At 71.3% G+C, this 46,766-nt stretch carries 54 protein-coding genes and 1 pseudogene (1 of these 55 running past the window's edge); 29 read left to right on the top strand and 26 right to left on the bottom strand.

Translation table 11 applies throughout. From position 1 onward, the window contains the following. The first annotated feature begins 57 nt into the window (after positions 1-57). The 4 genes from ABEA77_RS03665 (at position 58) to ABEA77_RS03650 (ending at position 2,941) form a co-directional block, all read left to right on the top strand. Complete coding sequence (locus ABEA77_RS03665) at positions 58-819, top strand: RNA ligase family protein (RefSeq protein ID WP_234374057.1); 762 nt, start codon at positions 58-60, stop codon at positions 817-819. A 240-nt stretch (positions 820-1,059) separates the two neighbouring features. Then, positions 1,060-1,536 carry a hypothetical protein gene (locus tag ABEA77_RS03660; protein ID WP_060880810.1) on the top strand — a complete coding sequence of 159 codons (477 nt, stop codon included), beginning with the start codon at positions 1,060-1,062 and terminating at the stop codon, positions 1,534-1,536. 101 nt (positions 1,537-1,637) lie between these two features. Continuing rightward, the gene (locus tag ABEA77_RS03655) at positions 1,638-2,498 is read left to right on the top strand and encodes a DNA cytosine methyltransferase (RefSeq protein WP_063817490.1); all 861 of its coding nucleotides are present in this window, start codon (positions 1,638-1,640) and stop codon (positions 2,496-2,498) included. Then, positions 2,495-2,941 carry a hypothetical protein gene (locus tag ABEA77_RS03650; RefSeq protein WP_345641008.1) on the top strand — a complete coding sequence of 149 codons (447 nt, stop codon included), beginning with the start codon at positions 2,495-2,497 and terminating at the stop codon, positions 2,939-2,941. The genes ABEA77_RS03655 and ABEA77_RS03650 overlap by 4 nt, the downstream gene beginning before the upstream one ends. Positions 2,942-2,976: 35 nt before the next feature. Here ABEA77_RS03650 and ABEA77_RS03645 read toward each other — a convergent pair whose 3' ends face one another. After that, on the bottom strand, positions 2,977-3,150 hold the full coding sequence (locus ABEA77_RS03645) for a hypothetical protein (protein ID WP_164992630.1): 174 nt from the start codon (positions 3,148-3,150) through the stop codon (positions 2,977-2,979). Positions 3,151-3,403: 253 nt separating this feature from the next. Between ABEA77_RS03645 and ABEA77_RS03640 the strand changes: the two genes are divergently transcribed. The 8 genes from ABEA77_RS03640 to ABEA77_RS03605 all read left to right on the top strand — a co-directional run bounded on the left by ABEA77_RS03640 (position 3,404) and on the right by ABEA77_RS03605 (position 10,726). Then, positions 3,404-3,802 (top strand): hypothetical protein, encoded by a 399-nt coding sequence (locus tag ABEA77_RS03640; protein ID WP_060880812.1) that lies wholly within the window; start codon positions 3,404-3,406, stop codon positions 3,800-3,802. Positions 3,803-3,847: 45 nt separating this feature from the next. Next, on the top strand, positions 3,848-4,816 hold the full coding sequence (locus tag ABEA77_RS03635; protein WP_060880813.1) for an AAA family ATPase: 969 nt from the start codon (positions 3,848-3,850) through the stop codon (positions 4,814-4,816). Next, entirely contained in the window at positions 4,816-6,624 is a 1,809-nt protein-coding gene (locus ABEA77_RS03630) for a VWA domain-containing protein (protein ID WP_345640998.1), read from the top strand. The genes ABEA77_RS03635 and ABEA77_RS03630 overlap by 1 nt, the downstream gene beginning before the upstream one ends. Positions 6,625-6,705: 81 nt before the next feature. Continuing rightward, positions 6,706-7,335 carry a hypothetical protein gene (locus tag ABEA77_RS03625; RefSeq protein WP_345640995.1) on the top strand — a complete coding sequence of 210 codons (630 nt, stop codon included), beginning with the start codon at positions 6,706-6,708 and terminating at the stop codon, positions 7,333-7,335. Positions 7,336-7,466: 131 nt separating this feature from the next. Continuing rightward, on the top strand, positions 7,467-9,332 hold the full coding sequence (locus ABEA77_RS03620; protein WP_345640992.1) for an RNB domain-containing ribonuclease: 1,866 nt from the start codon (positions 7,467-7,469) through the stop codon (positions 9,330-9,332). Positions 9,333-9,420: 88 nt separating this feature from the next. Further along, complete coding sequence (locus tag ABEA77_RS03615) at positions 9,421-9,903, top strand: GIY-YIG nuclease family protein (RefSeq protein WP_345640990.1); 483 nt, start codon at positions 9,421-9,423, stop codon at positions 9,901-9,903. 125 nt (positions 9,904-10,028) lie between these two features. Then, entirely contained in the window at positions 10,029-10,343 is a 315-nt protein-coding gene (locus ABEA77_RS03610) for a hypothetical protein (RefSeq protein ID WP_345640988.1), read from the top strand. An 83-nt stretch (positions 10,344-10,426) separates the two neighbouring features. Beyond that, positions 10,427-10,726, top strand: coding sequence for a hypothetical protein (locus tag ABEA77_RS03605; RefSeq protein WP_345640985.1), 300 nt, complete (start codon positions 10,427-10,429; stop codon positions 10,724-10,726). A 92-nt stretch (positions 10,727-10,818) separates the two neighbouring features. Here ABEA77_RS03605 and ABEA77_RS03600 read toward each other — a convergent pair whose 3' ends face one another. After that, on the bottom strand, positions 10,819-13,428 hold the full coding sequence (locus ABEA77_RS03600) for an MXAN_6230/SCO0854 family RING domain-containing protein (RefSeq protein ID WP_345640982.1): 2,610 nt from the start codon (positions 13,426-13,428) through the stop codon (positions 10,819-10,821). Positions 13,429-14,023: 595 nt separating this feature from the next. Between ABEA77_RS03600 and ABEA77_RS03595 the strand changes: the two genes are divergently transcribed. The 3 genes from ABEA77_RS03595 (at position 14,024) to ABEA77_RS03585 (ending at position 15,843) form a co-directional block, all read left to right on the top strand. After that, positions 14,024-14,470 (top strand): hypothetical protein, encoded by a 447-nt coding sequence (locus ABEA77_RS03595; protein ID WP_086761581.1) that lies wholly within the window; start codon positions 14,024-14,026, stop codon positions 14,468-14,470. Positions 14,471-14,536: 66 nt separating this feature from the next. Continuing rightward, positions 14,537-14,857 carry a hypothetical protein gene (locus tag ABEA77_RS03590; RefSeq protein WP_345640979.1) on the top strand — a complete coding sequence of 107 codons (321 nt, stop codon included), beginning with the start codon at positions 14,537-14,539 and terminating at the stop codon, positions 14,855-14,857. A gap of 302 nt (positions 14,858-15,159) precedes the next feature. Beyond that, the gene (locus ABEA77_RS03585; RefSeq protein WP_086761579.1) at positions 15,160-15,843 is read left to right on the top strand and encodes a hypothetical protein; all 684 of its coding nucleotides are present in this window, start codon (positions 15,160-15,162) and stop codon (positions 15,841-15,843) included. Positions 15,844-15,892: 49 nt separating this feature from the next. Here the strand turns inward: ABEA77_RS03585 and ABEA77_RS03580 are convergent, their stop codons facing one another. From ABEA77_RS03580 to ABEA77_RS03560, 5 genes are all read right to left on the bottom strand, one after another. Beyond that, positions 15,893-16,312: a hypothetical protein gene (locus tag ABEA77_RS03580; RefSeq protein WP_345640976.1), complete on the bottom strand. Its 420-nt coding sequence runs from the start codon at positions 16,310-16,312 to the stop codon at positions 15,893-15,895. Between the two features lie 50 nt (positions 16,313-16,362). After that, the gene (locus ABEA77_RS03575) at positions 16,363-16,944 is read right to left on the bottom strand and encodes a helix-turn-helix domain-containing protein (RefSeq protein WP_060880545.1); all 582 of its coding nucleotides are present in this window, start codon (positions 16,942-16,944) and stop codon (positions 16,363-16,365) included. Then, on the bottom strand, positions 16,941-19,091 hold the full coding sequence (locus ABEA77_RS03570) for a hypothetical protein (protein ID WP_345640971.1): 2,151 nt from the start codon (positions 19,089-19,091) through the stop codon (positions 16,941-16,943). The genes ABEA77_RS03575 and ABEA77_RS03570 overlap by 4 nt, the downstream gene beginning before the upstream one ends. A 37-nt stretch (positions 19,092-19,128) precedes the next feature. Then, entirely contained in the window at positions 19,129-19,899 is a 771-nt protein-coding gene (locus ABEA77_RS03565; RefSeq protein ID WP_345640968.1) for a hypothetical protein, read from the bottom strand. A gap of 174 nt (positions 19,900-20,073) precedes the next feature. Next, entirely contained in the window at positions 20,074-20,355 is a 282-nt protein-coding gene (locus ABEA77_RS03560; protein WP_345640966.1) for an HU family DNA-binding protein, read from the bottom strand. Positions 20,356-20,629: 274 nt separating this feature from the next. On the opposite strand from ABEA77_RS03560, the gene ABEA77_RS03555 reads away from it, so the two are divergent. The 7 genes from ABEA77_RS03555 (at position 20,630) to ABEA77_RS03525 (ending at position 25,986) form a co-directional block, all read left to right on the top strand. Continuing rightward, positions 20,630-21,130 (top strand): hypothetical protein, encoded by a 501-nt coding sequence (locus ABEA77_RS03555; protein ID WP_345640963.1) that lies wholly within the window; start codon positions 20,630-20,632, stop codon positions 21,128-21,130. Positions 21,131-21,585: 455 nt separating this feature from the next. Then, complete coding sequence (locus ABEA77_RS03550) at positions 21,586-22,146, top strand: hypothetical protein (protein WP_345640960.1); 561 nt, start codon at positions 21,586-21,588, stop codon at positions 22,144-22,146. Positions 22,147-22,395: 249 nt separating this feature from the next. Further along, positions 22,396-22,995 (top strand): hypothetical protein, encoded by a 600-nt coding sequence (locus ABEA77_RS03545; RefSeq protein WP_345640958.1) that lies wholly within the window; start codon positions 22,396-22,398, stop codon positions 22,993-22,995. A gap of 42 nt (positions 22,996-23,037) precedes the next feature. After that, entirely contained in the window at positions 23,038-23,493 is a 456-nt protein-coding gene (locus ABEA77_RS03540) for a hypothetical protein (protein ID WP_345640955.1), read from the top strand. A 55-nt stretch (positions 23,494-23,548) separates the two neighbouring features. Then, positions 23,549-24,805: a hypothetical protein gene (locus ABEA77_RS03535; RefSeq protein ID WP_345640952.1), complete on the top strand. Its 1,257-nt coding sequence runs from the start codon at positions 23,549-23,551 to the stop codon at positions 24,803-24,805. A gap of 127 nt (positions 24,806-24,932) precedes the next feature. After that, entirely contained in the window at positions 24,933-25,415 is a 483-nt protein-coding gene (locus ABEA77_RS03530) for a hypothetical protein (RefSeq protein WP_345640949.1), read from the top strand. Between the two features lie 70 nt (positions 25,416-25,485). Continuing rightward, positions 25,486-25,986, top strand: a complete 501-nt coding sequence (locus ABEA77_RS03525) for a hypothetical protein (RefSeq protein WP_086761562.1) — start codon at positions 25,486-25,488, stop codon at positions 25,984-25,986. A 289-nt stretch (positions 25,987-26,275) separates the two neighbouring features. Here ABEA77_RS03525 and ABEA77_RS03520 read toward each other — a convergent pair whose 3' ends face one another. From ABEA77_RS03520 to ABEA77_RS03500, 5 genes and pseudogenes are all read right to left on the bottom strand, one after another. Further along, positions 26,276-27,025 carry a nuclease-related domain-containing protein gene (locus ABEA77_RS03520; RefSeq protein ID WP_060880406.1) on the bottom strand — a complete coding sequence of 250 codons (750 nt, stop codon included), beginning with the start codon at positions 27,023-27,025 and terminating at the stop codon, positions 26,276-26,278. 209 nt (positions 27,026-27,234) lie between these two features. After that, positions 27,235-28,734, bottom strand: a complete 1,500-nt coding sequence (locus tag ABEA77_RS03515; protein ID WP_345640942.1) for a TniQ family protein — start codon at positions 28,732-28,734, stop codon at positions 27,235-27,237. Between the two features lie 601 nt (positions 28,735-29,335). Beyond that, positions 29,336-30,576 (bottom strand): annotated as a pseudogene (locus tag ABEA77_RS03510) (MFS transporter). After that, the gene (locus ABEA77_RS03505) at positions 30,573-31,970 is read right to left on the bottom strand and encodes an NAD(P)-binding domain-containing protein (RefSeq protein WP_345640940.1); all 1,398 of its coding nucleotides are present in this window, start codon (positions 31,968-31,970) and stop codon (positions 30,573-30,575) included. The pseudogene ABEA77_RS03510 and the gene ABEA77_RS03505 overlap by 4 nt, the downstream one beginning before the upstream one ends. Positions 31,971-32,365: 395 nt before the next feature. After that, positions 32,366-32,995: a class I SAM-dependent methyltransferase gene (locus ABEA77_RS03500; RefSeq protein WP_345640937.1), complete on the bottom strand. Its 630-nt coding sequence runs from the start codon at positions 32,993-32,995 to the stop codon at positions 32,366-32,368. A 48-nt stretch (positions 32,996-33,043) separates the two neighbouring features. Between ABEA77_RS03500 and ABEA77_RS03495 the strand changes: the two genes are divergently transcribed. Genes ABEA77_RS03495 through ABEA77_RS03485 form a run of 3 tightly spaced genes read left to right on the top strand, consistent with a single transcriptional unit; the run spans position 33,044 to position 34,649 of the window. Further along, positions 33,044-33,430, top strand: a complete 387-nt coding sequence (locus ABEA77_RS03495) for an ArsR/SmtB family transcription factor (RefSeq protein WP_076968392.1) — start codon at positions 33,044-33,046, stop codon at positions 33,428-33,430. Continuing rightward, the gene (locus ABEA77_RS03490; protein ID WP_076968393.1) at positions 33,427-34,131 is read left to right on the top strand and encodes a cation diffusion facilitator family transporter; all 705 of its coding nucleotides are present in this window, start codon (positions 33,427-33,429) and stop codon (positions 34,129-34,131) included. Before ABEA77_RS03495 ends, ABEA77_RS03490 begins: the two co-directional genes overlap by 4 nt. Then, positions 34,128-34,649 carry a signal peptidase II gene (locus tag ABEA77_RS03485; protein ID WP_345640933.1) on the top strand — a complete coding sequence of 174 codons (522 nt, stop codon included), beginning with the start codon at positions 34,128-34,130 and terminating at the stop codon, positions 34,647-34,649. Before ABEA77_RS03490 ends, ABEA77_RS03485 begins: the two co-directional genes overlap by 4 nt. Before the next feature lie 52 nt (positions 34,650-34,701). Here ABEA77_RS03485 and ABEA77_RS03480 read toward each other — a convergent pair whose 3' ends face one another. Then, positions 34,702-35,274: a rhodanese-like domain-containing protein gene (locus ABEA77_RS03480; RefSeq protein WP_076968395.1), complete on the bottom strand. Its 573-nt coding sequence runs from the start codon at positions 35,272-35,274 to the stop codon at positions 34,702-34,704. Between the two features lie 68 nt (positions 35,275-35,342). Between ABEA77_RS03480 and ABEA77_RS03475 the strand changes: the two genes are divergently transcribed. Further along, positions 35,343-35,621 carry a metal-sensitive transcriptional regulator gene (locus tag ABEA77_RS03475; protein WP_076968396.1) on the top strand — a complete coding sequence of 93 codons (279 nt, stop codon included), beginning with the start codon at positions 35,343-35,345 and terminating at the stop codon, positions 35,619-35,621. Positions 35,622-35,693: 72 nt separating this feature from the next. Here the strand turns inward: ABEA77_RS03475 and ABEA77_RS03470 are convergent, their stop codons facing one another. The 3 genes from ABEA77_RS03470 to ABEA77_RS03460 all read right to left on the bottom strand — a co-directional run bounded on the left by ABEA77_RS03470 (position 35,694) and on the right by ABEA77_RS03460 (position 38,238). After that, positions 35,694-36,443 (bottom strand): sulfite exporter TauE/SafE family protein, encoded by a 750-nt coding sequence (locus ABEA77_RS03470; protein ID WP_076968397.1) that lies wholly within the window; start codon positions 36,441-36,443, stop codon positions 35,694-35,696. Further along, positions 36,440-36,799: a rhodanese-like domain-containing protein gene (locus ABEA77_RS03465; protein WP_345640926.1), complete on the bottom strand. Its 360-nt coding sequence runs from the start codon at positions 36,797-36,799 to the stop codon at positions 36,440-36,442. The genes ABEA77_RS03470 and ABEA77_RS03465 overlap by 4 nt, the downstream gene beginning before the upstream one ends. 65 nt (positions 36,800-36,864) lie before the next feature. After that, complete coding sequence (locus ABEA77_RS03460; protein ID WP_086762467.1) at positions 36,865-38,238, bottom strand: MBL fold metallo-hydrolase; 1,374 nt, start codon at positions 38,236-38,238, stop codon at positions 36,865-36,867. Between the two features lie 205 nt (positions 38,239-38,443). Between ABEA77_RS03460 and ABEA77_RS03455 the strand changes: the two genes are divergently transcribed. Then, a complete protein-coding gene (locus ABEA77_RS03455; RefSeq protein ID WP_076968400.1) occupies positions 38,444-38,818 on the top strand; it encodes an ArsR/SmtB family transcription factor in 375 nt (124 codons plus the stop codon). Positions 38,819-38,869: 51 nt separating this feature from the next. Here ABEA77_RS03455 and ABEA77_RS03450 read toward each other — a convergent pair whose 3' ends face one another. From ABEA77_RS03450 to ABEA77_RS03410, 9 genes are all read right to left on the bottom strand, one after another. Next, on the bottom strand, positions 38,870-39,040 hold the full coding sequence (locus tag ABEA77_RS03450) for a hypothetical protein (protein ID WP_179115584.1): 171 nt from the start codon (positions 39,038-39,040) through the stop codon (positions 38,870-38,872). A gap of 49 nt (positions 39,041-39,089) precedes the next feature. Next, positions 39,090-39,500 (bottom strand): four-helix bundle copper-binding protein, encoded by a 411-nt coding sequence (locus tag ABEA77_RS03445; RefSeq protein WP_076968401.1) that lies wholly within the window; start codon positions 39,498-39,500, stop codon positions 39,090-39,092. Between the two features lie 133 nt (positions 39,501-39,633). Further along, complete coding sequence (locus ABEA77_RS03440) at positions 39,634-40,149, bottom strand: DUF4396 domain-containing protein (RefSeq protein ID WP_076968429.1); 516 nt, start codon at positions 40,147-40,149, stop codon at positions 39,634-39,636. Positions 40,150-40,230: 81 nt separating this feature from the next. Beyond that, positions 40,231-41,133 carry a F510_1955 family glycosylhydrolase gene (locus ABEA77_RS03435; RefSeq protein ID WP_079251450.1) on the bottom strand — a complete coding sequence of 301 codons (903 nt, stop codon included), beginning with the start codon at positions 41,131-41,133 and terminating at the stop codon, positions 40,231-40,233. A gap of 91 nt (positions 41,134-41,224) precedes the next feature. Next, entirely contained in the window at positions 41,225-41,851 is a 627-nt protein-coding gene (locus tag ABEA77_RS03430) for a DUF305 domain-containing protein (protein ID WP_345640914.1), read from the bottom strand. Between the two features lie 124 nt (positions 41,852-41,975). Further along, positions 41,976-42,380: a DUF6153 family protein gene (locus tag ABEA77_RS03425; RefSeq protein WP_076968403.1), complete on the bottom strand. Its 405-nt coding sequence runs from the start codon at positions 42,378-42,380 to the stop codon at positions 41,976-41,978. Between the two features lie 4 nt (positions 42,381-42,384). Beyond that, positions 42,385-43,500, bottom strand: a complete 1,116-nt coding sequence (locus ABEA77_RS03420) for an ArsO family NAD(P)H-dependent flavin-containing monooxygenase (RefSeq protein ID WP_076968404.1) — start codon at positions 43,498-43,500, stop codon at positions 42,385-42,387. Further along, a complete protein-coding gene (gene arsB, locus ABEA77_RS03415; RefSeq protein ID WP_076968405.1) occupies positions 43,497-44,609 on the bottom strand; it encodes an ACR3 family arsenite efflux transporter in 1,113 nt (370 codons plus the stop codon). The genes ABEA77_RS03420 and arsB overlap by 4 nt, the downstream gene beginning before the upstream one ends. Next, positions 44,606-44,914 (bottom strand): ArsR/SmtB family transcription factor, encoded by a 309-nt coding sequence (locus tag ABEA77_RS03410; RefSeq protein ID WP_026328687.1) that lies wholly within the window; start codon positions 44,912-44,914, stop codon positions 44,606-44,608. Before ABEA77_RS03410 ends, arsB begins: the two co-directional genes overlap by 4 nt. 95 nt (positions 44,915-45,009) lie before the next feature. Between ABEA77_RS03410 and ABEA77_RS03405 the strand changes: the two genes are divergently transcribed. Both ABEA77_RS03405 and trxB read left to right on the top strand, forming a co-directional pair. Beyond that, entirely contained in the window at positions 45,010-45,432 is a 423-nt protein-coding gene (locus ABEA77_RS03405) for an arsenate reductase ArsC (RefSeq protein WP_345641040.1), read from the top strand. Then, a complete protein-coding gene (gene trxB / locus ABEA77_RS03400; RefSeq protein ID WP_076968407.1) occupies positions 45,429-46,403 on the top strand; it encodes a thioredoxin-disulfide reductase in 975 nt (324 codons plus the stop codon). Before ABEA77_RS03405 ends, trxB begins: the two co-directional genes overlap by 4 nt. Positions 46,404-46,473: 70 nt before the next feature. Here trxB and ABEA77_RS03395 read toward each other — a convergent pair whose 3' ends face one another. Then, positions 46,474-46,766: the 3' portion of a hypothetical protein gene (locus tag ABEA77_RS03395; RefSeq protein ID WP_237277130.1), read on the bottom strand. 1,861 nt of this gene lie beyond the right edge of the window; only the last 293 of its 2,154 coding nucleotides appear in the window; its start codon lies beyond the right edge, outside the window — the gene reads right to left on this strand; the stop codon is at positions 46,474-46,476.

Below are 46,766 nucleotides of genomic sequence, written 5' to 3'. Positions count from 1 at the left end.
GTTCACCTCCGCCCCACCGGTCACGCATGCGGCTTGACACGATCATTGAGATTCTCCTTGATCAATCTGGACGCGCTGGATCTGGACGCTCTGAACTCGGCGACGAAGTACCCGCCGATCGCCACGTACCACGAGATCGACCGCGGCATCCTGCTCGACAACGTGATGCCGTTCAGCAACGACGTGGTCCTCACCGAGAAGGTCGACGGCACGAACGCGCGGGTCATCGTCCTGCCTGACGGCGACTACGTGATCGGCAGCCGGGAGGATCTCCTTCACGCCCGCGGCGACCGTGTCCTCAACCCGGTCCAGAGCATCGTTCCGGCACTGCGCTCTCTGGCCGAGCACCTGACGGCGCCCACGGCAGGGATCCGCGTCTACTTCTTCGAGGTCTACGGCGACAAGATCACCAAGGCCAGCAAGCAGTACACCGGGAGCCGCGCGGTGGGGTTCCGCCTCTTCGACGTCGCGGTTGTCGACGCTGCGGTCCTGGAGCTCCCGCGGCCCGCGATCAGTTCATGGCGCGAGAACGGCGGCCAGCAGTTCCTCGCCGAGGACGACCTCGCTCTCATGGCCAAGGAGAACGGCATCGAGCTGACGCCGCGCCTCGGCCGCGTCCCCGCCGACCAGCTCCCGACCGACCTGGCCGGAATGCAGGACTTTCTCGCTTCCCGGCTTCCCGGGACTCTTGTCGCGCTGGACGACGGCGCCGGCGGCCGTCCGGAAGGCATCGTGCTTCGCACCATGGACCGTTCCGTGATCGCCAAGGCCCGCGTCGAGGACTACGCCCGCACGATGCAGCGCCTCGCGGCGCGCTGACCCCCGCCAGGTCCCGGTCGGCTCGGCTTCGGCCGCGACCGGGACCGGCTCCCGCGGCGACTGCGCACTCGGCGATCTCCGCGACCGCCCTGATCCGGTGCGCTTCACCACGGCACCCAGGCTTCCCGGGCGCGGCCCCGCCGGCTCCCGCTGTGCTCGCGCCCTGGCGCGCGTTCCGGGCAGTCCCCCGCTCTCGCTCCCCTTCCACTCAAGGAGATTGCTCTGTCCGGCAGTTCACAGTTGCAGGTCATCGTCTACGCCGTCGATGACACCGAAGTTTCCGCCGTGCTGACCGCCTTCCACGCCGGTGAGATCACGACCGACTACGGCCTTGGCTCCACGCCGACTCGGCTGGACCTCGGCTTCGTCTACAGCACCGCGGAGGTAACGGCCGGGTCCGCCCACAGCTTGGCCGAGGCGCTCATGACGAACGCCCCCACGGCGGCATTCGTCATCTGGCAGGACCCCTCCTACCCCGCCAACGGGTCCTACGTCGGACACGTGCCGGGGGTGGGGGTCCTTGAGGCGGAGTGCAATGTGCACGGCACGCCGCTGATCTCGCTGCGGAAGGTCATCCCGTTCTTCAGCACCTCCCGTCGTACGGCGTGGACGCAGACGGAGGACAACGAGGCCGGGCAGGTGCGGCAGGCGGCCGAAGTGCTGGACGCGCTTGCTGAGTTGGTCCAGCGCCTGCCCGGCGCCCCGTCGGCCGAGTGACCGGTCCCCTTGCCGTGCTGGGCGCGCCGTCGGTGCGGTGGCGGCCCGGACGGCTGAATCTGCCGTGCTGCGTCGCGGGTGCCTGTCGGCGGCCCCGGCGCATGCGGCTGCCCAAGAGGCCGTCCTTCTCCGGTCGGCGGCCGCGCGTGCTGGACCTGTTCTGCTGCGCCGGGGGTGCCGGGATGGGCTACTACCGGGCCGGGTTCGACGTCGTGGGTGTCGATATCCGGGCCCGGCCCAACTACCCCTTCGAGTTCCACCAGGGCGACGCCCTGGAGTTCGCCCACGCGCACGTCCAGGAGTTCGACCTCGTCCACGCGTCGCCGCCGTGCCAGCACTCGTGCACCTTGACCAAGGGCACGAACAAGGGCCGCGAGTACATCGACCTGATCCCGGCCACGCGCGAGCTGTTCGCCTGGTACGGCGTGCCGTCCGTCGTGGAGAACGTCCAGGGCTCACAGCTGCGGCGGGACCTGGTCCTGTGCGGCGAGATGTTCGGGCTCGGCGTTCTTCGCCACCGGTATTTCGAGATCGACTACTGGCGGGGCGATAGACGTCCGCACCAGCCCCACCGCGGCTACGTCCGCGGCCTGCGGCACGGCGTGTGGCGCGACGGCCCGTACATCGCCGCGTACGGCAAGGGCGGCGGCAAGGGCACCGTCCGCGAGATGCAGCAGGCCATGGACATCCACTGGACCGACGTCCACGAGGAGCTCACCGAGGCGATCCCGCCCGCGTACACCGAGTACATCGGCAACGAGTTCCTGACCACCGGCGAGTGGGGCGCCATCGCCCGTGGAGTCCCGGACACCGCTCCCGTACCCGAGATCATGCGCCCCTACCTCAAGCTCAACGCCGCCGGCCGGCTCGTCGCGACTCGCCCCGGCCGCCGGCCTTCCGCTCCCGTGCCGGCGCCCCTCGTCCCGCCGTTCGCCGTTCCCCTTCTGAAGGAGACCCTTTGACGACGATCTCCCGGCATTCCGTGGAGGTTCCCCGCCAGTACCTGGGCGTGCCCGTCCCGGATGACATCCGGCGCCAGTGGGACAGCTGGGACGCGGCCACGTGGCGTCGCAGCCGTCACATGGCCACCAACAACCTCTTCCCGCCGGATCAGCGCTACACGGTGCGTCCGCCCGCTGAGCTGTGCCCGCGTCACCACGACGCGTGGGTGGGCTACCGGAACATGGACTTCGACCCGGTGAGCGGTAACCGGTGGCCGGGCCACCCGGGCTCTCCGTTCGTCCCCGTCGGCCGGGACCTTTCCAGGGTCGCCGAGGAGCGCCGGTGCGAGTGGGACGAGAAGGCGTCCGAGCAGATGCGCCTGATCGAGCAGATCTGCCTGTCCGGCCGCTCCCCGCAGTGCGACAGGGCTGAGCAGGGCGCCGGCGGCAGCGTGGTGGAGTAGTGCAGCCCGGGGCGTCGCCCGCTGCGGTGTCGACGTCAGGCGGCGTCGGCGGAGATCAGGCTGAAGTCGAGGGCCTGGTCCGCCTGACGCAATGCCTGCTCTGCCGTGCGGCGGACTTCGGCGAGGACGTCGCCGCGCTCTTCGACCAGGCCGGCGTAGATCGGGGCGTCGCTGGTGCTCGCGACGCCGGCGGGCTGCGGTGTGTTCACGGTGGTGCTCTCCCCCGGTGCTGGAAACAGGTGCCGAGTGTAGGGCCGCGTGGCGCGGCTGTGCCTTCCGTTTCAGCCCCCGAGCAGGGCGTGAGCCGGGAGCAACGGATCACACTGACCCTATTAACTTGACCTAGTGGCGCGTTTCGCGTACATTTGAGCATGTCAGGGGCGCGCCGACCACGCCTTCTCACTGAGCGCCCCTATGGCCACTTTGACGCAAAAAAGTTTACCCACATGGAGGATTCTTCAGTTGGCTTCTAGCGACGACGTCCGCGGCTTCGGCTGGGAACTTCATTTCGAGAGCGGGAACAGCGACAAGTTCTACCGCTTCATCGTCGTCACCGGAGACGAGGCGATCGCGCTCGGCCTCCACGGGTCCCGCAACGGTGACGGTCAGGTCGGGCTGCTGACGACCCGCATCACCGGCGCCGAAGCGCTGGCCCAGGTGGTGACGCGGTCCCGCGCGAAGGAGAACAAGGGCTACGAGGTGAGCCGGGACTTCACCGTCTTCGACCTCCCCGTGTCGCTCACCGGCGCCGCCGACGCCAAGGCCAACGCCCATGAGATCGCCCGGTACTTCGGCAAGTACGCCCGCGAGTCCGGCACGGAGCTCCCGAACGCCTCCCACATCCCGGGATCGAACTTCTAGCCGCCCGGCCCGCCACTCCCCCACCCGCTACATCCCAGGAGCCTCTTGTCCACGTTCACGAACCAGATGAAGCAGCGCGGCCTCGCTGAACTGGAGGATGTCGAGCGCCGTCGCACCCAGCGTCGTAGCCCCGCTCCCGCTCCCGCCTCCCTTTCCACCGCCCTCCCGCCGGTGGGCCCCCAGACCCGGCCGAACGGACAGCTCTACCACCCGCGCATGGTCGGCGACCTGGAAGACCTCGCCTTCCTGCGCGACGCCCGCAGCCACCGCGAGCACGTGCTGCTCGTCGGCCCGCCCGGCACCGGGAAGACCGCGCTGAGCGAGGCCGCGTTCGTTCAGGACGCCGTCCAGGGCCAGCACAACGGTCTGGAAACCATCGTCGGCACCGCCGACACCGACGTCTCGGACTTCGTCGGCACCTTCGTCCAGAACCCGACCACGGGCGGCTTCGAGTGGGTCTCCGGCCCGCTCATCCGCAGCATCGAGAACGACGTGCCGCTCCTCGTCGACGAGATCGCCCTGATCGACCCCCGGGAACTGACCGTGCTGTACGCGCTCATGGACGGCCGCGGGGAACTGCACGTCACGCAGAACCCGACGCTGCCGCCGCTCAAGGTCGGCCCCAACTGGTTCGTCGTCGGCGCCTGCAACCCCGACGTGCCCGGCGCGAACCTGAGCGATGCCCTGTTGAGCCGGTTCCACCATCACGTCGAAGTGACCACCGACTGGGACCTCGCCGCCGACCTCGGCGTGCCGCTGGACCTGATCACCGTGGCCAAGAACCTCGACAGCCGCAGGCAGCAGGAAACGTACGAGGGCTGGATCCCCCAGCTGCGCGACGCGCTCGCGTTCGCCGGGACGGCCCGGCGCTACGGCCAGGACTTCGCCGTCGCCAGCCTGCTGCGCAAGTGCCCCTCCCCGGACCGCACCGAGTTCGCCGAGGCCATGAAGGACAAGTTCGGTGAGATCGCCCCTCTGGCACTGGGCACCCGGGTCCCCGCGGGGCGCCGGTGATGACCAGCCCGGCGGCCTCGCCGCCCGCCCCGCAGGAGGACGTCGACGCGGACCTGGCCGATGCCCGGGGCGCGCTCTCCCGGCGTCTCGGATCCATCATCAACACCCTCGCCGACCGTGACGACGTGCTGCTCACCATGGCCTGGGACGCCGCGCCCACGGCCGAGGCGGCCTGGTTCGACCCGCAGCTGATCAAGGTCACCATCAACGGGGCGGTCGCCCTGAAGGACGGCACTCACCCGGACCAGGTCGACCCGCTCAGCATCTCGGGCCGTCTGCGGCATCCGGTGATCGTGGGCATGTCCGCGCACGAGGCCGCTCACGCACGCAGCACCCGCTGGGGTGACTGGAACGCGTCGGCGGGCGGCCGGGCGGTGATCCGCGCGGCCGTGCTGCTCGAAGAACCCCGGATCGAGGCCCGTCACCTTCAGGAGCGCCCGGGTGACCGGGTCTTCCTGCGCGCCTGCGCGAGCCACATCGTGCTCCCCGCCCAGCGCGCCGCCTCCCCGCTGTACGACCGGTGGCGCGCGGCAGCGGGCGCAGCCCTCATCCTGGGCCGGGTCGACGCCGGTGTCCTCACCGAGACCGAGACCCGGCCGGTGTACGCCGCCGCCGAGTCCGCCCTCGGCACCGGAGACCTCGCCAGGCTGCGTGCCCTGTGGCAGGAGGTCCTGGCGCTCGACGACGGCGACCAGGACGGCCTTCTGGACATCGCCCGCCGCTGGGTCGAGGTCGTCGGCGCGGATGCCGACGAGGACCTGCCCGGCGTCGGCTGCGCGGCAGGCGAGCCCCGGGCCGAAGCCTCCTCAAACGGCACCGACGGTGCGGAAGACGGTGACGGACTCGGCGCAGCCGTGGCGACGGTCGCCGTCGCAGCCTCGGTTCAGGCCCAGATCTCCACGGGAGCGCTGCCCGACCCCGAGCAGGAGCGCCGTGCCGAAGAGGAGGCCGCCCGGCGCCAGAAGGCCCGCCGGGACGAGACCACCGCCCAGCAGGCCGCGCAGCAGGCGGCCCGCAGGGTGTTCACCCCCGCACCCGCCCCGTCCTCGCGCCGGTCGCGGCCGCGGACCCCGGTCAGCGGCCACAGGCCGCCCACTTCGCTGGAGCGGGCGGCCGCGCGGCGGCTGGGAATCGCCCTCGCCAAGGCGCGGTTCCGCGACCCCGCCCGTGTCCGCACGGCTGCCGCGACTCCGCCGGGCCGCGTGTCCGGCCGCGACGCCATGCTCGGCGCGGCGCAGCGCGCCCTGGGGATGCCGGTGACCGCCCGGCCCTTCCGCTCCCTGAAGCGCACGCACTCGCAGGAGCCACCGGTCGCCGTCGGCGTGGCCGTCGACGTCTCCGGCTCGATGCGCGCCTACACCTCGATCATCGCCTCGACGGCCTGGACCTTCGCGCACGGAACCCGTGAAGTCGACGGGAGGGCCGCGACGGTGGCGTTCGGCACCGCCGTCACTCCGATCGTCTCCCCCGGCCAGCCCCCCTCTCAGGTCACCGAGTTCCACGCGAACGACGGCAACCACCGGTTCATCGAGGCCACCAATGCCCTGGACGGCGCCCTGAGCCTGTCCCGCCAGAACGGTGCCCGCGTCCTGGTCATCGTCTCCGACGGCCACTGGGAGCCGGAGGAACGCGTGGGCGGCGAACGTCTCGTACGGCGCCTGATCCGGGCCGGAGTCCATGTGCTCTGGTTCTGCCTCGACCCCGGGTCAAACGTGCTGCCCGGCGCTCACCGGGTGGACATCACCCAGGTCTCCGAGATCCCCGCCGCCCTGAGCAGCGCGCTGCTCTCGGCGCTGCGCCAGGCCTGACCGACCGGCGGGCGGCCCTGAAAGGCCGCCCGCCCCACCGGGCGCCGCCGTCCGGCGGCGCCCTCACACCACGGAGGCTGCGTGCCCATCACCACCCAGGAACAGGCTCGTGCGATCGCGAGCACCTTGTCCGAAGCGGGACCGATCGCCGAGTTCGCCGCCGGCAGCACCCCGGGCTGCTTCGCCCGCCTGCGGCTCGCCCTTGCCGACATGCGCCGGGAGAGCCTGGCGACCGAGGCAGTGCTGAACATGCCCGACGGGCCCGACGACCCGCTCATGGAACGCGGCAAGGAGGAAATGGCCGAGATCACCTCCGCAATTACCACCCTTCTCGCCTGGACCGAGGACCAGCCCTGCCAGGTCGAGAGCTGTGATTGCCGCGCGGACCGTCTGCTGCGCCAGCTCCTCAAGGAGGCCCGCGTTCCCGAACAGACCGGCTACTCCGCCGAGCTGGGGCGCAACAGCTGCGTCATCGCCGGACACTTCGAGCCCGATCCGGGCGAGCGGACCGCGTACGTCCTCATCGAGCACCGCAACCACATCGACCACCCTGTCCGCGCGCACCGCGGATGGCGGGCGCGTCTGGTCACGGCCGACGGGGTCACGCCGCTGTACGAGGCGCCGGGCTACCCGACGGCTCCGGTGTCCAGCTACGACGAGGACACCCGCGCGTGCGTCCGTACCGTCGCCGCCGCCCTGGCCCGCACCTGATGACCGAATCCCCACGGCCGCCGCACCGTTTTCCTGACAACTCGGCAAACTGCGGCCGCCTCGTTGGACATGATGGATCTCGCGCCGGCCGTTCACCGTTCGGCCGCGCCGCGTCACGGAAGGAAGAAGTGTTGCCCGCCCACGCCTCCCCCGCCCAGCCGCCCTCCGCAGACTCCCCGGGCGTCCCGCTCATGATCGACCGCAAGGGCAGTCTCGACCGGGACGACGCCATCACCGTCCGGCGTCTGCCCGACGGCTGGGAGCTCACCGTGTACGTCGCGGACGTCGCCTGCGGTGTCGCTCCCGGAAGCACCGCCGACCAGGAGGCCTTCGCGCGCAGGGAGTCGGCGTACGGCGGGTTTCGCGGCACGGCCAAGATGCTCCCGCGGGCTGTCGAGGCGCGGCTCACTCTGGCGGAGGGCCGCGCGTGCGCGGCTCTGCGGGTGCGGGTCACCTTCGACGACGACGGCACCGCGCTCGGAGTCGACGTCGACCGGGCGCAGATGCGCGGGGCCCTCGCCCTGGACCATCACGCGGTCGCCACCACGGTCGGCGACCCCAGCCACCCCCTGCACCGCCAGCTGCGCGATGCCGCCGAGCTGAGCGAGGTCCTGCTCGCCCGCCGGCGCAGCCAGGGCGCACTGGCCCTGTACGACCTGCTGCAGGGCTGGGCCACGGACGAGGACGGCCGCCTGGTCCGGGTGGCAGTCGCGGAGCGGAACATCGCCTACAAGATCGTCCAGGAGTGCATGATCGCGGCGAACACCGCCCTGGCCGGGTGGGCCGCCGAGCGTGATCTGCTGCTCCTGTTCCGCAACCACTCCGCCGCAAAGGTCGCTCCGCCGCGCGAGGCGCTCCTCGACGATCTCGACCTCGCGCTGTCCGAGGGTTCCGCCGCCCGCCTCCAGGCCCTGCAGGAACGGACCCTCCTCGTGCTGCGGGCGGCCGAGTACGCGCCCTTCGTGCGCGGCCACTGGGGGCTGAATCTGCCTGGATACGTTCACTCGACGTCGCCGTTGCGCCGCTACGCCGACCTGGTCGTGCAGCGGGTCGTGTTCAGCCACATCGACGGCGCCCCCAGCCCCTACACGGACGAAGAGCTCCAGTCCATTGCCGAGTCCTTGAACGAGGGTGCCCGCGCCGACCGTGAGGCGCAGCAGGCGTCGCTGAAGTCCTCCGCGCATGCTCGCGCCCGTAAGGCGGCATCAGCCGGGGGCGACTACTCCCATCTGGACAGCCGTGACTTCCAGGCCCTCCTCAAGCGCGGCTGCAAGGAGAACATCGGCAGCGCGTCCCTGGCGCAGGAGGCGGTCCGCCGTGCCAGGCAGCAGCAGCTCACCTCCCTCGACCTCCAGATGATCCTGCTCGTGGCGAGCAGCGACACCTGGGCGCCGGCCCGCGCCGAATGCCTGAAGGCCGTCGCGGCCTCGCCGGAGACGGCGGTGAGCGTGCTGGCGACGCACGCGCAGGTCAACGGTGTGGCGAATCCGTCGTTCACGGACCACAGCGCCGGTCAGATTCACAACGCCGTATTCCGTTCCCGTGCCGAACTCGCGCTCGGCGGCACGCCGGTGTGCGGCGAGGAGCGCACCGCCTCGGTGAAGAAGTCGGCGCGTCACCAGGCCGCGCTCAGCCTCCTTGCCCGGCTCGCCTGCCTGCCGGACCCTTCCCAGGACCAGGTGCGCGGCGGCGACAGCACGACGGCCAAGGCGAAGAAGGCGATCGAGCCCGCTGCCGCCGAGGGGCGCCAGCCGGTCATGGTGCTCAACGAGTACACCCAGCTGCTCATCATCAGTGATCTGCGGTTCGACTTCACGATGGACGGGCCCAGCCATGAGCCCACCTTCAAGTGCACGGCGCGGGCCGTGCACGAGGGTGACGTCCTGGTCGGCACCGGCACGACTTCCACGAAGTCCTCGGCGAAGGCCACTGCGGCCGCGGACCTCCTCGATCAGATCCACGCCCGTCTCAACCGCCGCGAGAGCGACGCCGCGTGACGCCACGCATCCTGGGGTCCCCGGCCCTCGAAGGAGCGGGCCGGGGGCACGGTGGCGGGGCCGACACGGGCACGGCACGCTTCGCCTCATGGCGATCGACCTGACCATCAGTGTCCTGACTGTTCCCGATCTCGAGCCGGCGCTGCGCGGCCACTTCTCGGCGGACGCCAAGCGCGGCGCACCATGGCTGTTCTCCCAGCATCGGGAGGTGCCGGGAGATCCCGGTGTCTACGTGTGGGCCGACCCGCGCGGCGCCGTCCTCTACGTCGGCTCTGCCGCGTCGCTGCGTCAGCGGCTCGGCCGGGAGCAGGGGTGGGTGTCGGCGTACGAGCCGGCCGAGTCATGGGCGGTGAGCGTGGTGCACATGCTCAAGCACCACCAGGCCGAGGCGTGGTGGGTGCCGACCGCGGATCTCTTCGAGGCGCGCGAACTTGAACGGCGGCTCATCGAGTGGCACCGCGCCGTCACGGGGAGCGCGCCTCCGGCCGCGGGATGGGACGCGAAGAAGGGCAGTCTGCGCGAGCGCGCCCAGTCCTGGGCGCAGGGCCTGTGGCGGACGCACTTCGGGTAGGGGGAGGACTTCCCGCGGCGCAGGCGGACTCTGTCCACAAGCGCTTGCGGTGAGGGTTGCTGGCGTCGGGGGCGGAGCATGGTGCCGCCCCGGCCTCCGTAGCTCTGATCCCGAGGAGACCGCCCGTGGTGATCGCCGTGCTCGACGTGTTGCTGACCATCCTGCTGCCGCTGCTGATGGGCGTGGCGATCACGTACACCACCCCCAGCGGCGCCTTGTTCATGCACCCGGCGGAGCAACACTTGCTCGGGCGGAGCGAGTTGAATCCGGTGCGGGTGCTGCCCCTGTTGCTGCCGGTGGTGTGGCAGCCCGTGGCCGGCACGTACCTGCTCGTGGAGCGGTTGTTCGGGGTGCTCGTCATCGGCGCCATCGGCATGGGCCTGGGCCGGATCGGGCGCGCGCTCGGCGGGCACCTGCGGCGTTCGCGGAGCGGCAGTTGAGCACCGGCACTCCCGGCCCGTCCGTGCCGGCCGCTCCCGGGGACCTTGGCGGTCCTGATGCCCGAGTCGATCACGGCGAGGTGATGGAGCGGTCTGCCGCGCCTGCCGGCCGTGATCGGCCGGGGCGGGCTCTGGCGGTCATCTGGGGCGGCCTCGCCTTCGCCCTGCTCCTGTGCGCTGCCGTCCAGTGGGTCACGCCGCATCTGCTGTCCGCGACCGCCGGCGGGACCGTGCCGGTCCTCCTCGCGCAGATCCTGGCCCTTCTGCTTGTGCTCGTGCAGCTGGCCGGCCTGGCCGGGCTGTGCTTCTACGGCTGGCACGCCCTGTTCACCACGCCGCTGTGCGTGATCGCCGCGCTGCGCGGCAGACGCGACGCGCGGTGACCTGCCCGGCCGGGCACAGGCAGAAGCCCTTGACGACGGCACGCGGATGCGCTGCGTCATCAAGGGCTCTTGTTGTGCTGCCGGTTGGCTCTCTACTGCGGTGCGAGTGCGGAGACCAGGTCGGAGGCGCCGAGCAGGCGCACCTGCCGGGCGTCCAGTCCTGCCGGGTACAGGGCGTACGCCTCGCCGCCCTCGGTCACGGTCAGGTCGCCGCGCACCAGGTAGGCGAGGTGAACGTCGGCGAGGTCCAGGTCGAGGCCGTCGTCGGCGTGCGGGGTGCCGATGCGCGCGGCGAAGGCCATGGTGGTCTCCTCCGGGCCGCGCCGGTAGGTGGTGGTGGAGCCGTCCAGGTGGCGGACGACGACCGTGCGAGCGCGGCTTGCCGCCTGCCAGGTGGCGAGTTCGCCGAGACCGACGCGGGCGCCGGAGGTGAACAGGCTGGTCAGCCCCTGGCCGAGGGTGGCGAGGTCGCTCGCGTGCCGGTGCACGGCGTGGTTGGTCCCGGTGACGCCCCGCACGACGTCGAGCCAGCGCATCGTGCGGCCCTTCACGTCGATGAGCAGGGGCACGCTGGCGCGGGACTGGCCGGTCAGGTCGAAGCGCTGCTCGACCTGACGCGGGTCGAAGACCGCTCCGATATTGCCGTCCTCGTCGCGGGACATGAATCCGGCGAACGCGTCGGCGAGGTCGTCGAAGGCCACGTTGTTGTACGAGAAGACCACGGCGACGAGGTAGCGCACGCCGGCGGCGGCCAGCTGGTCGAGGTCGAGGTCGACGAACTCGCTGGCGCCCTTCGGCGCGGGGGCGCTCGTGAGGTCGCCCGAGTGCACGGCCGCGGAGCCTGCGAAGCGGAGCCGGGTGTAGTCGCAGGTGCCGACGTGCTCCCAGGCGTCGTTGAACATCGCCGCCGACAGGTCCAGGTCGGTGCGACCGGAAGTGTCGCTCTCCATCCAGTGGAGGAAGAAGCGGACCGTGCGGCCGTCGGGCAGGGGCAGCTCGCTGCCGCGCGGCAGGGTGACCAGGGCGCGCGAGGCGGTCCGCTCGGCGAACGGCGCGATCACGCCGTCCAGGCCCGCGTCGACGACGGCGGTGTCCACCTGGGTGAGCTGGCCCGCGCGGCGCAGGATCTCGCCGGTCAGGATGGACACGGCACGGTCGACGACGGCGCCGGCGAGCGGGGCGCGCTCGTCCGCGACGATGTGCGCCTTCGCGTTGCCGCCCTTGGGGAAGAAGACCCGCTCGGCGCCCTTCCGGGTCCGGGTGCGGATCTCTCCGAGCGCCGAGAGGACCACGGCCGGGGCGACGTGGGGCACCACCCGCTCCAGAGCGTCGAGGACGAGGGTCGCCTGGTCGGTCCCCGCGAGACGCAGCACGTGATCCAGCCGTCGCAGGAACTCGCCGGGGCGCTGCGTCAGCAGGGGCAGCACGCTCTTCACGTCGCCCTTGGCGAGGGCCGTCTCGACCTGGGTGGACCAGAGCGCGATCGCGACCTTCGGCCGGTTGGTGTTGGCGACCGGCACGGTGCGGGCCGTGGCGCGCAGCGTGCGCGACAGGGTGTCGTCGGTGAGCGTGGTCTCGCGCAGCGCGGCGAAGGCGAGGGCCGCGTTCGGGTAGCGGGGGGCGTACTCGAAGGGGTGAAGCCGCTCGGCCAGGTGCTTCCACGCCTGCGCGTGGCGGTCGATGTCCTCCGCGACCAGGGTCACGTCGAGGCGATTGAGGGCCTCCAGCAGCGCGCGGCGCAGCGGACGCGGGATGGCGGTGAAGCGGGTCGGGGTGACGAGCCCGGCATCGCCGCCGGAGCGGACGGCCACAAGGCGCAGCACGTCGGTGGCCGTGGTGATGCGGGCGATCACCGCCGGGAGCACGTTCAGGTACTGGTCCGGCTCGTCCAGGAGCCAGGCCAGAACGCGGGCCTTGGTCTCGCGGCCGGGGATCGACTCCGGAAGCCACGACACGTCCGTGCGGTCGCCCGCCTCGTCGAGGAGGGTCGTGAGGTCGTCGGTGTCCTGCGGGCTGAGCGCGCCGGTGCGGGACAGCAGACCGGCCAGTTCGGCAGCGGCGTCAGCCGTGCGATCCGTGAGGCTGCCCCCGTAGTTGAGGACGCGGAGCCGGTCCGGGAGTGCGCGCCGGGTGCCAGCGGTGGGCCGGTGGTGCTGCGGGCGCAGGAACGGGTCGTCGGTGTCGATGCGGCGGTGGCAGATCGGGCACGCCGAGAAGTCGGCGCCGTCGAAACAGGTCGTGCAGACCAGGTGGGCGCACGGCGCGACCGCGTGCACGGTGTCGTTGGAGCCGCACAGGATGCACGGCTGCTCGGGGGCCTGGAGCAGAAGGGACAACACCCGATCGACGTAGAAGGACAGGGTGTCGCTGGGGGTGCTGGCCGGGAAGCTGCGGAACAGGGGCGTGTGGTCGCGGTCCGCGCCGAGGGCCGCGTCGATGTCGGACAGCAGGGCGCGGCCGGCGGTGACGAGCTCGGCGTCGGTGCTGCGGGCGAGGGCCTGGCGCAGGCCGTCGGACAGCAGGAAGCCCCGCTCGAGGAGGTCGGCTTCCAGCAGGGTGATTCCGGCGAGCGAGTCGACGGACGGGGTCTGAGCCGGCGCGGTGGCCGAGGTGTTGAGGTAGACGGATCCACGACGGGCGAGGAGCGTGGCGGCCAGGCCGCGGCGGGCTTCGGTGGTGGTCGTGATGGTCGTGGTCGTCATCGTCGTCCTTCCCCCTGTCCCGGCATTTCCGGGCCTGCAGGGCCCTGTGGTGCAGGGCTTCGTCTTCTTGAGCCGAAGCGGAAGGGGCCCGTGTCCGTCCCGGAAGGAGGAAGGGTTCCTGAGAGCCGCTCGGCGTCGCCGAAAGTTTCAACCTGATCGTGGTCAACGGGCGCAGTGGGGCCGCCGGTTGCTCGTGCGCGGGGCACCCGGTGCGGGTGAGGCTCTCGGATGCGGGGCGGGAAGTGATCGCGCTGAGTCTTTTCCAAAGAGAGAGAAGGAAGCACGTATCGGAGCCGCCCCGCAACCAGGACCCTACCAACCGCTCGATTGCCGCTGCACGGGGATTTCTTCATGGCCCGAGAGGTGTTGAACCTTGCGCGCCCCAGGCGGGACGGCGGGCCTGCCACCGCGGGGCCGGAACCCCGCTTCGACGCTTGAGACAATACACACGTAGCCACCTTGTGTCAACTTAATTGCGTCGAACCCCGCGACCTCAAGGGGCGGGCGACCCTTTTATGTTGACTATCCCCCCTTGCTGGAGTACATTGGTGTTAAGGGGTTGACTTCGCCCCCCTCATCGACCAGGAAGACCGCCTTGACTTCCATTTCCCGCTCCTCCAGCGACCGCCCGTTCACCTCCGGACCTGTTCCGCTGGAGGTTCTCCCGTTCCTTCCGGAGGACTTCCACGATGGCGGTGACGCCGACACCTGGCTGGCACACCTTGCCCCCTGGGGATGGACCGGCGTCCGGGACTGGGGAAGCGAGGGCTGGGACCTCGGCAACTGGCCTTACCAGGCGGTCGCCCTCTACGACAGCCCGTTCGAGCTGTACTACGCGCTCGCCGTGTACACGGAGGGCGACGTCAGCGTCGAAGCCTGGGCCACCCGCGAGGAACGTGATACCTCGGTCGATCTCCTCGCCCTGTCCTACTGGAGCCACTCCGATCGCGGCCCGGCCGATGCCCCCGATCCCAGTACGCCGCCCAGCGACATCCCCGCACGGTTCCGTGGCCCGTACACGCCCGAGGACACCACGGCCTGACCTTCCCCGCTCACGAGCTCGCCCACGGCTCGTTCCGCCGCCCTCCGCCCCCAGACCTGGAGCTGTATGCCCGCGACCGACGACCTGCACGACACCGAGCGCACGACCGAGGAACTGGCCGAGGCCATGTTCAGCGGCAACGTCATCGAGGTGTTCTTCGACGCCCTGATCATCTTCCGCGTCTCCCTCAGCGGCGTGGACGTCTTCGTCCGCCACACGCTGACCCCGGAGCAGATCGCGGACTTGAGCGCGGGCGTTGCCCACGGCGAGGTGCGGCTCACCACGCCCCTCGCTGCCCGTCCCGGTGAGCCGCTCGTGGTCGATCCGGGCGAGGCGGCACTTCTGAGCCGCGCCCTCGAAGCGCGCAGCTCCCTTCTCAGCAGGTAGCCGGCCCGCCGCCCCGTCAGGCTGACGAGGCACTGTTTGCGCAGGTGGCAGGGTGTCACGCCCCAGAGCGTGACAGTGAGCGTGACACCCGGGCGTGACACCTTCCCGCGCCCCGGAGCCGCACCTGCTGGCGCTTCCCCCGCGCTCCGTTGTGCTGTCCGGAAGTATCCGACGGTGTCCGCGTGGACAGCGTCGGACACTTCCGGACCAAGTCCCGCTCGGCTTGCGAGAGCCGGACCACGCGGCACCAGTAGCCTGACCAACTGTCCATTGCAAAGTGCGACGTTAGTTGGTGAGCGGCAGTGACGCAGGGAACGGCGGCGGCGACGGCGTGGGTGGTCGCGGGCACCCGGCAGCGGATGAAGGACGCCCTCGAGGTCGAGAAGCGCCGCCGCATCATCCTTTCGTCAGGCTCGGAGTGGCAGACTCGGGGCCTGTCGCGCGAGGGCGCTGCGGCGGTTCGTGACCGCTGGCGCCTGGAGGTGGAACGTCTGCGCGGGTCGGCGGAGCTGATCGACACGATCGACACCCTCGCGGCCTGCGGCATCAAGCAAGAGCTCCAGGAGCGGCATTGGGCTCGTGAGTGGCCCGCGGTTCCTTCCGAGGCCCGCTCCCTCGGGGGCCGGTGGCCTGGATCGCGGACCGGCGGCTTCCCGGAGAGCATCCCGCTGCGGCTGCCGAGCGACCTGGCCGAGAAGGTGCTGGCCGCCTGCTGGCATACATCGGTCGACTCCATTCGGAAGATCCGAAAGTGGCGGGACAAGTACCCCGGGCTGGTGCCGCCGGCTGTTGCGCCCGGCCCGGAGGAGATGTCCCGGCTGCCAGATCCGCTGGCGGAGTACGAACGTCTTGCCGCTAAGGTCACCACCGTCGGCGACGTCTACCGGTCGGGGATCGAACGGGGCATCGAGGCTGCGCAGTTGCTGTCGGCTGCGCGCTACCCCGAGCCCGGCAGCGTCGAGGCCGAGGTTGCGGAGCCGGCCTGACACCAGCACCGGCCGCGGCGCCTGACCGGCGTGCGCGCCGACTCCGCGGCTAGAAGAGGACGTTGTCGTCCGTCGACGGCACGGCGCGTTCCGTAGTGGGCGGCCGGTAGTGGATCTCCACCCAGCCCTGGCGTCGGTACACCGTCATCTCGTCGCACTGCGGGCAGCGCACCGCGTAGTGGGTCTTGCACCAGTACGGCTTGCCCTGCACCCGCGCCCACTTGGAGGGTTCACCGGGGCGGGACCGCTGAATGCGGACCTGGGTCGGCTCGGGCGTGTACCAGGTCTTGCCGAACGCGGTCGACAGTGGCCCGGGGAAGGCGCAGGTCCTGCACGTGGGGTCGATGTGGGTGACCAGGAGAGCCGGTTCCCACCGGTCCCAGCGGATCTCTCCCGCTTCCGGGTCGGTGTCGGGGAGTGCCGGCAGGATGCGGGCAACAGCTCCTTGCCCAGTCAGTGCGCTCTCCATCGGGTCAGTCTGCACGACGGCACTGACAGAGCGGCGTCCCGTTCGGCGGCTCACATGCCCTTGAAGGTGACGTCGTCGAGGTTGAAGGTGAAGTCGCTGGGGCTGAAGCCTCCGGAGACGCGGCCGCCGTTCATGTATTCAGCGATCCCCTGCGCGATGACCGCCTCGATTTCGGCTTCGTCCATGGTGCGGGCGAGCTTGGCGACCTGGGCGCTGGTCAGGGGGATGGGGATGTTGCGGCTGCGGAGCGCGCTGGAGCCCTGGATGTCGAAGCTGTTGGCGCGGTTGACGGTCGCGCCGTAGCCGGATGGGAGTCCCTGCTGGTCTCGCTTTTCCATCTCGCGGGCGCGGCGTTCTCGGCCCCGTGAGGTGGTAGCCACCTCGGTGGCCTCCTGCCGCAGCTGGGTGGCGTTCGCGCCGCGCGGGGTGCGGGTGCCGTCGATCCACCGGCCAACGGTGCGCGGGGTGACGTTGTAGGCGGCTGCCATGGCGGCCGTGTTGCCGCCGTACTTGCGGTCGCGGACGTGCTCGGACTGCGTCGTGGTGCGCGCCGGGGCCTTACGGGAGGGGAAGAGGGTCTCCTTGAGCCGGGCGTTGGCTCCGGGGGTGGGCGTGCTGTCCTGACCGCTCATGGGCTCGCCGTCTCCTGCTCCTGCTCGCCGCCGGTGAGGGCGACGCCGTCAGTGTCGTAGTCGTGGGTGAGGCGGGACGGGTGGTCGCCGCTGCTCATGATCTCCAGGATGGCCTCCATGGGGATGCTCGCCTCGTGCTTGAACTGGCCGGGCCCGATGCCGAGTCGCAGTACGCCGAGCACGGGCTTGCCGTTCTCCGGCGGGGTGAGCAGTTCCAGCGGTGACGGCTCCTCGGTGGCGTACAGGTAGGAATCGACGTTGATCGCGAAGGGGGCCCGGCCGGTCTTCTTGTACGTCTTGCGCATACGCCGGTGGCTGCCGATGCGGGCGGCGGCGATGATCTGGAAGCGCACTTCCGGCCGGTAGGACCAGTTGGCCACGATCTCCTGCAGCCACACCTCCTCGTCGAGGTGCTGGGCTCCGTCGGTCCACTTCCCGATGCCGCCCTTGTAGATCGCCTTGTAGAGCCCGGCCAGGACCAGGGCGTCGGCGCGCTCGACGTCCTGGGCGTCGATGTCCTTGTGCGCCGCGTACGCGGCGAGGAACTCCTCCGGCTCCTGTCCGTCCTTGAGGCCGAGCACGGCGTAGACACGCTTGTATGCCTCGCGCAGGCGGACGGTCCACTCCTTGAGGAACGGCACGGTCAGCGTGGACAGGTACGCCTCGGAAATGGTGGTGGGGTCGAAGCCGTACTCGGTGACCATGTAGGCGACCGTCGGCGTGGCGTACCAGCCGGGCCCGGCGGGGGCCTCGCCGTGGAACGTCGCCGGGTGCGGCAGCAGGGGGTCGACCTCGATGTCGGTGAAGTCGCACCACCACAGGCCGGCGGGCGCCGACTTGGTGTCCCAGACCGGTTCGGCGTGGTGTTCCAGCGGGCCGACGGGGAGCCGCAGCGACATCGTGACCGACAGGTACGAGGCGCAGACGTCGCACGCGACGGCGTACGGCATGGCCGCTTCTGCTTCGGTGAGCGGCCTGGCCCACCATTTGAAGTCCTCTTCCTCGCAGAGGGCTTCGCCGCGCTCCTGGAGCTCGCGGGTCAGCGGGTGGCGGGCGCCGGCGGCCGGAGGCACGGCGGTGTCTCCACCGGGCAGTGCCCCGTCGCGAAGCCGGGAGCGCCACTCGCCCTGCTCGTCCTGGAATGCTTCGGAGCGGGGGCGGACGGCGTCGAGGAGCAGCTTGCTGGTGGTGGCCGGGGTGACGCCGGGGGCGATCCCGAGATCGGCGACGTAGGTGCGGATGCGGCGGGCAAGGGTCAGCGCGTCGAGGTCGCCGTTGGGCGCGGTGGCGAGCTGGGCGATCAGCGCGCTCGTCACCTGCTGCTTCTCGCTGCCCTGGCCGATCCACGGCGTGATCACCACGCGCAGCGACGACTTCGGCCCGCCCGGGGCGCCCGCCCTGCGGAACGCGTGAAAGATGGGGCCGATCTCCTGGGAGAGCTCCATGCCGACGCTCGCGGCCGCCGTGGTGAGCTTCTTCGTGAGCGCGGCCAGCGCCTTCTCGGTGGTCGGGAGCGACGCCGGCAGGCCGAGGGTCTTGAGGGCTGCGGCCGACAGGCACACCAGGCCGTCGCCGGTCCGGCCCGCGTCGTGTACGCGGTCGATGCGCAGTGGCAGGCCGGTGCCGAGCCAGGCGAACCAGTCGGTGAGCTTCGTACCGGCGGGCCGCGGGACCTGGGCGACGTCCAGCTCCCAGCCCTCGGTGCCGTGGTCGAGTGCGACGGCCGGCCAGCGGCGCGGCGGATTCGCGGCCGGAGCGGCGCTGCGTCCGCTGCGAGCCGGGGCGCTCCGGCCGCCGGAACGCGCGGCTCCTGCGGCTGTGCGGCCGCGGAATGCGGGCGCCGGACGAGGGCTGGCGGGGTGGCGCACGGGCTGAGGGCGCGCCTGCTCGGAGGCGGGCTCCGGCTGCGGGGCAGGTTCGGGGACAGCCTGGGCCTGGGCCCGACGGGCTTCCTCTTCGGCTTCCTGCTCGGCGCGACGCCGGCTGAGGCGTTCGATCGTCGCGGCGCGGGACTCGGCGGTGCACTTCTCGGGGCAGCGCTTCCACTCCCAGAGCATCTGGCCGCCGTCGAGGTTCCATACGACGACGTAGCCAGGGCGGTCGCTGCCGATGCAGCCCACACACCCGGCGAGGCGCACCTGGGTCATCGTCTGTCCTGCCCTTCGGGTCATCTTGCAGAGGTCGTCAGGTGTTCTGGGGTACTGCGATGCCGAACATCTGCTCGGTGGGGTCGAGTTGCGCGCCGGCTTTCGCCGCCTGGGATCGGGCTTCCTGGTCTGCGGGGAGCAGGCGGTCAAGCTCTCGCTGGGCCGCAGCTCGTATCCGTGCCGGGCTGACCGACGTGCCCCCGGCCACGCCAGGGATGTCGAGCGCGATGCTGGCCAGCAGCGCGTTGATCGCGTGACCCTCTTCGCGGGCCTGGTCACCGAATCCCTCGGCCGCGGCAGCCAGGTTCACCGCCATGGTCAGGTAGTTGACCTGGCCCGATCCGGAGGCGATGAGGCGTTGGTGCAGCGGCCACTCGGAGGAGACGAGCAAGGAGCGGGCGGATCGGAAGGTCTGGGTAAGCAGCGCCGGGCACACATAGGTGCGCGTGGTCCTGCTGTTCCGGAAGCTGCGCTCCTCATCCCGCCGGAGACTGGCCATGCGGGCGGAGCTCAGGAGCGCACCGCCGAAGAACGCGTCGTGCACGGCCCGGATGGTCTTCTGGCTCGCCGGCGCCCCGATCAGGGTCAGGGTCTGCAGCACCTGCTCCCGAACGGATTTCAGGGGGCGCGTGGCGGCGACCGTGGAGCCGGCGGGCGTGCCGAGCAGTGCGGTCCAGGCGTCCTGCGCACTCCGGAGCTGCGCGTGGAGCTCAGAGAGGCGGCCGGAATCCGAGGATTCGGCCGCGGTCCGCATCTCGGTCCGGAGCCGGGACATCTGCCTCTCGATCGCGTCCAGCGCCTCATTCATGGGATACAACCTACCAGTGTTTTCCCATGTGTCCCTATGTTTTCCCATGTTTGTCGGCCAGTTGGGGCGACTGTGACGCCGATAGGGCGGCCCGGGAGCATCCGGGCCGCCCCATCGGCGACTCAACGGCGGATCAGCGGGCTCGCGCGCCCATGCCGATCGACCGAGGTACGGCTACTGCCCCTTAGCGGCGTCCTTGAGCTTCGAGCCCGCGGAGACCTTCACGCTGTAGCCGGCGGGGATGGTCATCGGCTGGCCCGACGCGGGATTGCGGCCTTCACGGGCGGCACGGTGAGTGCGCTCGAAGGTCAGGAAGCCGGGGATGGTGACCTTCTCGTCGCCCTTGGCGACGACCTCGCCGACGGTCTCGGCGAGAGCGGCCAGCACGGCGTCGGCATCCTTGCGGGTCACCTCGGCGCGGTCGGCCAGCGCGGCCACCAGCTCACTGCGGTTCATATGGGGTTCTCCATGTTCGTTCTGCCTGTGCGGCTGCTGCCCCTTCATGCTGCCAGGCCCCACTGACAATCCTTGCCGCGTGGCGCGACCCCCTCGAAAGGTCGACCCGATTAACTTGACCCACAACTGAAACATAGCTTAACTTTTTAGCGTCACTTGATCGTCTCAGTGACCCTCTCCCGGCCGCCTGCCCCTGGGCTCAACCTGTCCGGTTCCGTCCGGCGCTTGCCCTTGACGCACCAACGGCCCTCCTACTGCGAAGGGGACTTCGACCATGAGCTCGACCGCCATAACCCTCCTGCCCCGGCTCCGATTCACCCTGCGACTCAGGCTCCCCGCCCTTCGCGGCCGGGCCGGCCGCGCCAACGAGGGCCTTCTGCAGGACGACGCCTGGAAGGCGATCGCCTTCGCCGTCGACAACGCGGCTGCGGACGTCCTGCCGATGAGCGCCTCCGCCACTGGCGATGTCGTCGCCGGAAGCCGGGTCCTTGCATCTCTGGTTGGAGGGCACTTCCTGCTCAAGCGCGTCCACCAGCGCAACGAGCAGCGCACCGAGGAGGCATGGACCGGCCGGGAGCGGCGGCAGCGACGACGGGCGTCCGAGGAACTGCACTCGTACCTGACGGCCTTCGAGGAGGCCATCGCCTACGCCCGCCGGATCGCTGACGGCGAGCCGGCGGGCGCCGAGCTGCCGATGCTGCTGCAGGACGGTTCTCATCTCCCCCTGGTCCAGCGCTTCCGCCAGGACCGCCAGGTGCTGACGGAGACCCGCTGACGCTCTGCCCATTCGCGAAAGGGCACGACGTGAGCCGCCCCGGCTCTCACCCCCTCCCCGACAGCTCGCTCAAGGCACTTCGGGCCGTGTTCGACGGGGTCCGCGATGCAATCGCCGCGGCCCGGACCGTCGCACTCGCTCCGCATACCCCAGCCCATGCAACACCCGAGACGCCCAGGCCATAAGCCTGCGTCCCGGCACCGCGCCCGCCACATCATCATCACGAGGAGGAATCCATCACGGTCCCGGAATCTGTCCGCGCCCGCTCCGACGCCCTCGGGCGTGCTCTCGCCGACCTCTTCAATGGGCACGGCGTCACGGGCGGCGGCTGGACCCACCGCACCTCGGAGAAATCCCACGTCTACTCGGCCACCCTCCTGCATCCTTCAGGACTCGGCGTCGGGCTCCGTCACCAGAACAAGCACCTCAAGGGCGAGGCGGGCCGGCGCCTGACAGTGGAGGGCGCCTACCCCTCGGGCCACTCCGGTCCGCGCGCCGATCCGATCACGGTCGGCACGGAGCAGCCACCAGCGCGGATCTTCAGCGAGATCAGGCGCCGCCTGCTGCCTGAGTACCTCGCGACGATCGACGCTGCCCTGAAGGACGCCGCCGAGGCCGCGCAGCATGAGCAGGCCCGGATCGCGATGAACCGCCGCCTGGAGCAGGTGCTGCCGAGCCTCGGGCACAGCGCCATGCCGCACCGGGGGTCTGCGGGCCGGTCCAGGTCCTACTGGTCGGGCGGCGAAGGAGGCATCGAAACTCAGCCCGCCCTCGCCGCCGGCGAGGTCAGACTCAGCCGCGACGCGACCAGCATGGATCTTCAGATCACGGGCGTGCCCGCCGAGTTGGGGCTGCGCATCCTTGGGCTGCTTAACCCCGACACGGTCCCAGAGCTGGAGGGGGTCCCGGTCCCGCAGGAAGCGGCACCGCTCCAGCCGGTCGCTCCCGTCCCGCGCACGGTCCTGGTCCAGGGCCAGGTCTTCGCCTGTCCCGCCGCACCGGCCGCGCGACCATGACCGGCTGCCCGCGCCCGGTCCGTACACAGAAGGCACGGAACTCGTTGACCCTTTTAAGTTGCCCCATGGTGCGCAACAAGTTAAGATATAAGCGTCAGCCTGGCTGGGGTGCGCACGGCACGCCCCAGCAGGGCGGCACATCGACCCGCCGTCCGGCGCTCCCCTACGCCCGCCGGACGGCTCCCTCCGACTGGCCCGCCCATCCCCCCGGGCGGGCCAGTCGGCCTCCGAGCGCCGGAAGGAGCCCACGTGCCTGATCCACGAGTCCGCGAGGAGCACACCGCCCACGATCTCGGGACCTACGGTCGGCTCACCATCGCCGCACGCGCCGACGTCCATTCCGGAAATGTCCTCTACCGGCTCCACGCCCCGCACGTGCGCGGCTGCGTAATGCTCTCCCCCGCCGCCGCGGCGGACGACCCCACCATGCCCGACCCGGGAGCCGGTGAACTCATCATCAACCCGGACAAGTTCGCCCCCGCCTTCGCTCTTCACGAATCACGGCCGCTGTCGGTGAACAACATCGTGCTCACCGGACCGGTCCGCATCGCCGAGAGCGATTCGGACTACCGGCCCGTTCGCCGGGGCAAGACCGGACGCCCCGAGTGGCTTCCGCCTCGCACCCACCGGCACGCAAGGGCCGTCCTCGACGCCGTCCTCAAGACCTGGCGCGAGCGCGAGGACCTCGACGAACTGACCTCCGCTGCCCGCCGGCAGGCCGCGCAGCTTTTCCTGAAGACCTACAGCGCCCAGCTCAGCGCGCGTCGGGAGACTGCGCTGCGTGCCGTCACCGCCGTGGCCGACGCCGAGCGCCGTGTGACCGAACTGCACGCCCTGCTCGCCGCGTAGCCCATCCCCCGTCAGCCGACGCTTCCAGAGAACGGACTCTCCATGCCCATGACCGCCCAGGCCGACCCGGCCGTCTCCGCCGTCTGTGCCGCGCTCGACGCGGCCGGCCACGAGCTGAGCGAACTTCTCGTCTTCCGTCCCGACCTCGGCGCGACTCACCTCGTCGTCCGGTACAACCCGCTCAGCTCCGACACCTGGGACCTGGAGGAGGAGCAGAACGCGGCGTTCGCCAAGACGCTGCGGCGGGCCGGGTGGGAGAGCGCCGTCGACCTCGGCGCCCTCGTGTTCATTCCCGACGTGCCCGCGCCTTCCACGGCACCGCGCACGTTCCTCGCGGCCTGGCGCATCGCGATCGACGACGTCGACGACGCCCAGCAGGCGGCCGACGAGGCCCGCGGGCGGCAGGTCGACCTGGGCATCACGGAGTCGCTGTGGACGGTCACGGACGCCGTGGGTCGGTCCCGGGCGGTCCACTGCTCCGACCCCGACCTCTCGTAACCCGCCACGCATCCCGCCCACCAGCAATCCGCGTTCCACCGCCAGGAGGTGACCCGTGACCACCCGCCCCATCACCCGCCGGGACGACGTCCATGTGCCCGGCATGGGCACCCTGGCGATGCGCGTCACCACGCTGGAGCACGGGCACGTCCGGTACACGGTGCGCGGCCCGCACGTGCGCGGCTCCTTCGTCGTCATCCCCGAGGTTCTTCACGACCGGAGCGTTCTGCCGAGCACGGTGCGGGTTCAGTTCGGGGACAACGCCGAGCCCGGGGAGGACGATCTGTCGTTCTACTGGACCCACCGGCCCGACGAGCCGGTCGTCTACAACGTCCGCCTGCACGGCTGGACCGAGCACATCGACCCCGACAGTCCGCCTTCCGGATACTTCCTCGGCCGGTACGCGACCTGTCTGCGGGACAACCGCACCCACCGCGAGCTGAGCTTCGGAGTTCGCCGCCGTACCGAAGCGGTGGTGCGCGCACTGGTACGCCACTGGGCCGCTCTCCCTCACCGTGCGGACCTGGGCATGGCCGCCGTGCGTCCCGAGGCCGAGGCCCTCGCCACCCATGAAGCCAAGGAGGCTCAGGCGCTCGAGGACCAGATCACCGAGCTCCAGGCGCAGCGCAAGGCGGTGCGTGATCGTGTCAACGCCGTGCTCGGCGTGCTGCGCAGGCGGCCTCGTCCGGTCCGCCCGGCCGACCCGTCGCCGGTGAAGGTGCCGATCGTCGACGCCAAGGGACAGCCCCTGGGCGTCCTGGCGGTCCGCGAGGTCGCCGTGAACGAGGTGGTCCCCGGGACGGTCGTGTACGAGGCGACGGGGGCCCATGTGCACGGCCGGTTCACCGTCGGCCGCGACCGGTTCCGTCCACTGCCTCTGCCCTCCGGCGTGCGCGTCACCTACGGCCACCTGCGTTCCACCAGCCCGTACCCGAGCGAGCAGAAACACGAGCCGACCGTCCACGGCGTCCGCATCACCGGCGTGTGGGACCACGAACGCGCCGACGGCATCAGCACCTCGGCTCCCGCCCGCCTGCCGGCCTCGGCCAGCAGCGGCATCAGGGCCGGGATGTCCGCGTCCCGGGCGACCGAACGGCGCGCCTCCGCGGTGCTGCGCGCCCTTGCCCTGCGCTACCTCGACCGCCCTGACGCGGCGGCTCTGCAGCTCGCCGCGGCGAAAAGTGAGGCCCCCCGGGAGCTGACCAGGTGCCGCGAGCAGCTGGCGCAGCTCAAGGCGCAACAGCGGGAGCGCGAAGCGCAGGCCCTCCGGCACCGCACCCGCGAGGCGCAGTACCGGGCGCTCGGCCGCTGACCTGCCGAAGCCGTCCTCCCGCGCGAACCCCGGTTCCGCCCTCCCATCACGTTCACCTCAACCCCGTCCGCGGCCGCGTCGCGGACCGCACCACCCCATCCACCGCTCCGCTTCGAAGGAGGCCCTTGTGACCCAGGCTCCGCGCCAGGCCACCGCCACCGAGTCCAAGCACCTCAAGACCGCGATCGCCGACCCGGACGGGCACCTTCCCCCGCAGGTGTCCTCCCGCCTGCTGAAGGCCATGCTCGATGCCGGATTCATCTACCGCGAGGACTCCGACGGGTACCGGCTCAGCGACTCCGAGGCCCTCGCTTACACGGGGAAGACGGCGTGGCGGATCACCCTGACCGGACGCCGCGCGGTGCTGACCGAGTCCCAGTGGCGCGACCTGACCAGCCGGGTCGATGAGGACGAGGCGTTCCTGCCCAACGTCCACTGGGTCACGCGGAACGGGCTCGCCGCGCTCGGGCTGGCGGAGTACCGCGACGACTCCGGTGCCGTCCAGCCGAACGACGGGGGCTCCGGCCTCCACGGGCCCCGGTTCCGGGCTTTCCGTACCGAGCTCGGCCGCCGTGTCGCGCAGCTGGCAGACGCCGACGCTCTTCAGTGATTCCCCTGGGGGGCCGTGGCGTCGCCCATGGCCCCCGGGACCTCCCGTCCGCCCCACTGTGAGGAGAGCCGTGGGTACCCGTATCTTCACCGCTGCGGAGCTGCACGTCCTGGGCGTTCCGCTCGATCTGTCCCGACCGACCGTCGCCGATTTCCACGTGCTGAACGGGCGCGAGGCGGAGAGGCGGCGCTGCGTCTTCGCGGATCGGGACGCCTACTGGGCTGTCGACTACGACAGGCCGTTCACCGAGCGCCAGGGCGTCGTGGACCACGGCTGGGGTACCACCGTTGAGGCCACCGAGGTGGTGCCCGTTCGCATCCCGACCCGGGCGTGGGTGCCTGTCGGCGCAGGTGTCGAAGCCGATCCTGCTGTGGATGTATGGATCGTCGAGGTGCTGCACTCGGCTGGCCGGTTCCGGTTCAGCTACCGCGACGACGAGTACGACCTGGCCCAGGACCGGCTGCGCGAGCGCCGGGAGCGCCACCCTGACGCCGAGGTTCGGCTGGTGCGGATGACCACCACGTACACCGTGGTGGAGGTCGACGAGCGTCCAGGCAAGGCGCCGTCCTGAACTCGGCAGGGGCGGCGCGGCAGTCGGGCCCGAACAAGGCTGCGCCCCGGGCCGCGTGCTCCAGAGAGCAGAGGCGGACACCGGGGCTTACCAAGCTGTGCCCCGGACAGTGTGCGAGGGGGGATTCGCAGTGACTGCTACCCGGGGCGTACATCTGTCACAGTAGCCCCAACTGCTGCCGAAAGCACGCGAATTATGCCGCGCAGGGAGCAAGGTGTCCTGCCGGCTTTCCCTGCCCCTCGCCCGCCCGGCCGGGTGCCGGTCGTCGGCGGGTTCCGGGCGTGTTCCGTCAGGCGGCGGGCGGCAGTTGGATGTCGGCCTGCCGGCGGGCGGTCGCTATGCGGGCCCGGTCCCAGCCAGGCGCCTTGGGCAGGGCGCGCAGGAAGCGGCGCAGCTCGCTGGACTGGATGATGGTCACCCCCTGGCTGATGAGACCGCCGGGAGGGACCGCGGCGTAGTGCACGGCGACTACGGCCAGGACGGGGTGGCCGAGGACGCCGGCAACACGGCTCGCCTCCCACAACACGGTGTCGATGGAGTCCTTTTGGGGATGGTTGCCGTACCAGAGCTTCCCGCTGCGCAGGTGCACCTTGGCCTTCTTCGACTTCCAGGTCTTCGTGTCCACGTACACCGGCCCGCACCTGCCCAGGACGATGTGGTCGAGGTTGGCGCGGGAGCGAGGTACCTGGCGATCGTGGAGAACCGCCCAGCGTCCGAATCCGCACCAGACGAGCGGAGCGAGGATCCAGCGGGTGCGGCGTTCGCCGGCCGCTCCGGTAGCCCAGGTGCTGCCTTTGCTGCGGTAGAGCCGGCGCAGGGCGAGGACGATGGTCACCGCGGTGACGGCGAGTCCGGCGTGCCAGTCGGTCACGGCTGCCACGAGGTAGCCGATGCCGAGCGCAGCGGGCGTCACGAGGAGCGGGAGTGCCCACGCGGCGGTGCGGTGCTGCTTGCGGCGTTCGGCCGCGCGGATGGTGTCGGCCATGGCCTGGGCGCTCGCTCCGGCGCCGGGCCGGCGCTTCGATCGCGTCGTGGGCATGCGGTCTCCTCCAAGGTCACGCGGGTACGGAGACGGCGATGGTGCGCGTGGCTGGCTGTGGACAGAGTCCGGGCGCCGAGAACGCGACGGCCCGGACTCGGGTGAGGAGTCCGGGCCGTCCAGCGGGGGTTGTCCGAGACCTGGTGGGTGAATTCCTGGCGACGTGCCCGCGCCACCGTCGTGCGGTGAAGGAAGCGGGCGGGCCCGGGTTAGGGCCGGTCGTGCGGCTGGGCCGGCATGGCCCCCATGGCTCGGTCGTGGGCGTCGAAGATCCGCTGGACTGCGGGTGAGTCCAGCAAGCTGTCCGCCTTGCTCAGCAGGTCGAGAATCGGGTCGCCGGCGTCGTCAGCAGTGTCACGGGGCTCGTCATCGGGGAGCTGGGACCAGCGTTCGCGTTCGGCGCGGTAGTGGGCGCACGCCTCGGGGGTCGCGAATCGGCGGATCGAGTAGCCGCCGCAGTAGGAGCACCAGCGGTCTTCCAGGTCTCGGTCGCGGCGTGCGGCGCCGGGACCGATCAGGTCGCCCAGGCCCTGGTGCCGGCGGCTGTGGTGGAGCGGGCGGAGGATCTCGACGAGTTCGGCGAGCGGCAGAATCTCGTGCTGCTGCGATGGCAGCGGGCCGAAGCCCCGGCCGCTTCGGGTATCGGCGTGCTGGCACAGGGCGCCGTGGGAGCGGCCGCGATAGTGTCCGCGGGCGTTCGTGGCGTACACCTGCACGTCGGCGAGGGGGCCGAGCTCGGCTCCATCGAGGAACGGTGTGAGGTCGAGGATGTTGCCGTAGTCGTCGAAGTCGCGGTGGGTGAGCTGGGCGAAGAGCATGTCGACGTCGTATGTGGTGCGGTAGTCCTCGGGCAGGGTCCGCAGGTCGGTGTCGGGACGGATCGCGTTCCAGATCTCCCCCGGCCACGGCGTCGATCCGAAGTAGGTGTCGGTGCCGCTGATGCAGTAGCCGTGGCGGCAGTCGCACGGGGCGCTGCAAGGGCCGGGCTGTAGGTCGTCTGTGAACGGGGTGGTCGTGAGGGTGTCCACCGGGTCGCGCTTGACGGTCTTGAACGGGCCCTGGTTGTTGACCGTGATGAGCTGGTCCGGATCGCCCTCGCGGCGGTAGACGGTGACGCGGATGCTCATGCGCAGTCGGCGGGCGGCGCGCTTGGCTGCCGTGCGGAGGGCGGCAGCGCCGCCGAGCCGGGTGATGTGCGGCTCGACGAAGGGCAGGGACCAGGACGACGAGGGAGGAAGCCCTTCGGTCTCGGCTTGGGCGCGAGCCTTGGCCAGGAGGCCGTGGAGGTGGTCGGCCGCCTGCTCGGCGGACATCGGCGCTTTCCGGTCCGGCTTGGGGCCGATGGCGGCCATCGCGCGGGCCTGCTCGGCGTCGATGCCGGTGGCGGCGTGCAGTCGGTTCACGGTGTGGTCCGGCATGTGCTCGGCGAGGCCGCGGAGCCGCTGCAGGGCGGATCGTCCGGGCTCCAGGCCGAGGAGTTCCATCATCCGGTGCCGTCGGACTTCGTTGGCTTCGGCCAGCCGGCCGATCCAGTCCTCCAGCGACTCGCCCGCGCGCGGCGGCACGACGTGAGCGAGGCGGGCGGGGGGCGTGAAGGTCTCGGTGCGGCGCTCGATAGCGCGGCGGGCCGCCGAGAGGGAGGTGCCCGGGTGGTCGGTCTGGTACTGGCGAATCGCACGGTCGATCTCGCGCTGGCTCTTGCTCGTCATGGGTGTCGCACCTTGTCCACGGTCGTCTGTCCCACGCGCTGCGACCGTCGATGGAGGACATCACGGCAGGCCAATCACCTCGCGCGAGTCTCAGACTCTTGGCCTCGGTGCCCGGGCGGCGTGGGCGCGGTCGGGCGGGACGTCGGGCGTGGCGCGATTGCCCTGCCCCGATCGTACCCAGCGGCCATGGGGTCCGCGGTGGGCACTGCCGATCCGTGAAGCGGTGGCGCTCAGGCCCGCTGACACCGGGGCCGGGGAAGAGCGGTGGCGATGATGGGGGTACGGCGGGGGCCGATCGCGCGGGCGTAGCGGTGATTGCCAGCGTGGTGGACGACGGTCGCCGAGATGTCCTCGAGGGCCTGGGCGAGCCAGTCACGGCCGGATTGTCCGGGCTGGCGGGGCGATGCTCCGAATTCGACGAGGCGACGCTCAGCACCGCGATGTCCGACTTCGTCGCCGCGGATCTTGGCCGCAGCGCGATCGGAAGCGCGCGGGTTCGCGGATTCCTGGAGGGCTCAACCGTCGAACCCGCGCGTCGCTTCCGGGTTGAAGATCGGAGCGAGGGCGGGTTCACCTGCGCCTGCAGGGCATTTGGTGGTTTTCACAGCCCTGGGGTGCGACGGCGTATGGCGTCGGTGGCTGTCCACGGCGCGATGAGCGCGGCGGCCACGGAGGGGACGACCAGGAGGAAGAACAGCGGTCCGTAGCCGCCGAGGGGCACGGCCAGGGCGGCGCCGGCGAATGGTGCAAGGGCTGATGCTGTGTGGGCGGGCGCGGCGAGGAGTCCGGAGAGGCGGCCGTAGTGGGTGGTGCCCCAGCGGTCGGTGATGGCGGTGGCCTGGAGCAGGGTGAGGTTGCCGCGGACCATGCCGGCTACGACCGAGACGGCGATGAGGAGGCCGTACGGACCTGGGGTGGCGGCGAACGCGGCCGTCGTCAGTCCGCCGAGTGCAATGAGGACCGTAGTGCGGGTCGTGGCGGTGGTGCGGCGGGCGAGGGTGGCGTACAGGGTTCGGCCCAGGGTCTGTCCGGCGCCGCCGATGCCGAGGGCCCAGGCGGCCTAGCTGGTGGTGTACCCGCGTTCCAGCAGGAGCGGGACGAGCGCGACGACGACGGCGTACATCGCGAAGCTGGACAGGGTGAAGGTGGCTGCGAGCAGCAGGAACGGTCGGCTGCGCCTGGCATCGGCAGCGTCGGCGGCCTTATGGGCAGGGCTCGTTGGGGCCTCGGGCCAGGGCGCGCGCAGTGCCAGGGCGTGGGCCGGGATGGTGACGGCGGCGAGGATCATGGCGAGCGCGAGGTAGGTGTGGCGCCAGGACAGGTGGTCGGCGAGGGTCGCGGTCAGGGGTGCGAAGACGGTGGAGGCGAGGCCGCCGGCGAGGGTGACGATGGTCAGGGCGCGGACGTGGTCGGGGGCCCACCAGCGGGTGAGGGCGGCGAACGCGGGCTGGTAGAAGGTGGCGGCCATCGCGAGCCCGGCGAGCGCCCAACCGATGAAGAGGACCGGCAGGTTGGGAGCCGCGGCCACGATCAGCAGGCTGACGGTGCCGCACACGGAACCGGCGGTCATGACGGTGCGCGGGCCGCGCCGGTCGAGGATGCGTCCGACGCGGATCCCGGCGAGGGCGGAGATGACGAGGCCGAGGGAGAACGCCGCGGTGGTCGCCCCGGCCGGCCAGCCGGTCGCATGGGTGATCTGGGGGTTGAGGACGGGGAAGGCGTAGTAGACGATGCCCAACTCACGATCTGCGTGGCGCAGAGGGCGGGCAGGGCGGCGCGGGGCCGCGACCGGTCCCCTGTTCCGGTCGCGGCTCCGCGCGTGGGGGTGCCCAGATCGGTCACGAGCCGCAGCAGCCGCCCGCCGGAGCCTCCTCAGCAGCCCCGACCGAGACGGGGGCGCCGAGCTGGACGAGCTGCGGCGCAGGCGCGCAGCAGCCGCCGTCGGCTTCCTGGGTGTCGGGGACGTCGAACAGGCCGGCGCCGCCGCAGACTCCTGTCTCGGGCAGGGTGAGTTCCACGCGGTCGGCGGACTCGACGTCGCCAGCGATGGCGGCGGCGACCGAGCGGACCTGCTCGTAGCCGGTCATCGCCAGGAAGGTCGGGGCGCGGCCGTAGGACTTCATGCCGACCAGGTACACCCCGGCCTCGGGGTGGGAGAGCTCGCGGTGGCCGTGGGGGTAGACGGTGCCGCAGGAGTGCTGGTTGGGGTCGATCAGCGGCGCGAGCGCGACGGGGGCCTGGAGGCGCTCGTCGAGGCCCAGGCGCAACTCGTCGAGGAAGGACAGGTCGGGGCGGAAGCCGGTCAGCACGATCACCTCGTCGACCGCGTCCAGGCGGCGCCCGTCCTCGCCGACCAGGACCAGGCGGCCGTCGGTGTCGCGCTCGACCGCCTCGGTGCGGAAGCCGGTCACGGCGTCCGCGTGACCCTCGTCGACGGCGGCCTTCGCCGCCAGGCCCAGGGCGCCGCGCGCGGGGAGCTGGTCGGCCTCGCCACCGCCGAAGGTGGACCCGGAGATACCCCGGCGCAGGACCCAGACGCCCTTCGTCCCCGCGCCGTCCTCGGTCCTGGCGAGGTCCGCGAGGTAGGCGAGGGCGGTGAACGCGGAGGCGCCGGAGCCGATCACGGCAGTGCGCTTGCCCGCATACCGGGCGCGCACGGCCGGGTCCTTCAGGTCCGGGACGCGGTAGGTGATCCGGTCCGCGGCGCCCCGCTCGCCGAGCGCAGGCAGTCCACTGCCGCCGGCCGGGGACGGGGTGGCCCAGGTGCCGGAGGCGTCGATGACGGAGCGGGCCAAGACGCGCTCCTCCCGGCCGTCGGCGCGGGTGAAGTGCACGACGAAGGGCTGCTGCTCGCGGGCGGCGTCGACGATGCGGTCCCGGCCGGCCCGGGAGACGCCGGTGACCGTCGCACCGACGCGGACGCGGTCGCCGAGGACGTCGGCGAGCGGCTGGAGGTACAGCTCAGCCCAGTCGCCGCCGGAGGGGTAGGTGGCCGGGTCGGGCCGGGTCCAGCCGGTGGGGGCGAGGAGCTTCTCGGCGGCCGGGTCGACGACCTCGCCCCAGGTGGAGAACAGGCGCACGTACGCCCACTCGCGCACCGCTGCGCCGGCCTGCTGGCCGGCTTCCAGGACCAAGGGCTCGATGCCCTGGTCGACCAGGTGGGCGGCGGCGGCCAGACCCGCGGGTCCGGCCCCGATTACGACGACGGGCAGCTCAGTGGTGGCGGGCGCGTTCACGGCGACTCCTTGCGTGGTTCGACATCTGTCGATGGCTTGCGCGGCCCAGCATGACACTTGTATCGATGAGCGTCAACATAGACAATCATCGAAACTGAGTGGTGTTCGGGTGCTGTGAAGCAGGTCGACGGTGGCGGTCAGTCCGGCGTTGTCGACACCTGCGGACGCACTGCTGCGCCGCTGGCTGCCCACTGCGGCCAGTGGTCGACACGATGCCGAGGTGGTAGGTCCTGGGCTGCGAGAAACTCACCGAGGTGGACCCGCTGGCCCCGCCGGTCCGGACGCATGCGAACCGCTACGGCCTGTTCCAGCTGAACCTGACCGCGACCGTGCCCTGCCCGCGCACCCCGGACGGTGTACGAGCCGGGCTCCCGGTGCCCTGGCGGCCTGGACGCTCAGCCCCGGTTCGCTGCCCGCTTTCGGGCGGTGCCGAGCAGGTAGTCGCCGCTGATGCGGGTGAAGGCGCCCGTGACCGCCAGGCCGTGGCGTGGCAGCTCGGCCAGGAACTCGCGTGCGGTGAACCTGTCGTGCTCAGGGTGGTCGAAGAGCCTGCGGTAGGTGGGGCGAGCCAGGGCATGTGCGGTGACCTCGTCGAAGACGAAGACCCCGCCCGGCTTCAGGACGCGGGCGATCTCGGCGACGGCGGATCGCCAGTCGGGGATGTGATGGATGATCGCGAAGTCGAACGCCGCGTCGTACGTGCCGTCCTCGGCGCCGAAGGCCGCCTTCAGGTCGGTGGCGTCCCCCACCTCGAGGCGCACCCGCCCCGGCCGGTCGGCCAGGCGGCGCCTCGCCTTGGCCACCATGGCGGCGTCCAGGTCGAGGGCGTCGACCTTCGCGGCGCCGAAGTGGTCGAGGATCATCCGCGTGCCGAACCCGGAACCGCAGCCAATCTCGACCGCCCACGCTCCGGGCGCGAGCGGGCCGCCGGCCAGCTTCATCAGCGCCGGGACCTCGTAGAACCGTTGCAGGGCCCGGCGGGCGGGGCTGTTGACCGCCGCCGTCTCGATCCGGTTCATCAGCATGACACGACCCCCATAGATGTCATCGGCAGTTGTAGCTATCATCGTCCCATGACGATGAATAGCACGGCGGTCGGCAGTACGGCCACCACCTCGTGCGGGGCACCCTCGGCGGCGGTGGCGCTGTTCCGGTCCCTGGGTGACCCGGCCCGACTGGCGATCCTCAAACGGCTCGCGGAGGGCGAGGCCCGGGTCACCGACCTGGTCGCCTGCGTCGGGCTGGCGCAGTCCACGGTCTCGGCGCACCTGTCCTGCCTGCGCGACTGTGGCCTGATCACCTCCCGCCCGCAAGGGCGGGCCACGTTGCACTCGCTGGCCCGCCCGGAGCTGCTGGACCTGCTGGCCGCAGCCGAGCAGCTGCTCGCCGCGACCGGCGAGGCCGTCGACCTGTGCCCCGCCTACGGAACCCACCCCGCCCCCGAGGAGCCCGCCCGATGAGCACCACTCCCGCCACCGTCCCCGATGTCACCGGGCCGGCTGCGCACCGCGCGGTGCGGTACGCGAAGTTCACCATCGGCTACAACGTGATCGAGGGCGTCATCGCCATCGCGGCCGGCACGGTCGCCGGGGCGGTCTCGCTGATCGGGTTCGGCATCGACTCCGGCATCGAGGTCGCCGCCGCGGTGGTGGTGCTGGTGCGGCTGTTGGCGGAGATCAAGGGCGGTGAGCCGGACGAGGCCAAGGAACGCCGGGCGCTGAAGTTCATCGCGATCACGTTCTTCGCGCTCGCCGCGTACGTCACCGTCGAAGGCGTCCGCGACCTGTTCGGCGGCGAGAAGCCCGACACCTCGATCGTCGGCATCGCCCTGACCGGCCTGTCCATCGTGATCATGCCGTGGCTGGCACGCGCCAAGCGCAAGGCCGGACTGGAGATGAACTCCCGCCTGGTCGTCGCGGACGCCGCCGAGACCAAGCTGTGCGCCTGGCTGTCGGTGTCCACCTTCGTCGGCCTGCTCGCGTTCGCCGCCTTCGGCTGGACCTGGATCGACCCGGTCGCCGGCTTCGTCATCGCCGCCTTCGCGATCATGGAGGGCAAGGAAGCCTGGGAAGGCGAACTCGTCTGCGACGACGGCTGCGAGGACGACGACAAGCCCGCCACCGCGACCGGCGACTCCTCCTGCTCGGACGGCTGCAAGTGACCGCCCCCACCACAGCCGTGGCCCCGTCCGGCGCCCTCAAGCGCCGGACGGGGCTGCTGGCCCTGGCCGCCGCCCTGGCCGGAACGGACCTGGGCATCAAGGCATGGGCGGAGCGCGCCCTGCCGGGCTCCCCTATCGAGGGCGGACCGCTCGATATGGAACTCGCCTTCAACTCCGGGGTCGCGTTCTCCTTCGCCGCCGACGCCCCGGCCTGGACCGTCGTCGCCGTCACTGCCCTGATCACGACGGCGGTCGCGGTCGTGCTGTGGCGGACCGCTGCAACGTGCCGCCGGCCATGGGGCATCGCGCTCGCCGCCGTTCTCGGCGGCGCCCTCGCCAACCTCATCGACCGCGCCCCGGACGGGCGGGTCACCGACTACCTGCACACCGGCTGGTGGCCCACCTTCAACCTCGCCGACGTCTTCATCGTCTGCGGCGGCCTGCTGCTCGTGGCCCTGTCCTGGCGCGAGGACCGGCCCGGGCCCGGGGCGAAACAGAACAGCTCCACACCGCAGTAGCCGGGAATCCCTGCCACAGTGACATCACATCCCACGGGGTACCGGGGTGGGGTCAGGCGGCCACGCGCAGCAGGGTCTCCTGGAACGAGACCGCACTCTTGGGCGGCTGGTTGTGGGGGAGTTTGGCCAGGGCTGCGGACATGCCGCAGGTGTTGGTTGCGCCGGAGAAGACGAGTCCGGCGCCGATCGCCCCGGACAGCCAGTGCGCGGGCGTCCAGGCGAGACCGCCGAGGAAGCCGGCGAGGACCAGGGTGCCGGCGGCGAGGCGGACCTGGCGGTCCATGGGCCAGGTCGCGCGGGCCCCCGTCGGGCGCTCGGTCTCCCGGCCGGCGGCGGTCCAGGCGGTGGTGCCGCCTTCGAGGGTGGTGGCGTCGATGCCCTGGGCGGCCAGCTTCTCGCAGCCCTTGGCGGAGCGGGCTCCGGAGGCGCAGACGATAAGGAGCGGGGCGCGCTGGGCGGCCTTCTTCAGGGCGTCGGTGGCCTCGTCGAGGCGGTCCAGGGGGATGTTGTGGGCGCCGGGCAGGTGTCCGGTGGCGTACTCGCCGGGGGTGCGGACGTCGATCACGGTGAACTCGCCGAAGCGGGCGGCGGCCTGGGCGGGGGCGAGTGCGGTGGGAGTGGTCATGGAATGGTTCGCCTTTCTGAGCGGTTCCCCACGGTAGGATACCCACGGGGGTATGTGAGGAGGTTGGTGTGCAACTCGACATGAGTGCCGAGGAGCTGAAGTCGGCGCTGAACCGGCTGCGGCGGGCGCAGGGTCAGCTCGCGGGAGTGATCAAGATGATCGAGGAGGGCCGGGACTGCGAGGACGTCGTCACGCAGTTGTCGGCGGTCTCCAAGGCGCTGGACCGGGCCGGGTTCTCGATCATCGCGACCGGTCTGCAGCAGTGCATGACCAGTGACGATCCCGAGGTGCGGGATTCCGCGCAGATGCGGGCCCGGCTGGAGAAGCTGTTCCTTTCACTGGCCTGAAAAACTTTCGTCCCCCCGTGGGGCCTGGGTGCACGCACCGATGGTGCGTGCACGGCAGGCCCCACGGGTGTGTCACAGCAGGGTGCCCGTCGCCATCACCGCGGCGACCGCCAGCAGCAGAGTGCCGAAGGCCCGCTGCAAGGTGGCTGGCCTGACCTTCGCGGCCAGCCGTTTGCCGTCCCAGGCGCCCAGGACCGCCGTCGCGATGAACGGCATGATCAGGGCCCAGTCCAGGCTGACCTCGGTCGTCGCGCGGGCCGCGAGAGCGACCAGCGCGTTGGCGATGATGACCAGCAGGCTCGTGCCGACGGCCGCGCTCATCGGCACCGCCAGTGCCGCCACCAGGGCGGGTACGGCGAGGAAGCCGCCGCCGACCCCGAGGAACCCGGTCACCGCACCCAGTGCGGCTCCCGCCCCCGTGGCGCGGGGCACGGAGGCGGGCGCTGTCACGTCTTCGGACGGTGTCCTGCGGCGCAGCATGCGCAGTCCGGCGAGAACCGCGAGGACGGCGAAGGCCAGGGTCAGCACGGCGGCGGGGATGTGCGCGGACAGCAGGCCGGCCGCCGCGGCAGGGCCCAGCCCGGCCGCGGCGAAGAGCAGGCCGGCCCGCCAGCGCACCGTCCCGGCCCGGGCGTGGGCCAGCAGCGCGGTGAGCGAGGTGACGATCACGATGATCAGGCTGGCGGTGGTGGCCTCGGCCGGACTGAAGCCGAGCAGGTAGATCAGGGCGGGGACGGTCAGGATGCTGCCGCCCGCCCCGAGCGATCCCAGAGCGAGGCCGACCAGCGCCCCGGCGAGCAGGGCGAGAACGAGCGCGGTCATATGACGCTGCCCGCCGCCCCGCGCGCGTCCTGCACGGGCAGGCCCTCGGCGGCCCAGGCACGCATCCCGCCGGTGACGTCGAGCGCCGTGACACCGCGGTCGGCGAGCAGCCGGGCGGCCTGCTGGGAGCGGTGCCCGGAGCGGCAGATCAGCAGCAGGTCACGGCCGTCCATCCGGCTGGGCAGGTCCGCGCCCCCGGCCAGCCGGGACAGCGGCAGGAAGAAGGCCGCAGGGGCGTGACCGGCCTGGAACTCGTCCTCCTCGCGGACGTCGGCGAGCAGTGCGGAGCCGTCCTCGACGGCGCGGTGTGCCTGTGCCGGTGTGACGCGGCCGGGGCCGCATTCGGGCAAGAGCATGGTGCTTCCTCTGGTGCCTGTGACCCGGCCGGCTCTGGTGGCCCGGCGGGGATCGGGTGGTGCGGTCAGTGCTGGGCGGGCGTGACGAGGGTGAGGCCGGCGTCGGCGGCCGCGGTGTAGCCGTCGTCTACGGCGACGACGTCACGTCCCGAGGCGTCCAGGACGGAGGCGGCGATCGCCGCGCGCATGCCGCCCGCGCAGTGCACCCACACCGTCCCGGCGGGCACCTCGTGAAGGCGCTGGTGGACCTGGTGGACCGGGATGTGCACGCTGCCCTCGATCCAGCCACCGGCTCGCTCGCCGTCGCGGCGCACGTCCAGCACCACCGGCTCCTCGCCCCGCTCGCGTGCGGCAGCCAGGTCGGCGAACGTCGCCCGCGGGAACGAAGCGAGCGGCGCCCCCTCACCGGCCCAGTCGGCCGGGGAACCCACGGCTGCGGCGGCGGGGCGGTCGATGCCGACCCGGGCGAGCTCACGCTGGGCACGGGCGAGGTCCTCGGCGCTCTGTGCGAGCAGGGTGACCGGCTTGCCCCACGGCATCATCCACGCCAGGTAGGTGGCGAGCTGGCCCTCGACCTCGAAGTTGAACGAGCCCGCCACATGGCCCTGCGAGAACGCCACACGGCTGCGCAGGTCCACGACCCACTCCCCGGCCGCCAGACGGCGCGCGATCTCCCCCGCGTCCGCGCGCTCCGGGGCGGTCAGGTCCACCGGGACGGGGCCCGCGGCGTTGGCCGGGCCCATGTGTGCGTAGTAGGCCGGAACGTCGTCCAGCCCGGCCAGCAGCTCCTTGACGAACGTCTCCACGTCCTTCAGGAGCGCCGGGTTGGCCGCCTTCTCCGTGCCGATGGTGCTGTGCTCGCCGCCACTCTGGCCGGCGGAGCAGAAGCTGCCGAACCCGTGCGTCGGCATCACCGGCACCTCATCGGCCAGCTCGGCGGCGAGCCGGTGCGCGGAGGCGTGCTGGGCCCGGGCCAGCTGTTCGGTGAGTCGCGGCTCCACCAGATCGGGGCGGCCCACGCTGCCGATCAGCAGCGAGCCGCCGGTGAACGCGGCGACCGCTCGCCCGTTCTCCTCCAGTACGTAGGAGGTGTGGTGCGGGGTGTGACCGGGGGTGGCCACGGCCCGCAGCACCAGGCCTTCGTCGATCTCCTCGACATCGCCGTCGGCCACCGCGACCCGGGCGTACGCCACCGACGCACCGGCGGGCACCAGGTAGCGGGCGCCGGTCAGCCGGGCCAGCTCCAGGCCGCCGGTGACGTAGTCGTTGTGCACGTGCGTCTCCGCGACGGCCGCGATCCTGACCCCGCGCCGGGCCGCTGCCGCGATCACCCGGTCGATGTCCCGCGGCGGATCCACCACCACCGCCGCCCGGGCCCTGCCGGCCAGATAGCTGCGGTTGCCCAAACCTTCCGTCTCAAGGATCTCGGCAAAGAACACGGCTCACACTCTCCTCACAACACGATTACCCCCCGGGGTATCTCAATCCACCGTAACAGAGATACCTAGGGGGGTATCGAGGGGAGCGTGACGACTGCCGCTCAGGCCGTCGACTTATAGGGAGTGGCCTACGCAAGCGACCCTTCGCCTAAGCGGAATCAGCGACGGGTGGGCCTGCTGGTTCGACGCGTGTCAACATAGACGCATGTCGAATGCGAAGGTGCTGCCGCTGCTTGAGCCCGCCGACGGCCAGGGGGTGGTGCCGTGCTGCCCGCCGCTGAGCGAGCGCCCGATGACCGCCGAGGAGGCCGAGACGGCCTCGCGGATGTTCAAGGCCCTCGGTGACCCGGTGCGGCTGCGGCTGTTCTCCGCCGTGGCCTCCCACGAGGGCGGGGAGGCATGCGTGTGCGACATCTCCGACGTCGGCGTCTCCCAACCCACCGTCTCCCACCACCTGAAGAAACTGAAGGAAGCCGGGCTGCTCACCTCCGAGCGACGCGGCACCTGGGTGTACTACCGGGTTGAGCCGTCCGTGCTGGCGGCGATGGGCAACCTGCTGACCCCGCCGGCTGCGGCCTGACCGGGACAGGGAAGGGCGTCGTGGCGAGCGGATCTGCGAGCGCGGTGGCGTTCATCGGGCAGCGCCCTGGATGCGCCCCCCGGCGAGGACCTGCCGCGACGCGCTGACCTTCTTCACCAGCATCACAACGCCGACGTTCGGGCCAAGAAGACGCCCCGAGGTGCCCGGCCACGTCATCAGCCGACAGTGCGCCGCGCAGATCGCGGCATCAATCTTCGCCAACCTGCCCGATCCCTGACCGTCGCGGCCTGTCGCGGAAGCGAGCCCGGTCTCAGCCCAGGGCCTCGATCAGTTCGTTGCAGGCGCTCTCGCAGGAGCGGCAGGCTTCGGCGCAGACGCGGCAGTGCTCGTGCATGTCGGCGTGGGATGCGCACTCGTCGCCGCACGCCTTGCAGACCATGGCGCACGCCTGGAGCATCGTGCGGGTGATGTTGGCGTCGTAGCCGGTGTGGCGGGAGAGCACCGAGGCGGTGGCGGTGCAGATGTCGGCGCAGTCCATGTCGGTGCGGATGCACTTGGTCAGATCGCCCACCATGCCCTCCGACAGGCAGGCGTCCGCGCATGCCGTACACGCCTGTGCGCAGGCGATGCATGCTTCGATGCAGGTAGCGAGCTTGGCCTGGTCGATGTCGCCGAGGTCGGCCGGGTAGGTGGCGAGCATGTCCTTGACGGTGCTGGACATCACGTGTGCCTCCTTGGTGCCGCGGGGCCGGCGACTCCGGCAAGCCGCCTCGCGAGCCCCCGGTACCCCTCCAGCTAACCCCCGCCGGCGCGAACGCGCCCGGCGCACCATGCGGTGCGCCGGGCGGCCGGGGTCAGTGGTAGGCGTGGACGACAGCGTGGCCCTTGCCGCGGCCGATCATCCACTTGTTCACCGGCGTGGTGATCACGAAGGCGACCGCGAAGCCGCCCAGGAGCGCCGACCAGAACAGCCCGTCGGAGAGGTGGGCGTCCATCGCGCCGGGGGTGAGGGCGATGATGCCGTTGTCGACGAGCTCCATCACCGCGATCGAGACGGTGTCGGCGGCGAGCGCGACCTTGATCGCGGTCTTGAAGTCCAGGCCGGCCCGGCGGACCGCGAACAGGGTGAAGGAATAGCCGAAGACGAACGCGAGCGTGATCGCCAGGACCATGGTCTCCACGTTGCCCCACATCAGGGCGGTACCGATGACCATGCCGAGGATCTCGCCGATGGCGCAGCCGGTCAGGCAGTGCAGCGTCGCCTTCGCCGCCGTCGGCCAGGACGCCCCGGCCGCATGGCCGCCGTGGTCGTGACCGTGATGTGCCTGGTGGGCGGTGTGGTCGTCGGTGTGGTGAGCGGTGTGGTCCATGACGTTCATCCCCATTCCCGTCCTGTGTGGCCCGTTCCCGGATCCCACATCCAGAACAATATACCCCCCAGGGGTATTCCTCTAGTGGTTGTCGGCGGCTGCGGAGGGGCGGTGGAGGACGGCCCAGGTGCGGCCGGCGTCGGTGGACTCGTAGACGGTGTCGGTGCTGTCGGCGGCCAGCAGGCGCTGCGCGGTCACCGCCGTGAGCACGGTGGGCTCGCCGTCTTCGGGCAGGCGGCCGCTCTCGGTCCACGTCTGGCCGCCGCGGCTGCTGACGACGCGGCCGTCCGCGGCCAGCGCGATGAGGAGTCCGGGCTCCGGCTCGTCGACGGCGACCAGCCCCGGGGCGGCGGGGACGGCCCGGAAGGTGCGCCCGGCGTCCGTGCTGTGCTCAAGCCCCCTTCCGGTGGCCGCCCAGACCGTGTGGGGGTTCTGGGGGTGGGCGGCGAGGTCGAGCAGAGGCAGGGCGGCGCGTTGGTCCCAGCTGCGGCCGCCGTCGGTGCTGGCCCACAGCTTCCCGCTCTGGCTGTCGAACCCGTACAGCGTGCTGCCGGCCTGTTCGAGGGCGTGGAAGTCTGCTTCGCCTTCGGCGGACAGCGTGCTCCAGGTCCGGCCGGCGTCCGTGCTGCGTATCAGGCCCAGGTGCGGTGACCGGGCTTCCGGGTCGGCCGGGGAGGGGTGGCCGCTGGCCAGGAAGGTGGACGGGCCGGTGACGGTGAAGCCCATGGTGTCCTGGTAGCGGTCGGCCACGCGGGCCGCCTTCTTGCCGGTGAGGCGGAAGACGCCGTGGTGGCCGGCGGCGTAGACGGCGTTGTCGGCCGGGTCGACGCCGAGCCCGTGCAGGTGACCGGTTCCGGGGTCTGCGGCGGCGGTGGTGTTCTGGTCGGGTCCTGAGGTGGAGCAGGCGGCAAGCAGTGCAAAGGCTGCTGCCAGGAGGGCGGCCGTCCGGCCGCGGCGCTGGAGTTTGCGGGCAGGGGTGATCACGTCGGGTCCAAGCTGTCGGCGGGGAAACCAGGCGGGGGGTGCCGCGGCGGGTGGGCGCCGGACGGCGCCCACCCGCACCTGCGGTGTCCGGTCAGTTCTTGCCGAGCAGCTTGTTCATCTGGGTGATCTCGCTGGTCTGGGAGGTGACGATCGCTGCGGCCATGGTCTTGGCGGGCTCGTAGGCGCCGTCGGCCTGCTCGGTCTTGGCCATCGCCACCGCACCTTCGTGGTGCTTGATCATCATTTCCATGAAGGCGGTGTCGAACGCCTTGCCCGAGGAGTTCTTGAGCTTGTCCATCTCCTCGGCGCTCATCATGCCGCTCGTGCCGTGCATGGAGTGGTCCATGGCGCCGTCGGCGGGCACCTCCTCGCCCCAGGACGTCAGCCAGCCGGACATGGTCTTGATCTCCGGGTCCTGGGCCTTCCTGATGTCCTCCGCGAGCTTCTTCACCTGCGCCGAATCGGCCCTGGTGGGGGCGAGGTCGGCCATCTCCACGGCCTGGCGGTGGTGGGGAATCATGCCCATGGCGAAGGCGACGTCGGCGGCGTTGTGCCGGCCCTGGGAGGCCGACGCCGATGCGGACGGGGACGCGGTGGTGTGGCCATCGTGTCCGGCCGAGCTGTCGCCGTTGCCGCCGCAGGCTGCCAGGACGAGCGCGGCCGCACCCGCGGCGGCCCCGGCGGCGGTACGACGGACGAGAGAACGCTTGCTGATCATGGTGATGCAACTCCTTGAGCGCGCACCCACGACAGGGCGCACGCATGTTCATGGGATGAGGGCGTGCCGAAGCGCGACACCGGCTACCGGGGAACAAACCGGCCAGGGTGCCGTGCGGGTCGCTCTAGATCCGAAGAAGTTGCAGCTCAGACAAGTCCGGCGGATCCCGCCCGGTCTCGGCCAAGGCAGCAGCCGGCACCAGCGAGGCAGGGATGAGGGGCGTGCCCGGCAGGGCGCCGGCCAGCGGGGGAGGCGCGTAGGCGGAACCGATTCCGGCCGCCGCACAGGACCCGTCCGCGTGCTCAAGGTGACTCGTCCCGCCGTCCGTGTGCGAGCATCCCGCGCTCGCGTGCGAAGCATCGGGGGACACGGCCATCACCATGTCGTGGCCCGCCTCCGCACGCACTGGCGGCGCTCCGCCGGGGCCGAGGGCATGCATGCCCAGCAGGCCGGCGAGCACCGCCAGCACCAGCAGCGCGAACAGCCGCCCCGCAGGGCGGCGGCTCGACAGCTGCACAGAGGAGGTCACGCGCTCATCGTACGGTCCGGCTCCCGCTGCGGCCTTCTCCCGCTCCAAGGATCCGCCCGGTGGACAGCTGCCCGGCGATGTGACGGACCGTGTCCCCGGCCGGGCGCCCCACCCCGATCAGGGTGGCAGAGGCGGGCCCGGTCCAGTCGCCGTAGCCGAGCAGATGCAGCCGCGGCTCGCCAACAGCCCGTGTGCCATCGGTGGGGATGCCTCCCCGCGGCCCGCGCAGGTTGAGCGGGGCGAGGTGGGACAGCGCCGGGCGGAAGCCGGTGCACCAGACGATCGCGTCCGCATCGCTCTGGCTGCCGTCGGACCATCGGACACCGGTAGCGGTGAGCCGGGCGAACATCGGCTTCACGTGCAGAAGCCCGGCGTCCCGGGCGGCGCGGACCGCCGGCACGGCCACGATGTCGCCGAGGGAGGCGACGCCGCCGGTGTCCGTGCGGCCGGCGTCGAGGGCGCGGCGGCGGGCGGTGGCGACGTCGAACAGAGCGCGGCCGTCGATGTCGTCGGGGAGAAACCGCGGCGGGCGCTGCGTCGCCCACGTCACCTCGGCATGGCCGTCGAGGGTGAGGTCGGCGGCGATCTGGGCGCCGGAGTTCCCGCCGCCGACCACCATCACGTGCTGGCCGGCGAAGTCGGCCGGTGAGCGGTAGTTCACCGTGTGGAACTGTCGGCCGGTGAAGAGACCGCGGCCGGGGACGGCGGGAAGGAAGGGCCGCGTCCAGGTGCCGGTGGCGCTGATGACCGCGCGGGCTCGCCAGGTGCCCGAGTCGGCCTCGACCAGGAGCTTCGCGCCGTCGCGGCGTACGGCGGTCACGCGGGTGCCGTGCTGGACAGGCAATCCGTAGCGCTTCTCGTAGTCGGTGAGGTAGTCCACCACGTGCCCGGCATCCGGGTACGTCTCGCCGGGCTGGGCGGGCATGAGCCGGCCGGGCAGCGAGGAATAGGCGGCCGGGGAGAACAGGTGCAGGGAGTCCCACATGTGCTGCCAGGACCCGCCCGGTGCCGCCTCCCCGTCCAGGATCACGAAGTCGAGGCCGCGCCGGCGCAGGTGGTAGCCGGCGGCGAGCCCGGCTTGGCCGCCGCCGACCACCACCACATCCGTGTGCTGTGTCACGGGGCCGTGGTCACCGCCCCGGGGGCGAACTTCTTACGCCAGGCGAGCGCGACGTAGACCAGGCCGATCAGCACCGGGACCTCGATGAGCGGTCCGACGACGCCGGACAGGGCCTGGCCGGAGGTGACGCCGAAGGTGGCGATGGCGACCGCGATGGCCAGCTCGAAGTTGTTGCCCGCCGCCGTGAACGCCAGCGTCGTGGTGCGGTCGTAGGCCAGGCCCAGGCCCTTGCCGAGCAGGAACGTCCCGAAGAACATGATCGCGAAGTACACCAGGAGCGGCAGCGCGATCCGCACGACGTCAAGCGGCTGCGAGGTGATCGTCTTGCCCTGGAGGGCGAAGAGGATGACGATCGTGAACAGCAGCCCGTACAGGGCCCAGGGGCCGATCTTCGGCAGGAACTTCGCCTCGTAGTCGGCGCGGCCCATCTTCTGCTCGCCGATGCGGCGGGTGAGGAAGCCCGCCAGCAGCGGGATGCCGAGGAAGATGACGACGTTCAGCGCGATGTGCCATACGGACACGTCCAGGCCCTGGCCGTCACCGAGGTTCATCCAACGCGGAAGGAGGTCGAGGTAGAACCAGCCCAGCAGGCCGAACGCGAACACCTGGAACACCGAGTTCAGCGCGACCAGGACGGCTGCTGCCTCCCGGTCGCCGCAGGCGAGGTCGTTCCAGATGATCACCATCGCGATGCATCGGGCGAGGCCGACGATGATGAGCCCGGTGCGGTATTCGGGCAGGTCAGGCAGGAAGATCCAGGCGAGGGCAAACATCACCGCCGGCCCGATGATCCAGTTGATGACCAGCGAGGAGATGAGCAGCTTGCGGTCACTGGTCACGCGGTCGAGCCGGTCGTAGCGGACCTTGGCGAGGACCGGGTACATCATCACGAGCAGGCCGAGCGCGATCGGCAGGGAGATCCCGCCGATCTCGATCTTCGCGAGGGCGTCGTTCATCCCCGGGATGAGCCGTCCGAGGCCCAGACCGACGGCCATGGCGAGCAGGATCCACACCGCGAGGTAGCGGTCGAGGGTGGAGAGCTTCTTGACGATCGAGTCGTCCCCGGTCGGGCCGGAGCCCTGGACGGTGGTGGGCTCGGTGGAGGTCACGGGCAGGCCCTCTTGTTCTCGGAAGCGGTGCGGGCGGAGTCGGCCAGTGCGGCGAACTGCTCGGACAGCCCGGCCAGGACCTCGGGCTTGAGCTTGTAGTAGGTGAAGCGGCCGCAGGGCTCGGTCTCCACGATCCCGGCCTCGCGCAGCACCTTCATGTGGTTGGACAGGTTGGTCTGCTTGGCTCCGGTCTCCTCGACCAGGTGCGTCGTGCACAGCGTCTCGCGCGCCAGCAGGGTCACGATCTGGAGGCGGAGCGGATCGCCCAGCACCCGGATCACATCAGGATCGACTGAAGTCAGCATGCACTGATACTCTCACATCACCACCCGCTGATACCAGCAGGGGCTGAAGTCATTGGCGGCCGGGTTCCGCCATGCGACGAGAGAGAACGATCACCATGGCCGACAAGCCGTCCGTCCTGTTCGTCTGCGTCCACAACGCCGGCCGCTCCCAGATGGCCGCCGCCTGGCTGACCCACCTGGCCGGAGACCGCGTCGAGGTCCGCTCCGCCGGCTCCAACCCCGGCGACCAGGTCAACCCGGCCGCCGTCGAGGCCATGGCCGAGGTCGGCATCGACATCTCCGCCGAGACCCCCAAGGTCCTCACCGTCGACGCGGTCCGCGAGTCGGACGTCTGCATCACGATGGGCTGCGGCGACACCTGCCCCGTCTTCCCCGGCAAGCGCTACCTCGACTGGAAGCTGGAGGACCCGGCCGGGCAGGGCGTGGCGGCCGTGCGCCCGATCCGCGACGAGATCACGACCCTCGTCGAGGGCCTGATCGCGGAGATCGCCCCGGCGAAGCCGGAGGCGACGGCGTGAGCGAGATACGCGAGGTCGTCATCATCGGCTCCGGCCCCGCCGGATACACCGCCGCCCTCTACACCGCCCGCGCCCAGCTCCGCCCGCTGCTGTTCGGCAGCAGCATCTTCGTCGGCGGGTCCCTGACGACCACGACCGAGGTCGAGAACTTCCCCGGCTTCCCTGACGGCGTCGACGGCCCGGTCCTCATGGAGAACATGCGGGCGCAGGCCGAGAAGTTCGGCGCCGAGATGATCGACGACGACATCGTGGCCGTCGACCTGACCGGTGACATCAAGCTCCTCACTGACTCGGCCGGCACCGTGCACCGCGCCAGGACGGTGATCATCGCGACCGGCTCCGGCTACCGCAAGCTCGGCCTGTCCAACGAGGATGAGCTGTCCGGCCGGGGCGTCTCGTGGTGTGCGACCTGCGACGGATTCTTCTTCAAGGGCCGCGACATCGTCGTGGTCGGCGGCGGCGACACCGCCATGGAGGAAGCCACCTTCCTCACCCGCTTCGCCCGCTCCGTCACCGTCGTCCACCGCCGCTCCACCCTGCGCGCCTCCAAGGTCATGCAGGACCGGGCCTTCGCTGATGACAAGATCTCCTTCGCCTTCGATCATGAGATCGCCGAGATCAAGGAGGCCAACGGCATGCTCGCCGGCGTCGTCCTGCGCGACGTCTTCACCGGCGCCACCCGCGAGCTGGACGTGACGGGGCTGTTCATCGCCATCGGCCACGACCCCCGCACCGAGCTGTTCACCGGCCAGCTCGACCTCGATGCCGAGGGCTACGTCACCGTCGCCGCCCCGACGACGCGCACCAGCCTTCCCGGCGTGTTCGCGGCCGGCGACGTCGTCGACCACACCTACCGCCAGGCCATCACCGCCGCCGGCACCGGTGCGGCCGCGGCCCTGGACGCCGAGCGCTACCTCGCCGCCCGCGGCGCGGCTGAAGCCGTACCGGAGACCGCTGCCGTCCCGGCCTGAGCAGCACTCGCAGGCGGGGTCGTCCGGGAAGCCCCGGGCGGCCCCGCCTCTTTCGTACTTGCACCGGCCGTCAGCGGGGAAGCTGGGAAGTCCGCTCCGGGTGGGCGACGCCGACGTAGTGCATGGCGGTCTTCTCCGTGATGCCGAACAGGCGCATGAGCTTCAGAGGGTCGCCGGTCTCGAACGCCTCGTTGAGGATCCGGTCCTGGCGGAGGCCGTCCAGCGTGAACCCCTTGGGCAGGTGCCTGTGGAGCATGGTCATGCTGACCGGCGGGTGGTCGGAGTCGAGCGCGGTGCGCTGGCTGACGAGCAGGTGGGGGTTGGTCGAAGCGGGCCAGCGGCGATGGCGGTAGATGAGCCACT

Origin of the sequence: Streptomyces tremellae, assembly GCF_039540215.1 — a bacterium.
GTDB lineage: Bacteria > Actinomycetota > Actinomycetes > Streptomycetales > Streptomycetaceae > Streptomyces > Streptomyces tremellae.
Note: the sequence above shows the minus strand (reverse complement) of the source record. Positions and strands in the feature narration are given on the sequence as shown.

Bases quoted from the DNA above. Each gene is read 5' to 3' on its own strand.
- ABEA77_RS03515 (WP_345640942.1), bottom strand. From the start codon at position 28,734: ATGACGAGCAAGAGCCAGCGCGAGATCGACCGTGCGATTCGCCAGTAC.
- ABEA77_RS03430 (WP_345640914.1), bottom strand. From the start codon at position 41,851: ATGATCAGCAAGCGTTCTCTCGTCCGTCGTACCGCCGCCGGGGCCGCC.
- ABEA77_RS03630 (WP_345640998.1), top strand. From the start codon at position 4,816: ATGACCAGCCCGGCGGCCTCGCCGCCCGCCCCGCAGGAGGACGTCGAC.
- ABEA77_RS03455 (WP_076968400.1), top strand. From the start codon at position 38,444: ATGTCGAATGCGAAGGTGCTGCCGCTGCTTGAGCCCGCCGACGGCCAG.
- ABEA77_RS03605 (WP_345640985.1), top strand. From the start codon at position 10,427: ATGGAGCGGTCTGCCGCGCCTGCCGGCCGTGATCGGCCGGGGCGGGCT.
- ABEA77_RS03590 (WP_345640979.1), top strand. From the start codon at position 14,537: ATGCCCGCGACCGACGACCTGCACGACACCGAGCGCACGACCGAGGAA.
- ABEA77_RS03580 (WP_345640976.1), bottom strand. From the start codon at position 16,312: ATGGAGAGCGCACTGACTGGGCAAGGAGCTGTTGCCCGCATCCTGCCG.
- ABEA77_RS03655 (WP_063817490.1), top strand. From the start codon at position 1,638: ATGCGGCTGCCCAAGAGGCCGTCCTTCTCCGGTCGGCGGCCGCGCGTG.
- ABEA77_RS03405 (WP_345641040.1), top strand. From the start codon at position 45,010: ATGGCCGACAAGCCGTCCGTCCTGTTCGTCTGCGTCCACAACGCCGGC.
- ABEA77_RS03440 (WP_076968429.1), bottom strand. From the start codon at position 40,149: ATGGACCACACCGCTCACCACACCGACGACCACACCGCCCACCAGGCA.
- ABEA77_RS03615 (WP_345640990.1), top strand. From the start codon at position 9,421: ATGGCGATCGACCTGACCATCAGTGTCCTGACTGTTCCCGATCTCGAG.
- ABEA77_RS03570 (WP_345640971.1), bottom strand. From the start codon at position 19,091: ATGACCCAGGTGCGCCTCGCCGGGTGTGTGGGCTGCATCGGCAGCGAC.
- ABEA77_RS03540 (WP_345640955.1), top strand. From the start codon at position 23,038: ATGCCCATGACCGCCCAGGCCGACCCGGCCGTCTCCGCCGTCTGTGCC.
- ABEA77_RS03480 (WP_076968395.1), bottom strand. From the start codon at position 35,274: ATGACCACTCCCACCGCACTCGCCCCCGCCCAGGCCGCCGCCCGCTTC.
- ABEA77_RS03445 (WP_076968401.1), bottom strand. From the start codon at position 39,500: ATGTCCAGCACCGTCAAGGACATGCTCGCCACCTACCCGGCCGACCTC.
- ABEA77_RS03575 (WP_060880545.1), bottom strand. From the start codon at position 16,944: ATGAGCGGTCAGGACAGCACGCCCACCCCCGGAGCCAACGCCCGGCTC.
- ABEA77_RS03560 (WP_345640966.1), bottom strand. From the start codon at position 20,355: ATGAACCGCAGTGAGCTGGTGGCCGCGCTGGCCGACCGCGCCGAGGTG.
- ABEA77_RS03495 (WP_076968392.1), top strand. From the start codon at position 33,044: ATGACGATGAATAGCACGGCGGTCGGCAGTACGGCCACCACCTCGTGC.
- ABEA77_RS03470 (WP_076968397.1), bottom strand. From the start codon at position 36,443: ATGACCGCGCTCGTTCTCGCCCTGCTCGCCGGGGCGCTGGTCGGCCTC.
- ABEA77_RS03600 (WP_345640982.1), bottom strand. From the start codon at position 13,428: ATGACGACCACGACCATCACGACCACCACCGAAGCCCGCCGCGGCCTG.
- ABEA77_RS03555 (WP_345640963.1), top strand. From the start codon at position 20,630: ATGAGCTCGACCGCCATAACCCTCCTGCCCCGGCTCCGATTCACCCTG.
- ABEA77_RS03410 (WP_026328687.1), bottom strand. From the start codon at position 44,914: ATGCTGACTTCAGTCGATCCTGATGTGATCCGGGTGCTGGGCGATCCG.
- ABEA77_RS03465 (WP_345640926.1), bottom strand. From the start codon at position 36,799: ATGCTCTTGCCCGAATGCGGCCCCGGCCGCGTCACACCGGCACAGGCA.
- ABEA77_RS03520 (WP_060880406.1), bottom strand. From the start codon at position 27,025: ATGCCCACGACGCGATCGAAGCGCCGGCCCGGCGCCGGAGCGAGCGCC.
- ABEA77_RS03565 (WP_345640968.1), bottom strand. From the start codon at position 19,899: ATGAATGAGGCGCTGGACGCGATCGAGAGGCAGATGTCCCGGCTCCGG.
- ABEA77_RS03500 (WP_345640937.1), bottom strand. From the start codon at position 32,995: ATGCTGATGAACCGGATCGAGACGGCGGCGGTCAACAGCCCCGCCCGC.
- ABEA77_RS03490 (WP_076968393.1), top strand. From the start codon at position 33,427: ATGAGCACCACTCCCGCCACCGTCCCCGATGTCACCGGGCCGGCTGCG.